Raw genomic sequence first — 56993 nt, 5'->3', positions numbered from 1 at the left:
CCGGGCGACGATCGTGACCGCTCGCAGCGCGGGCGGTGCCGACGTCGCGGTGAGCGAGAGCCGCGCGATGTCGGCGAGGGCGTCGGCGTTCAGCTGCTGGATCGTGCGCTCTTCGGCCGTGATCGGGTCGACGCCCTCGCCGCCGCCGCACTCGTCTGCGGCGGCGCCGAACGGACGCTTCGCGTCGCGCGCTCGCCGCAGTTCGGCCTTCACGAGGGTCTCGATCGCGAGCTTGATCGGGGCGCCGGTGGCGGGGTCGAACGCACCCTTGAGGTTGATCATGCCCGCGGCGTCCTCCCAGACGGAGAGGCCTCGACGGGCTCGCAACTCGTCTTCTCGGGGCTTCACGCCGTCGGGGTCGAGGTGCGCCTCGAGCTGCTTGACCAGCCGCGCGAGGCCGTCGACGCCGACCGCGGGGGCCCGATCGACGAGGAATCGCTCGGCGTCGTCGAGCTCGGCCCGGTCGGCGCGCGGACCGACCCCGTCGAGGAACCGGCGGATCACCTCGGCCGCGGCCACCGCGAGCACGCCGGCGTGGAGCGCGGCGGCCACGTGCGGGTGCCGAGGCGGCCGTGCCTCACCCGTGAACGACGCACGCTCACCGGTCGCCCGGCCGACCGCGACGAGGCGTGCGGCATCGGCGTATCGGCCGCCGGTCGCCTGGGCGATCAGCCGCGACCCACTCGATGAGACGGCCGGGTGCGGGGTGCTGCGCCGGGGTGGCAGGGTCGAGACCGACCTGCCAGAGTGAGGGCACGAAACGCGGCAGAGGAGGCGCAATGGGCGACGGCGACGATCGGATGCCTCGGGCGACGATGTGGTGGGGCATCGCCCTGCTGTTCGGCGGAGGAGCGCTCATCGTGCTCGCCCCCACGATCGTGAACGTGCTCGTGACGCCGAACACCGAGTCGTGGGCGGCGGTCTACGAGCTCATCGTCACGATCGTCTCGGTCCTCCAGGCGACGATCCCCCCGCTCGGCGCCTCGCTCATCGCGGCCGCACTCGTCATGCGCCACCTCGACCGACGGCTCGGCCGAGGCACGCGCGACGAGCGCCCGAAGCGCTGGTACTTCCCTCCCTCGGCGGAGTGACGATCCGCGCGGCGCCGGCCGGAGGCATCCCACCCGGCCGACGCCTCGCCGCGGCCCGTGCTCAGCTGCCCGTCGTCTTCGGTGGTGTCGGCAGCGGCTTCTTCGCCTGACCGCTCGACTTCGCCTTCGTCGGCGTCGCAGGCAGCGGCTTCGTCGTCGGCGCGACCGTCGCCTGGGCGCCGCCGCCGGCGCCGCCGGAGGTCGCCGTCGACGTCGACGGCTGGCTGCTGTTCACCGACGGCGTGCCGCCCGCCGTCGCGTTGCCGCCTCCGCCGCCCGGCGCGTTCGCCGTCGTCGCGGTCTTGTCGCCGCCGAACTTCGCCCGCTTGCCGTACGGGGCGCCGAGCTTCACGGTGCCCTCGTCGAGGTCGATGTCGATCAGCGGGTTCGGCTCGGCGATCTCGGCCGTGTCCTGCCACTTCTTCGCGGCATCCCGGTCCATGCCCACGCCGAGCCGCACGAACGCCTTCGGCAGATGGTTCGCCTTGCCGGCGTCCATCGCCTGACCGACCGCCCCGAGCGCTGCGAAGCCCGACATCTTGCCCGCGGCGTCGCTCTTGTCCCACGCCGCCCTGACGACGTCGTTGGCCTTCGCGATCGTGAAGAGCGCGCCGCTCGGGTCGTTGTACCTGATGGCGTTCGAGCCCGCGTACGCGTACGAGGCCTGCAGCTCAGGAGAGCCGATGAGGCTGAACGGGTCGCTGAGCGCCGGATCGACGGTCAGGAACAGCTCGCGCCGCGCGTCGTACCAGCGCTCGCCGAAGTCCATCAGGCTGCGCCGCTCGTCGGTGTACGCGCCCGCGTACTGGTACGGCGTGCGGTACACCGTCGAGTGCTCGTCGATCCACACCTCGCCGGTCGGGAAGTACTCCTGGTGCTGGAACGTCTGGCCCGTCGCGTCGGTGACGACGTTGGTGCTGCCCTGCAGGTCCTTGTGCAGGAAGTAGCGCTGACCCTCGGCGGCGTACGGATCGTCGCCCGGGTCGCGCTGCTGCGCGATCAGCTCGTCGTCGACCCAGACCTGCTTCGTGAGCTCGTTGCCGTTGCGCACCGTGACCCACGGGTTGATAAACGCCGTCTCGCCGTTCGGACCGCGCTCGATGACCCTGCGGCCCTCGTCGTCGTAGGCGTACTCGGTCGTCTCGCCGTACTCGTCGACGAGCACCATGTGGCCGGCCCAGTCCCAGCTGATCTCCCGTGCGATCTTCGCCTTCTTGCCGGTGCCGTTGACGATCTGCGTGAGCTCGCCGTCGGCGTCGTAGTGGAACGTGTCCTGCCCCTGCGTGCTCACCTGGTGCGGGCCGTCGGCCGCGAACGTGCGGTTGAACGAGTACGAGGTGCCGGACTGCACCTTGCTTCCGAGCTTGTCGACCTGCGCCTTCTTCACGACGTTGCCGGCGTCGTCGAAGTCGAGGTCGAACGTGTAGCTGCGGGTGTTCTTCCACACCTTCGCCGAACCCGAGGCGTCGACGAGCCGGTCGTACGGGTCGTAGCCGTACGTCATCGACACGGGGCTGCCGAACAGGTTCGTCACGGTCGACGGCACGTCGTTCGAGTACTTCGTCGGGTTGCCCACCTTGTCGTACTGGTACGTCTGGTCCTGCACCTCGGCGTAGTGCGCCGGGTTGCCCTTGAGCGGCCGGTCCGCCGAGACGGTGCGCACGTTGTCCATCCACCTCGTCAGCTCGTCGTAGCTCCAGGTCGTCGTCGCGCCGTTGCCGTAGTCGATCGCGGCGGGCACGAGGAACTCGTCGTAGCGGCGGTCGTTCACGTAGTCGTAGTGCCACGTGGTCGGCTCGTCGGTGTACGTCGGGTTGCCGTCGGCGTCGAGCACGGGGTTGCCGTCGGCGTCGAGCACGGGCACCTTCACGAGCCCGGGTTCGTCGCCCACGACCGACCTGGTGAGCCCGCCCGCGTCGTAGTCGTAGGTCAGCACCTCCCCGTCGGGATAGGTCATCGTCTCGACGCGGCTGAGCCCGTCGTACTCCCACTCGGTGGTCCACTGGAACCGCGGGTCGCCGGGCACCCAGTTGTGCAGCTTGATCTCGCTGAGCTGGCTCGTCGTGTTGCCGAGCGGGTCGTAGCCCAGCGTGACCACGCGAGCGGCGTCGTCGATCTGCACGATCCGGCCGGCGCCGTTGTCGGGCGCGCCCGCCTCGCCGTACGTGTACGTCACGTCGGGGGTGTCCTCGGGATAGTCGATCTTCACGAGGTTCTGCAGCTCGTAGTGGTAGGTCGTCTCGACGTCCTCCTCGCGGAGCGTTCCCGAGACCTCCTTGATGACCTTGCCCTCGGCGTCGTACCACGTCTCCACGAGGCCGCCGTCGGGGGTGTCGGTGCTGGTCTTGTTGCCGACCCCGTCGTAGGTGTGGGTGGTCTCGTTGCCGGCGACGTCGACGACCCGCAGCAGCTGGCCGAGGGGGTCGTACCCGTAGCGCGCGGTCTTCGGGGCCAGCAGGTCGGTCGGGTCGGGGGTCGCCGGGTTCAGCGGCTGGTCGTCCATCTGCAGCTCGTTGCCGCGGATGTCGGTGAACGTCGTCGTCACCCGGCCGCGCGGGTCGGTGCTGACGGCTCGCATCACGGATGCCTCGTGACCGGCGACCTCGGCGTCGCCGAAGCCGTACGTCGTCGTCGTGGTCCGCGCCCCCGGCTCGGTCTGCAGCGTCTCCTGATCGAGCAGATTGACCTCGCGGACCGTCTTCGTCGCGACATCCGAGGTCGCCGTCTCGTAGGTCGTCTGCGCGACCGTGTCGAACGTCGGCCGGTAGGTCTCGACCTCGTGGCCGAAGACGTCGTAGACGACGGCGCCGCTGACGACGCGCCCGTCGGCCGGGACGCCCTGTGCGTCGACGACCCGCGCATCGCGCTTCTGCTGCGTGATGCGGCCGGTGCCGTCGGCGAACTGGACCGTCTCGATCGGGTCGTCGTTGAACCGGTCGGCGTGCCGCGCGATCGCGTAGCCGTATGCGGGTGCGTTCGGGTGGTACTCGAACGTCACGGCGTCGGCCTGCAGCGGGTTGCTGATCGAGGCGGGCCGACCGAGGCCGTCGTAGGTGTACGACGTCGTGTTGCCGTTCGCGTCGGTGCGACTCGCGACCGCCCCCGACGCCCAGTCGAAGGTCGCGGTCGAGGTCATGCCGGTGCGCAGCGGCACCGGATCGGTGTCGGCCTCGTAGTCGAGGAAGACGTCGACCTCGTCCTGGCTGTCGAAGTCGTACTCCGTCACCTCCGCGATGTTCGCGTGGCCCACGTTCGTGTCGTAGACGTACTCGACCGCGTAGCGCACGCCGCCCTCGCCCTCGGGATAGACGATGCGGTTGTAGCTGCCCCACGAGTCGTACTGCAGCTCGGTGACGGCGGTCTCGGTGTCGCTGATGCGCTCCTCGAGGTGGGTCACCGACTGGTTGTCGCAGACCGCGTCGCGACCGTCGCGCTGCCGCATCACGTTGCCGTCCGAGTCGAAGACGGTGATGACCGCCGGCACGCTCACCCACGTGGGGCACACGTCGGGCGAGAAGATCGGCGAGGCCTGCTCGTCGCTCGGCATCGGGTAGTACGGGGTGTCGCCGAAGCAGCCGAGGCCGGCCGAGTAGTCGCCCCCGTCGTCGAGCTCGACCTCGGAGGACGAGATGCGGCAGTCGGCGTAGTCGGTGACGGTCAGCACGTCGTCGGCATCGGTCTCGAGCTCGCCCTCGTCGAACTGCTCGAGCACGTTGCCGAGGCCGTCGTAGGTGAAGCTCACGCTCGTCTCGTTGCCGACCGTCGTGCCGTCGGCGGCGAAGTAGCGCTCCTCGCTGTCGACGACGAGCGGCGCGTACGACCACGTGAGCGACTCGGTTCCGGTCAGGGTCGGGATGGCCGTGTCGATGTCGACGAGGTCGGCCTCGGCGAGCGGGTCGAAGCCGTCGGCGACGCCCTGCACGTCGCGGATGCCCCAGTCGAGCGTCGCGGCGCGCAGCTTCTTGCCGCTCTGCGCGTCGCTCACGACCATCGAGGTCTGCAGCCCGGCGACGAACACGTCGTCGTTGAGGTACTCCGTCTCGGTGGTGCGCTTGGCGACGCCCTGCTCGTCGAGCTCCTGCTCGGTGACCTTGCCGAATCCGAGCGGCTGGCGGAACAGCCGGTCGAAGCGCAGGTCGTCGTACGCGAACGTCGACACCGAGACATCCGCACCGTCGCCGGGCCGGCCGTCGTCGACCGCGACGCGGCTGAGCGCCCACGTCGAGCCGGGGTGCGCGACCGTGTTGCCGTACCGCTCGTAGTCGAGGCTGACCGTGCCGCCGAGCGGGTTCGTGTACGACGAGAGCAGGTTGGTGCGCCCGGTCGTGTTGCGCTGCACGGCCACCTGGTGGTCGTCGGTCGACGCGAGCGAGTCGACGAAGCCGTCGCCGTCGATGTCCTCGAGCGTGACCTCGGAGAAGCTCACCGAGTTCTGGTACGAGGCGCCGGGGTTGATGACGAGGTAGCACGCGACTAGGCACAGCGGGCCGGCGTACACGGTGAAGTCGACGCCGCCGCCCATGCCCTGCGAACGGTCGTACGACACCTGCGGCGACGCGCCGAGGTCGGCGACGCCGACACCGGCGGCGCGGGCGAAGTCGCCGAAGTCGACCGCGGGCGCGAGGCCCGACCCCGTGCCGAACTCGACCGTCGGCTGCTCACCGGCGGACGGCTTGTGCAGGCGGTCGGGGATGCCGTCGCCGTTCACGTCGAGCCACGCGAAGCGGGCCATGTCGTAGTTCCAGTTGAACGAGACGCCGCCCGAGAACTCGCCCCACGGCGTCGCGAAACCGGCGGACGCATGGGCGCCGATCGACTCCTGGGTGTTGAAGCCCCCGGTCGCGAGCGGCAGCACCGCGTCGGCGAACGAGTAGCCGAGGTTGTAGCGCACGAACACGCCGCTCGGGTTCGTGTAGACGACGTCGGGCAGGCCGTCGCCGTTGACGTCGGCGAGCTCCTGCGACATCTGCGCCGTGTCGCCGCCGCCGGTCGGGATGTCGGAGAGCGCATCGGGCGGGCCGTAGTCGGCCGAGAGCGGGCCGCCGGAGGGGCCCGACTCGTTCGGGTTCGTGAACGACACGTCGAACCCGCCGCCGACGCTCACGCCGAAGCCTGCGCCGAGGCCCGGATCGCTGTCGGAGGCCTTGCTGCCCTTCGACGCCGCATTGCCCTGCGTCGTGTTCGTCTTGCCCTTGTTGTTGGCCGAGATGTCGACGAGGCCCGCGTCGAGGCCGCCCGATGCGTTCACCGTGAAGTCCTGGTTGACGAGCCCCTTCCTCGGGGTGGGATCCGCGACGGTCTTCTGGAAGATGCCGCGCTGGCTCGTGTACTGCACGTTGCCGGGCGTGATGACGTCGGGGTAGCCGTCGCCGTTGAGGTCCTCGTAGTCGACGAGGCTCCAGCTCGGGCCGATGCCGACCGACCCGCCGAGCGGGCCGAAGCCGAAGCCGAGCGAGAGGCTCGGACCGGTGACCGAGATGCGCGTCACACCGCTCTTCGAGGCCCCGTCGTCGACGCCCAGCGAGACCGTGTCGCTCGACAGGCGCGAGGAGCGCATGCGCTCGGCCGACGCGGCGAGGTTGTCGCGGGTGCCGCGCCACTGCGGGGCGTCGAGCGGCGATGCCCCCTCACCGAGCGAGTCGGGATCGAGCAGCGGCAGGTACGCGTAGGCGGGGTCGATGTCGGGCTCCGCCTCGCACTCGGTCACCGGGCCCGTGCACAGGTCTTCGAAGCCGTCGGCGGGCTCCGCGGACTGCGCGGCGGCCTCGTCGATCACGAACGCGTCCTCGTCGACGGGTTGGGTGGCCTTGCCGGCGCTCGCCGTGTAGCCGGCGACGCCCCACCCGCGGTAGGCGAGGGGGAAGATGCCCTGCCGGCCGGTCCACGTCATCACGACGGGCGGCGTCACCTCCTCGGGGACGGCCTCGTCGGTGCGCAGCGTCACCGCGAACCCGTCGGCCGACAGCGCGTCGGCGAGCGCGGGCTCGCGCACGCTGAGCTCGAACCAGTACTCCTCGCCGTCGACGAGCCCGAACGACTGGTCGGGCGGCGTCGCCGTCGGGTCCGTGAGATCCACCGAGGTCTGGTCGACCGAGGCGCCGAGCGTGACCTGCTTCTTCCAGACGAGGCCGTCGCGGCTCTTGATGCTGAGCACGACGTCGCGGTTCGGCAGCTCGTCGGCGATCGGCGAGAGCACGGCGTGCTCGATCTTCAGCTCGCCGTAGTCCTCGGTGTCGTCGGCCGTCCACGGCGCGAGCACCTCGGCGGTCGACCGGTTCGGGTACTGCTCGATCTCGGGCGCGAGGTCGACGCGCTTCGTGTCGGTGAGCACGCCGTCGATCTCCTGCTGCACCTCGATCGGGTCGCCGTTCTCGTCGGTCGCCGCGGTGTAGTGGATCGACGGGTTCCACGAGATGGCGGTGAGGTCGATCGACGAGTCGACCCCGAGGTGCGCGTGCACCGTGTCGGTCTCGGGCTCGGAGGCGGCGTCGGCGGGGTCGGCGGCCACCGGACCCGACACCGGCGTGTCCGCCGTGAACGCGATCGTGCCCACGAAGTCGCCGGGGATCACGCCGTCGGTGATCGTGACGTCTGCCGAGCCGTCGTCGGGCGTGCCGACCGCGTCGGGGATGGCGACCGGCAGCACCGTCGTGGGATCGGCGTCCGTGCGGTCGACCACGAGCCGCACGTCGTCGCTCGTCGCCTTCGACTTCACGACGGTCGCCGTGAAGCGCACGGTGCCGTCGTACGGCATGACGACGCGCGTGTTCGGGCGCCCGGCGAGCGTGAAGTCGTCGGCGATCGAGTAGACGGTCTGCGACAGTCCGTTGACGTCGAGCGGCACCTCGACGGTGTCGTCGGGCACCGGGTCGACCGAGCCCTCGTCGACGACCGCGTCGCCGCCGATCGCCGTGTAGGTCACCGTCGGTGCCCACGCGACCTCGTCATGAGCGCCGTCGTCGATCGAGCCGACCCGGAAGTAGACGCGGTCGCCCGCCTGCACCTCGAGCGGGGTGGCCGCGTCGAACGCGACCGATTCGTCTCCGGGGGTGGCGGGATCGTCGGCGACGAGCGTCTCGACGACCTCGCTCGCCTCGTTCAGCTGGATCGCGACGCGAACGCCGTCGTCGCTCGCGGCCGCCTCGGGGGAGTCGAGGTCCGCTGCGCCGGTGATCGAGACGGTGCCGTCGAAGGGGGCGACCCAGCGCCGGACCGTGTCGATCGGCGGCGATGCGGACTGCAGTCGCTGCTGCAGCGCGTCGAGCTCGGTGCTGTCGACCTGCGGCGTCTGCCCGCCGGTCGCGAGCGGCACCGGCGTGCCCGTGCTGCCGGCCTCGAACGACGGGACCCCGTTCTTCAGCCGGTTGAAGTAGACCGATCCCTCGTGCACCAGGTCGGGCAGCCCGTCGGCGTTGACGTCGGTGAAGTACACGTCGCCCCAGGCGACCGCGCCACCGACGCCGAACGAGGCGGTGACGACGATGTGCGCCTCGACCGCGACCTGCAGCTGGAACTCGTGGTCGCGCGAGAGCCCCTTGCCGGTGAGCGTCGTGAGCGGCACCGGCGCGCTGAACTCGGGTTCGCCGTCGGGTCCGCCGAGGTTCAGCCGGTACCAGACCTCGTGCTTGTCGCCGTTCGCGTCCGTCTTGCCGGCGTTCTTGAACACCTTGTCGGGAAGTCCGTCGCCGTTGAGGTCGATGAACTCCTCGAGGCCGTCGGTCTGGCCGCCGCCGACCTGGATCGATGCCCCGAAGGAGCCGACCTTCTGCGGGATGGCGGGGTTGAACCCGATGTAGGCGTGGCCCTCGGCCGAGTTCGACTCGGAGCCACCGAGCGCGCCGGCCGTGACGTTCTCGTCGAGGAACAGCCGGTCGCCGAGGTCGTCGTTCGCGCCCGTCTCGCCCGTGTTCCACGTCGGATCGGTCGCGAACCCGGCGTAGCCGGCCTGCGAGTACCCGACGTCGTTGAAGTACTGGAAGGTGTGCGTGACGGCGGCGGGGGTGCCCGCGCCCTGCGTCACCGTCGACAGCAGGGTCTTGCCGAACGGCCCGGTCTTGTAGCCGAGGTCGTAGCGCGTGGCGAGCTGGTCGTAGTCCCGACCGCCGTCGACCTGGAGGTCGCCGTACCAGACCTCGACGCTCGCGAGCCGCTCGGCGAGCAGGTCGAGGTAGCGGCCGGTGCCGTCGAGCGTCGAGTCGGGGCGCAGCGGGTACTTCGCGTTCGTCTCCGACGCGGGGTCGACGAGTTCGGTCTGCCGGATGAAGCGGATCTCGTACGGCGGCTGCTCGTGGTAGCCCTCGACCGGATGGTTCTCGTCGGAGGCCTCGGCGGCCTCGGTGTAGAAGATGCTGCGCAGGAACGTGTGGCGAGCGCACAACGTGTCGGCGTCGTCGTCGCACGAGGCATCCGCGACCCAGCCGCCGTCGACCGAGGCGTCGTAGCGGTACCGCAGCGTGTCGTACGCGTACCGGAACATGTTGACGCCGACGTCGCGCTGCGCCGAGAGCAGCCACTTGACGATGTTGCCGTCGTCGTCCTTCACGATGGAGTCGGGGTCGAGCGCCCCCGTGTTCGGGCCGGGCTCGACGAACCCGCGGGTCACGCCGAGCGGTCCGCCCATCGGCCCGCCGGCGTCGGGCTTGGCGCCGTACCAGCGGATGCCGCCCATCTTGTCGCGGACCTCCCACCAGTAGTTCTTCGGGCTGTCGCCGTGGCGGATGATCTGCTCGTACTCGGTCTCGACCTGGCGCGTGAAGTCCTGCCGGTCGGCGATGCGGTCCTCCCACGCGTCGCCGAGGGCGTTCGGCACGAGCATCGCACCGTCGAGCGAGTACGACTCCGACTCCTTGTCGGCGTCGAAGTACGGCACGCCGTAGCTCGTGTCGACCTCGACCGTCCCGACGCCGAGGTCCCAGCCGATGCCGGCCCAGCTCGACTCCGTGGCGGAGGCGTAGTCGAGCGAGAGCTCGGGCGTCATGCCGCGTCCCTGCGGGACGATGAGCGGGTACGACAGCTGGGCGCTGCCGTCGCTGGATGCCTCGGGCGCATCGATGAGCGCGAGGCCCTCCGCCGGATCGGCGTACTGCAGGCCGTCGAACGACCCGTCGCCGAGGTCGTCGGGCGTGAGCAGCGACTCGCGTGCGAGGGTCTCGCCGGGGTCGGCGGCACCGCCGAACCCGCCCGTCGCCGCGAATGCCCCGGTCGCCAGCAATCCGAGTACTGCGACGACCGCCGCCGTCTTCACCGCCGTGCGCTTTGCAGACATCGTCGTCCTCCGTCGGCCGATCCCGTCCCGCGCGCGGAGTGCGCGGGTCGAAGCCCAGTCGACCCCAGAACTGGTGCCGTGTCATGAAGAAAGCCTTCAAGTAGCCTTCAACCGGGGGGACGGCGTCGTCGACGCGTGCGGCGACGCCGATGGGATTCCGAGTGGATGAACAAGGGTGTCGCATGACCGGGCGATCGGGTGGTTCGGCCGCCTTCGTCGCGCCCGACGCGTACTTCTTCGACGGTCATCGCTTCGAGCCCGCCACCGGGACGCTCGTGCTCGACGGCGGCAGGGCGCGCACCGCCCGTCTCGCGGGCGGGGAGCTGCACCTCCGTCCGAAGACGGCGGCGGTGCTCACCGCCCTGCTCGAGCGCGCCGGCGGACTCGTCACGAAGGCGGAGCTCATCGACGAGGTGTGGGACGGCGCCACGGGCGACGAGTCGATCGCCGTCTGCGTCGCCGAGCTCCGGAGACTGCTCGGGGAGCGCGCCGACGACCCGCACTACGTGGCGACCGTGCACCGGCGCGGGTACCGGTTCGGGGCGCCGGTGACGACCGCGCCGCGGCGCGAGGGGCGCGGCGGGCCGGGGCCGGTCGGACGGGAGCCGGAACTGGGCGAGCTCGCCGCGTGGCGGTCGGCCGCGACCGCGGGCGACCGGGTCGTCGGCTTCGTGGCGGGCGAGGCGGGTGCGGGCAAGACGACGCTCGTCCGCGAGTTCGTCGCGAGGCTCCTCCCGGAGCGACAGGTGCTCGGCGAGGGGCGCTGCGCGACGCCGTCGTCGGAGGCGTCCGGGCCGGCGCTGCCGTTCCAGCCGTTCCTCGACGCCATCTCGGCGATCTGCCGCGGACCGGGCGGCGCGAGCTTCCGCGAGATCCTGTGGCGGACCGCCCCGACCTGGCTGCTGCAGCTGCCGGAGCTCATCGAGCCGGCCGCCGTCGAACGCCTGCGCCGTCGCGCCGTGGACCGGTCGATCGGCCGCATGATGCGCGAGGCGGCGGCGGCGTTCGACGCGATGTCGGCCGTCGCCCCCGTCGTCATCGTCATCGAAGACCTGCACGCCGGCGACGACGCGACCGTCGAGCTCGTCGCCCACCTCGCCGACCGGGCGTCCCGCGCGCGACTGCTCCTGATCGCCACCTATCGGGGTGAGGAGGTGCCGGGAGGCGGCGAACTGGCCGACGTCATCGGCCGCCTCGTGGCACTCAGGCGTGCCGAGCACCTCGAGCTCGGACCGCTCGACGCCTCGGCCGTGGCGAGCCTGCTGGCCCGGTCGGAGCGCCGTCGTCCGCCCGGGCCCGAGGTCGTCGCGGCGGTGCTCGACCGCTCCGAGGGGAATGCGATGTTCGTGTCGGCACTCGTCGCCCGGCTCGTCGAGACCGACGGCGTCGATGCGAGCGGAGGCTCGCCGATGACGACGGCCCAGCTCGCCACGGCCGAGGTGCCGGTCGCGGTCGAACGCCTCATCGCCGATCGCCTCGATCGCCTGCCCGCCGGGGATCGCCGCGTGCTGCTGGCGGCCGCGGTCGTGGGCGTGGAGTGCTCGGTCACCGAGGCCGCGGCCGCGCTCGCCGTGCTCGCCGACGGCGACGGCGCGGATGACGACGGGGTCGACGCGGCCGGCGTGGCCGGCGAAACCGACGTCGGGCGCGCGCTGGCACGGACCGCCGCGAACACCGGGGTCATCGTCGAGACCGAGCCGATCGTCTGGCCCGACGGATCGGTCGACGCGTGCTACCGGTTCGCCCATCGCCTCGCCCGTGAAGTACTCGACGCCCGGCTGGGCGCGGCGGCGCGCATCGCGGTGCACCGGGCGATCGCGGAGCGGCTGACGGCGCGCGCGACGCCGGGATCGCTGGCCGGCACCGCGGCCGAGCACTACGAGCTCGGCCGCCAGCCCGACCGGGCCGCCGAGCAGTACGCGCGCGCCGCCGAAGCGGCGCATCGTGCACTCGACACGCGACGCGCCCGCGAGTACGCCGGCCGAGGCATCCGACTCGCCGCGGGTGCCGGTGCCGGCGTACCGGCCGCCGTCAGGCTCCGGCTGCACCTGCAGCTCATCGCCGCGCTGCTCGGCGAGCACGGGCCGTCGGCCGAGGACCTGGGGGATTCGCTCGCCGAGGTCGAGGTGCTCTGCGGGTCGGCCGACGATCCGATGCTCGTCGCCCGCGCCCGGCACGTGTTGTGGAGCCTCGCGTTCATGCGCGGCGACCTGGTGGCGGCCGGCGCCCTGTTCGTCGACTTCGAGGTCGCCGTCGCCGACGTCGACGACGCGGTGCTCGCGACTCAGCTCGCCGATGCGCGGGCACTCACGTTGCTCGCCGAAGGGTCGCCGGCGCTCGCGCTCGCCGTCGTCTCGCGGCCCGAAGCGGCGGGCGCAGGGTTCCCCGGTGGCTCCGACCGCCCGGAGGCGGTCGTCGTCGATCGGTCCACGGCCGCGCTCGCGAGCTGGCTGGTCGGCCGAGCCGACGACGCCAGGGCGCTGGCCCTCGACGGGTTGCGCGTCGCCCGGGAGTCGGGCGCACCAGGAATCGTATGCCGGAGCCTCTGGCCCGTCATCGCGGTGCACCAGTTGCGCGGCGAGCGAGCCCGGGTGCGCCAGTACGCGGCCCAGCTCGCCGCGGTGGCCGAGCTCGACGAGCATTCGCGATGGCGCTCGGTCGCCGCGCTCTTCGACGGGTGGGCGCGCCCTCCGGGCCCGGGCGCGCGGTCGGGCGCGCGCGAGACGGCGCATCCCGCCGAACACCTGATGGCCGGCGGCATGGGATTCGGGCGGCCGTACCATCTCGCGGTCGCGGCCGAGACCGCGGCGCTCGCGGGCGACCACGAGCGCGCCGACGCCACGATCGACGAGGCGCTCAGCGCGGTCGCCTCGACCGGGGATCGCTGGTACCACGCGGAACTGCTGCGCGCCCGCGCCGAGATCCTGGTCGCGTCCGCTCGGGGCCACCCGGAGCGGGGCGTCGTGGCCGAGATCGACGAACTGCTCGAGGAGGCGGTCGCGGTCGCTCGCGCCCAGGGCGCTTCGGCGATCGAGGTGCGAGCGCTCACGGGTCTCGTGCGGCGCGGCGATCGGACGACCGACGGCGCCGTCCATGCGGGGGAACGGCTCGCACAACTGCTCGACGAGCTCGGTGAGGGCATCGCCCGCGTCGACCGCGCCGCTGCCGTCTCGGCACTGCGCGCGTCGGGTGCGGCGCGCCACGTCGGTTCCCCGGCCCTCCGCAACTGACCCGCGCGACGAGCGCCGCCACGTCAGGCGGCGAGCGCCGCCACGCAAGGTGGTCTCGGTCGTCGGTTCCCGACGGCCGCTCGAACGCTGCCGCGCACTCGCCGCGCAGGGTGGTCTCGGTCGTCGGTTCCCGACGGCCGCTCGAACGCTGCCGCGCACCCGCCACGTAAGATGGTCCTGGTCGTCGGTTCCCGACGGCCCTGGGCGCGCCCATCAGCGCGCAGTCGACCCGCCGCCGGCATTCGCGGAGCCCCGCCCGCCGCCCTCGGGACGCCATCCGCTTCAGGACTCCTCCAATGACGTCGTCAACCCCCGTCAGCCGTACCCCCGCGCCGCCGTTCCCGTGGCTCGGGCTCATCGTGCTCGCCGCGGCCGTGTTCCTCTCGGTCACGATCGAGATGCTCCCGACCGGTCTCCTGCCCGACATGAGCAGCGGCCTGCAGGTCGGCGAGCCGCTCATCGGCGTACTGGTCACGGTGTTCGCCGCGACCGTCGTCGTGCTCACCGTGCCGCTCGCCGCGCTCACGAGGCGCGTGCCCCGCCGCACGCTCATCGTGCTCACGCTCGGCGTGCTGGCGCTCAGCTGCCTGCTCACCGCGGTCGCGCCGAACTACCCGACGGTCGTCGCGACCCGCGTGCTCGGCGGTGCCGCGCACGGCCTGTTCTGGTCGGTCGTCGGCGCCTACGCCGGCCATCTCGTGCCCAAGGAGCAACTGGCCCGCGCGGTGTCGATCAGCGTCGCCGGCGGTTCGGCGGCGTTCGTGCTCGGCGTGCCGCTCGGCACCGCACTCGGCCAGGCCTTCGGCTGGCGGCTCGCGTTCGCGTGCGTCGGTGTGCTCACCCTCGTCGGCGCCCTGCTCGTGCAGCGGTTCCTGCCGCCGGTGCGGCATCATGCTGGCGAGGCGGATGCCGCGCCCGTGCGCATCCGCAAGGACCCGACGTTCGTGCCCGTCATCGTGGTGTGCCTCATCACGGCGGTCGCGATGGTCGGCATGTACACGTTCTACACGTACATCGCGCCCTACATGACCGACGTCATGGGGCTGCCGTCGAGCGCGATCAGCCCCATGCTCCTGGCGTACGGCATCGCGGGCGCGGTCGGCCTCGTGCTCGCGGGCGCGGTGCTCGGGCGTCGCCCGACGCTCGGTCTCGTGGTCGCCATGGTCGCGACGGGGCTCGGTGCGGCGGGGCTCGCGGCGTTCCCCGACGTGCCCGGGGTCGGCATCGCGAGCTTCCTGCTGTGGGGCACGGCGTTCGGCGCCCTGCCGACGATGCTGAACACGCGACTGCTGCACTCGGCGTCGGCCAAGATCCGCGACGCCGCGGCCTCGTTCTACACGACGGCGTTCAACACCGGCATCGGCGGCGGTGCGCTGCTCGGCGCCGCCCTGTTCGGCGTGATCGGCCTCGCGGCGCTGCCGTGGGTCTTCGTCGCCCTGCTCTCGTGCTCGACGATCGCGCTCATCTGGACGGCGCTCGTCAATCGCGTCCACCGCTGAGCAGCTTCCGGTCGTCGAGGAGCGGTGGCGGGGTGCCGGCCCCGAGGTCGGCGACTACTCCGCGCGCGAGAACGCCGCGGCGCGGGCGATCTGCTCGCGGGTGATCGGCACGCCCGTGTAGCGCTCGAACTGGCGCGCCGCCTGCAGTGCGTGCACCTCGGCGCCCGAGATGACGGTCCTGCCAGCCGCGCGGGCGGCGACGATGAGCGGCGTCTCGGCCGGGAACGCCACGACGTCGAACACGACGGATGCCGCGGCGATATGGGCCTCCGAGAACGCGAGCGTCGAGGCATCCGCCCCCTGCATGCCCAGTGGCGTGACGTTCACGATGACGTCGAACGCGCCCGGCCCCGGGTCGGTCGCGACCCACTCGTAGCCGTACTGCGCGGCGAGCACCGGGCCGAGCTCCGCGTTGCGGGCGAGTACCGTGAGCTGCTCGAACCCGGCCTCGCGGAACGCCGCGACGACCGCCTTGGCCATGCCGCCCGATCCGCGCACGAGCACGCGCAGCGAAGGGTCGAGCCCGTGGTCGGCGATCAGCTGGGCGATCGCCTCGAAGTCGGTGTTCGACCCAGTGAGCACCCCGCCGTCGTTGACGATCGTGTTCACCGACTCGATCGCCGCCGCCGACGGCTCGACGACGTCGATGAGCGGGATGACGGCCTCCTTGAACGGCATCGAGATGCTCGCGCCGCGGAGTCCGAGCGCCCGGATGCCCCGCACCGCGCCCTCGATGTCGTCGGTCGTGAACGCCTTGTAGATGAAGTTCAGGCCGAGCTCGTCGTAGAGGAAGTTGTGGAAGCGCGTGCCGAGGTTCGACGGGCGGCCGGCGAGCGAGATGCAGACCTGCATGTCCTTGTTGAGGATGGGCATGCGTCCATCATCCTCCGGTCGACACGACGCGAGTCGCCGAAAAGTGCTCCTCGTCGCTCGACGAAGCGCACTTCCTGGCGACTCGCGAGCCGACCGACCAGAGCGGTACGGAGTCAGCCGACCTTGGGCGGACCGATCATGAGCAGCGCGGCGAAGAGCGCGGCGATGCCGACGACCGCGACGACCGTGAGCAGCAGCGGCCGGGCGAGGAACCAGCGCAGCAGCCGGTTCACCCAGTTGCCGTCGGCGGGGTGATCGGTCGCCTCGAACCGCCAGTCGCCCTCGAGGTAGCCCTTGCGCACGAGCCACAGGTCGAACGGCACGGTCGCGTAGGGCACGATCGCCGTCAGCACGGCGAAGGCGATGCGACCGACGTTCCACCGCTGGTTGACGCCGACGAGCACCGACTGGAACGCGTAGGCGAGGAACACGAAGCCGTGGATCGACCCGCCGACGAGCACCGCCCACTCGAGGCCCGCCGCGTACTTCAGGATCATCGCGACGATCAGGATCGTCCAGGTGACGACCTCGGCGAAGGCGAGCAGGCGGTACAGGCGCTTCGGCGTGAGCCGGCTCGTCGGTGCGGTGACGGCGGCGGTCGCGCTCGTGGCGGGGGAGGTGGTCATGCGGTCGTGGCTCCAGAGGTCGGGATGCTTCCATGTTCGCAAGCGCGCGGGCCCCGCGGCATCCGTCGAAGGTTTGACGTCGGGCGGGCGCGCAGCCCGGCCGGAGTAGGCTGCCACGGTGAACGAGCCCGAAACCCGTGCCCTCGTCGAGTCGCGTCTCGCCGTGATCCCCGACTTCCCCGAGCCGGGCGTGCTGTTCCGCGACCTCACCCCCGTCTTCGCCGACGGCGAGGCGTTCCATGCGCTCGCCGAGGCGCTGACGGCGCCGTTCGCCGGCACGTTCGACGTGCTCGCCGGGGTCGAGGCGCGCGGGTTCCTGCTCGCGGCGGCCGCGTCGGTGGCCGCGGGCGTCGGCGTGCTGCCGGTGCGCAAGGCCGGCAAGCTGCCGCGCGCGGTGCTCACCGAGGAGTACGCGCTCGAGTACGGCACCGCCGCGCTCGAGGTGCACGTCGGCGAGCTGCCGCCCGGCACCCGGGTGCTCGTCGTCGACGACGTGCTCGCGACGGGCGGCACGGTGGGCGCGGCGGCGCGCCTCGTCGAACGGGCGGGATGGCGCGTGGCCGGCGTCTCCGTCGCGATCGAGCTCGCCGACCTGGGCGGCCGTGCGGCGCTTCCGGCCGGCCTCGAGGTGTTCAGCCTGCTGCAGTACTGAGCGCCGTCACCCTGCTGCCGCGGCCGCCTCGCGGGCCCGCAGGTCCTTGCGGAGGATCTTGCCCGACGCCGACTTCGGGACCTGCTCGATGAACTCGACGACGCGCACCTTCTCGTGCGGGGCGACGTGCGCGGCGACGTGCTCCATCACTCCCGAGGCGTCGAGCGAGGCGCCCTGCTGCAGCACGACGAACGCCTTCGGCACCTCCTGCCCGTCGTCGTCGAGCACGCCGATGACGGCGGCGTCGGCGATGGCCGGGTGCTCGAGCAGCACGGCCTCGAGCACGGCCGGGGCGACCTGGTAGCCCTTGTACTTGATGAGCTCCTTGAGCCGGTCGACGATGCGGTAGACGCCGTCGACGGTGACGGTCGCGATGTCGCCGGTGTGCAGCCAGCCGTCGGCGTCGAGCATCTCGGCGGTCGCGTCGGGCTTTCCGAGGTAGCCCGCCATCACCTGCGGACCCCTGATCCAGATCTCGCCCGGCTCGCTCGCCTCGTCGGGGGACGCCGGCACCGCGACATCCTCGCCGGTCTCGACGTCGACGATGCGGGCCTCGGTGTTCGCGAGCAGCACGCCGATCGTCGAGCGGTCGAGGTCGGGGCGATCGACGGGGATGACGTGGGTCACGGGGCTCGTCTCGGTCATGCCGTAGCCCTGGCACACGATGCAGTCGAGGCGCTGGGCGACGAGCTCGGCGAGGGCGCCGTCGAGCGGCGCGGCTCCGGAGAACACGACCTTCACGCTCGAGAGGTCGTACTGGTCGACGAGGGGATGCTTCGCGAGGGCCACCGCGATCGGCGGGGCGATGAAGACCCAGGTGGTGCGGTGCTCGCTCACCACGCGCAGGAACTCGGCGAGGTCGAACTTCGGCATCGTGACGAGGCTCGCCCGCTGCCGGAGCGCGAAGTTGAGCAGCACGGTCATGCCGTAGATGTGGAAGAACGGCAGCACCGCGAGCACCCGGTCGCCGTCGGTGAGTGCGATCGTGGCGCTGCACTGCGCGACGTTCGCGACGAGGTTGCGATGCGTCAGCATGACGCCCTTCGGGCGACCGGTCGTGCCCGACGAGTACGGCAGCACGGCGAGGTGCGTGGCGGGGTCGAAGCTCACGTCGGGCGCGGGGCGCCCCTCGCCCAGGAGCTCGGCGAGTGAGGGATGCCCCGGCGCGCCCTCGAGCACGATGACCTGCTCGTCGGGGATGACGAGCCGCTCCGCGGCGGCGAGCACCCCCGGCAGCAGCGGGCCGACGGTCACGATCCAGCGGGCGCCGGCGTCGCGCAGCTGGTTCTCGATCTCGGCGGGCGTGTAGAGGGAGTTGATCGTGGTCGCCGTGGCGCCCGCCCGCAGGATGCCGTGGAACACGGTCGCGAACGCGGGCACGTTCGGGCAGAGCACGCCGACGGTGTCGCCGACCCCGATGCCGCGCTCCGCGAGGGCGCCGGCGAACAGCTCGATCTGGCGCACGAGCTGCCGGTAGCTCGTTGTCTGCCCGCTCGTGCCGTCGATGAGGGCCACCGCGTCGAGCCGCGCCTCGTCGAGATCGCCGAACAGGAAGTCGAACACGGAGACATCGGGGATGTCGACGTCGGGGTGGGCGCTCCGGGTCATGCGATCTCCTTCGATCCTGCGCGCCGGTCGCCGTCGACCGCGCGTGGCATTCATCCTGCTTCACTGCGCGTCCCGAGGGAAGTGCCGCGAGTTGTCTTGATTCATTCAAGACAACTGCTAGCCTGATGGCATGGACACGGCGGCGGCACCCGAGCGACTCCGCGCCGCTGGCCTCAAGGTGACGGCGCCGCGCACCGCGGTGCTCGAGACGCTCTCGAGCCCCGGGCACCTCGACGCCGAGTCCGTCTACGAGCGGGTGCGGCAGACGCTGCCGACGACCTCGCTGCAGGCCGTCTACGGCGTGCTCGCCGCGCTCGCCGGCGCCGGGCTCGTGCGCCGCATCGAGCCAGCCGGCTCGCCCGCGCTCTACGAGGGGCGCACGGGCGACAACCACCACCACCTCGTGTGCACGAAGTGCCACACCATCGCCGACGTCGACTGCGTCGTCGGCGAACCGCCCTGCCTCGAGCCGGGCGACGCGCGCGGCTTCGCGATCCACACCGCCGAGGTCACCTTCTGGGGCCTCTGCGCCGACTGCCGATCGGAGCCGGCGGCCTAGCCCGCGGCATCCGACCCCTGCTTCCGCCGGCCCTGCCCGGCGGAGGACGAGCGCGCCCCCGCGGGGCGCTCGTCGCCGTGCCCCGGCGCGGCTCGTCACCGAACGAAACCGAACGAAGTGAAGGACGAACGCATGACGAACCACACCACCACCCAGACCGGCACCCCGGTCGCGAGCGACGCGCACTCGCTCACCGTCGGCGCCGACGGCGCGACGGTGCTGCACGACCGCTACCTCGTCGAGAAGCTCGCGCAGTTCAACCGCGAGCGCATCCCCGAGCGCATCGTGCACGCGAAGGGCGGCGGCGCGTTCGGCCGGTTCGAGGTGACGGCGGATGTCTCGCGGTACACCCGTGCGGCGCTGTTCCAGCCCGGGGCGAGCGTCGAGACGCTGCTGCGCTTCTCGTCGGTCGCGGGGGAGCAGGGCTCGCCCGACACCTGGCGCGACGTGCGCGGCTTCTCGGTGAAGTTCTACACGCCCGAGGGCAACTACGACATCGTGGGCAACAACACGCCCGTGTTCTTCATCCGCGACGCGATCAAGTTCCCCGACTTCATCCACTCGCAGAAGCGGCTGCCCGGCTCGGGGCTGCGCAACTCCGACATGCAGTGGGACTTCTGGACCCTCTCGCCCGAGTCGGCCCACCAGGTCACCTACCTCATGGGCGACCGCGGGCTGCCGAAGTCGTGGCGCGAGATGCACGGCTTCGGATCGCACACGTACCAGTGGATCAACGCCGAGGGCGAGCGGTTCTGGGTGAAGTACCACTTCCGTTCGCGGCAGGGCGACCTGCACCTCGATGCCGCACAGGCCGAGGCCATCGCCGGTGCCGACGCCGACTACTACCGCCGCGACCTGCACGAGGCGATCGAGGCCGGCAACCACCCGAAGTGGGACCTGCACGTGCAGGTCATGCCCTACGAGGACGCGAAGACGTACCGGTTCAACCCGTTCGACCTCACGAAGGTCTGGCCGCACGCCGACTACCCGCTCATCGAGGTCGGCACGCTCACGCTCGATCGCAACCCGCAGAACTTCTTCGCCGAGATCGAGCAGGCGGCGTTCTCGCCGGCCAACACGGTGCCGGGCATCGGCATCAGCCCCGACAAGATGCTGATGGGGCGCGTGTTCAGCTACCCCGACGCGCAGCGCTACCGGGTCGGCACGAACTACAACCAGCTGCCGGTGAACGCGCCGCATGCCGCGCCCGTCGCGAACTACTCGCAGGACGGCGCGCAGCGTCACCACTACAACGCGCCGAACGTGCCGGTGTACGCGCCGAACTCGTTCGGCGGGCCGACCGCCGACGCGTCGGCCGCGGGCGAGGGCTCGTGGGAGGGCGACGGCGAGCTCGTGCGCACCGCGTACACGCTGCGCGCCGACGACGGCGACTTCGGCCAGGCCGGCACCCTCTACCGCGACGTGTACTCGGCCGAGGCGAAGGAGCGCCTGCACGTGACCCTGCTCGGCCAGGCGCAGGCGATCACGGTCGACGAGATCCGCGAGCGCTTCTTCCAGTACTGGACGAACGTCGACGCGGGCCTCGGCCAGGTGCTGCGCGCGGCCTACGCGGTCGCGGCCGAGGAAGGCGCGGCGGCGTAGCGAGGTCGACGGGCCGGATGCCTCCCGCGGAGGGGTCCGGCCCGTCGCCGCGCCCGCTCGCTTCCGGCCCCGGGGCGTCCGTGGCGTGCCGCGGCCCGGACCGGTGTCGCGCCCCCATTCGCGGCTGCGCTCGACGACCGAGGGGTTGACCGCTCGACGACCGAGGGTTGACCGCTCATCGGCCGAGGGGTTGACCGCTCGTCGGCGCGGTGGATAGGCTCCGACTGTCAGCAATCGATTGAAACGTTTCATCAATGAGGAGAAACGCGTGCGATCCAAACTCCGCAATGCAGCGACGGGCGTACTCGTCGCCGGCACCGTGTTCGCGTCAGTCATCTCGGCCGCACCGACGGCCGCCTTCGCGGCGGCGTCGCAGGCGCCGTCCGTGACCGTCGGCGGGCTCGAGACCAACTCGGCGAAATCCCCACTGGGCATCCCGCTCGCGGCCCCGAAGCTGAGCTGGCAGCTCGCCTCGGCCGGCCGCGGCGTCACCCAGTCGGCGTACCAGGTGCGCGTCGCCACCAGCAAGGCCGCGCTCGACTCCCCCGACGTGTGGGACAGCGGCCGCGTCGAATCGGGCGCCTCGGTCGAGGTGCCCTACGGCGGCCCCGACCTCGAGGGCGCCACCCGCTACGCCTGGCAGGTCCGGGTGTGGGACGGCGCGGGACGCGCCACCGACTGGAGCGAGCCCGCCCGCTTCGAGACCGCGCTCGCCTCGCTCGACGAGTGGCAGGGCGCCGACTGGATCGGGGCCGACACCTCGATCCCCGCCGGGTGGACCGACTCGACGATGACGTTCACCGCCTCGAAGGTCTCGGGCGCGCTCGGCGTCTACTTCCGCGGTCGCGACGGCTCGAACGCGTACATGTGGCAGCTCAGCGAGAGCTCGAAGTCGCTCCGCCCGCACGTGAAGTCGAACGGCGGCTACACGGTGCTGTCGGCGACGCCGTTCCCCGCGGGCTTCGACTTCGCGGCGAAGCACGACTACGCGATCACCGTCGACGGCACGACGATCACGACGAAGGTCGACGGCGCGGTGCTCGACACCCGCACCGTCCCGACCCACACCGCCGCCGGGCTCGTCGGCTTCCGCACGAGCGGCGCCGAGACCGGCACCGTCTCGGCCGTGAAGGTCACCTCGAAGACGGGCGACGTGCTGCTCGAGACCGACTTCCCGGCGAACGACCGCACCTTCACGGGCGGCACGCAGAAGGGCGGCGACCTCGTCGTCTCGGGCGACACCGACGCCTGGTACGCGTACGGGGCCGACGTTCCGCTGCTGCGCACCGAGTTCGACGTCGACAAGGAGGTCGCCTCGGCCCGCGTCTACGCCGCCGCCCGCGGCCTCTACGAGCTCCAGCTCAACGGCGAGCCCGTGGGCGACCAGGAGCTCGCGCCCGGCTGGACCGACTACAACACGCGCATCCAGTACCAGAGCTACGACGTCACCGATCTCGTGGCCGAGGGCGACAACGCCTTCGGGGCCGAGGTCGCGAACGGCTGGTACGCCGGCCGGGTCGCGATGTTCGGCGACTCGATCTACGGCAGCGACACGTCGCTCATCGCCCAGCTCCGCGTCCGCTACACCGACGGCTCGGAGGAGGTGATCGCGACCGGCGACGACTGGCGCACCACGAACGGCCCGACGACCTCGGCCGACCTCCTCGACGGCGAGGCCTACGACGCGCGTCGCGCGGCCGAGGTCGGCGACTGGGCCGAGGCGGGCTACGACGACGGCGACTGGTCCGACGCGGTCGTGCGCCCGTCGGCCACGGCGAAGCTCGAGCCCCAGACGGCGCCGCCGGTGCGGGTCGTCGACGAGCTCGACGCGGAGGCCCTGCCGAGCCCCGCCGACGGCGTGCACGTCTACGACCTCGAGCAGAACATGGTCGGCCACGTGCGGGTGAAGCTCACGGGCGAGGCCGGACAGACGGTGCGCATCCGCGTCGCCGAGGTGCTGAACCCCGACGGCTCGCTCTACACCGCGAACTTCCGCAGCGCGAAGGCGACCGACTACTACACCTTCGCCGACGACGGCACGGCGACGTGGGAGCCGAAGTTCACCTTCCACGGCTTCCGCTACGTCGAGATCACCGGCGTCGACGAGGCGCCGCCCGCCGACGGCATCACGGGCGTGGTCGTCGGCAGCGACAACGCTCCGACCGCCTCGCTCGAGACGTCGTCGCCGCTCGTGAACCAGCTGCAGAGCAACATCCTGTGGGGCCAGCGCGGCAACTTCCTCTCGATCCCGACCGACACGCCCGCACGCGACGAGCGCATGGGCTGGACCGGTGACATCAACGTGTTCGCGAACACCGCGAACTACAACATGGACTCGCAGCTGTTCCTGACGAAGTGGCTGCAGGACCTGCGCGACACCCAGAACGCCGAGGGCTCCTTCCCCGGCGTCGCCCCGATCATCCCCGGCCGCTTCGACGGCGGGTACGGCCGGGCCGGCTGGGCCGACGCGGGCGTGCACGTGCCGTACTCGATCTGGAAGGCCTACGGCGACACCCAGGTGCTCGCCGACAGCTACGACTCGATGAAGCGCTACGTCGACTACCTCGACGCGAGCGCGGTCGGTCACATCCGCAACGTGGGCGGGTACAACGACTGGCTGAACCTCGACGACGACACCCCGGCCACGGTGATCGACACCGCCTTCCTCGCCAAGGGCACTCGCGAGTTCGCCGAGATGGCGCAGGCGCTCGGGCACGACGACGTCGCGCAGGCGTACTTCGACCGCTACGAGGCGATCAAGGCGGCCTACGGCACGGCGTTCGTGTCGGCCGACGGCACGGTGCGCGGCGACTCGCAGACCGCGTACATCCTGACGATCATGAACGACCTGATCCCCGACGGGCTCGACGACGCCGTCGCGACCCAGTTCGAGGAGACGCTCGCGCGTCGCGGCAACCACCTCTCGACGGGCTTCCTCGGCGTCGACGGGCTGCTGCCGGCACTCACGAAGATCGGCCGCACCGACATCGCCTACACCCTGCTGCAGAACACCGACTACCCGTCGTGGGGCTACGAGATCGGCAAGGGCGCGACCACCATCTGGGAGCGCTGGAACTCGATCATGCCCGACGGCTCGTTCGGCCCGGTGGAGATGAACTCGTTCAACCACTACGCCTACGGCGCGGTCGGCGAGTGGATGTACCGCACCATGGCCGGTGTCTCGGCACTCGAGCCCGGGTATCGCAAGGTGCTCGTCGCGCCGCAGCCGGGCGAGGGCATCGACCGGGTCGACTACTCGCTCGAGACGCCGTACGGCACGGTCGTCTCCGACTGGCGAACGGATGCCTCGGGCACGATGCGCCTCGACGTCACGGTGCCGGCGAACACGACGGCCGAGATCCGCATCCCGACGACGAGCCGCTGGGCGGTCACGGAGGGCGGCGTCCCCGCGGCGTCGGCGCGGGGCGTCGAGTTCTCGCGGTACGCCGACGGGGTGGCCGTGTTCACCGTCGGATCGGGCGAGTACGAGTTCGCGCAGGACGCGACGCTCGGCCGCCTCGGCGACACGCGCGACGCGGCGACGGCGTTCGGCGACCAGGTCTCTGCCCTCGACGAGGCCGGCTCGCTCTCGGCCGAGCAGGCCGAGGCGCTCGGCGAGTTCGCGGCGACCTTCGCCGAGCGCGCCGGCAAGGCGTGGGACTCGTACGTCGGCGACGAGCGGGGCCGCGACCGCGACCTCCGCACCGCGGCCGCGGCGCACAAGACGCTGAGCACGATCCAGACGATCTCGGCGTACCTCGACCGCGAGGTCGACCACGGGGCGCTGCCGGCGGAGACCGCCGACGCGCTTCGGGCCGTCCTCGATCCCGCCGCGGCGAAGCTGACGCAGGCGTGCGCCGCGCTCGCCGGCGCCGAGGTCTCGCTGACGGTGCCCGCCGACGGCGTGTTCCCCGGCGACGAGGCGACGGCGAGCATCGCCGTCGAGGTCGCGGGCGGCAAGAAGCTCGGCCGGGTCGCGGCAGAACTCGTCTCCGACGACGGCTTCACCGTCACCGCCGACGGCGGACGGACCCTCCCGCAGCTCTCGCCCGGTGCCGACGCCACGTTCGACTTCGTCGTGGCGGTGCCCGCCGACACCGCTCCCGGCCGCTACGGCCTCACGGGATCGCTGAACTACCGGTACGAGGGCACCGACGTCGAGATCCCCGTCGACGCCGAGCTCGTGGTCGCTGCGCCGGTCCTCGTGCAGGACGTCACGATCGAGCCCGCAACGGCGCACCCCGGTGACGTCGTCGCGGTGACGGTCGACCTCGCCAACCTGAGCGACGACGACCGCACGGGCACGGTCCGGATCGAAGGCCCCGACGGGTGGAGCGACGCGACCGCGGCGTTCGACCTGCCCGCCGAGGCATCCGCCGCGTCGAACGTCGAGGTGACCGTGCCGTACACGGTCACCGCGGGCGACGTCGCGCTCACCGCATCGGTCGGGCAGACCGCGGAGGAGCGTCGCGCGGCGACGCTCGCCGTCGGGCTCTCGAACGCCCCCGCGGTCGTCGTCGATCACGTCGACCTCGGCCTCGCCCAGTCGGAGCGCTCGCACGGCCTCACCGCCTCGGAGCACTCGGGCACCTCGAGCGAGGCGGGCCTCACCCGTCGCTACACGCACACCTCGTACCCGGGCGGATGGTTCGAGTTCGACGTCGCCGTGCCGGCCGGCGAGCCGTTCGTCGTGCGGGCGGTCGAGACGTTCGACGGCGCGCGCCAGAAGACGTACGACGTGTCCGCCGACGGGGCGACCGTCTTCGAGCAGCGCTACGCCCGCACCGCGGGCGGGGCCGGCACGATGACCTACCAGTTCCTGGTCGAGCCCTCCGACGCGACCGCCGACGGCACGGTGCGGCTCCGCTTCCAGGACGTCGACGGCGGCTACGACCCGTCGATCGCCGACGTCTGGGTGCTGCCCGCGACGCCCGGCCTCGACGCCGCCGAGAACGTGCTCGCGGGCGCCGCCGCGACGGCGCGCACGAGCCTGCAGTCGGCACCCGCGTGGAGCACGGCGAACCTCGTCGACGGCAAGCGCGAGAGCCTCGCGGGCGGCGCGAAGGGCTACACCTCGAACGGCCCCGACCGGTCGCCGACGGGCGTCGACCAGTGGGTCGCGTTCGACCTCGGCGAGGCGACGGCCCTGAACACCGTGGTCGTCTACCCGCGCACCGCCACGGCCGACGACCCCGCGGCCGACGGCACCGACGGGGCGCACTTCCCGAAGGCGTTCGCGCTGCAGGTGAGCGACGACGGCCAGGCCTGGACCACGGTGAAGGAGGTCACCGGCCAGGCCGACCCCGGCCCGCGGCCCCAGACCTACCGGTTCGACACCGTGCAGGCGCGCCACGTGCGGATCGCCGTGACCGAGCTCGGCCGGCCGACGACCGACGAGGGACGCCTCGGGTACTACCGGCTGCAGCTCGCGGAGGTGCAGGCGTTCGACCTCGGTTGACGCGAGGGGCGCCGAACAGGGCGACGGGCCGGATGCCTCGTGGTGAGGCATCCGGCCCGTCGGCGTCTCAGGCGAGCCGTGCAGCGGCCTCGGCGACGAGCTCCGCGACCGCGTCGTGCGCGCGGTCGCGGTCGGCGGCGACGAGGCCGATGCGGGTGCGGCGGTCGAGCACATCGTCGACGTCGAGAGCGCCCTCGGCGCGCACGGCGAACTCGATCTCCGCGCGGGTGACATCGAGGCCCGGTGCGATGCGGTCGGCGGGTCGGTCGCAACGGGCCATGGCGAGCACGGTGAAGGCCTCGGCGCCGAAGCGGGCCGTGAGCGATGCCGGGAGTTCGTGACCGCTCGCCGATGAGCCCCCGCCGTCGGCCGGGCTCGCGAACGGCGCCGCCGATCCGCGCGCACCGACGAGCGCGAGCCCCGCGGTGCGGCAACCGGGGTCGACGAGGCCGGCGTGCCGGCAGGCGAGGTCGACCGCGTCGCGCGCCATCGCCCGGTAGGTCGTGAGCTTGCCGCCGAGCACGTTCACGAGTCCCGTGCCCGACACGGCCACGTGGTGACGGCGCGAGATGTCGGCGGTGCCGCCGTCGGCTCCGGTGTCGATGAGCGGGCGCAGCCCCGCGAAGGCGCCGAGCACGTCGTCCCGGCCGAGCGGGCGCTCGAGCGCGGACGAGAGCGTGCGCAGAAGGAAGTCGATCTCGTCGTCATGCGGCTGCGGCACGTCGGGGATCGGTCCCGGCGCCTCCTCATCGGTGAGGCCGACGACGACCCGACCCAGCTGCTGCGGCAGCGCGAACACGAATCGGCTGACCGACCCGGGGTGCGGCACGGTGAGCGCCGCCGTGGGGTCGCCGAGCGCGGCCGCATCGAGCACGAGGTGCGTGCCGCGGCTCGGCCGCATGCGGATGCCGGGGTCGAGCTCTCCCGCCCAGACGCCCGCGGCGTTGACGACGGCCCGGGCACGCACCCGCACCGACTCGCCCGTCACCGCGTCGACGAGCGTCGCCCCGTCGGCCACGGCATCCGAGACCCGCACCCGCGTCAGCACCGTCGCGCCGTACGCGGCCGAGGTGCGCGCGAGTGCGACGACGAGCCGGGCGTCGTCGACGAGCTGTCCGTCGTGCGAGAGCATGCCGCCCCGCAGACCCTCGCGTCGCAACGCCGGCGCGAGTCGCAGCGCCTCGTCGCGATCGATGCGACGCGGGTGCGCCAGCACGCTCGCGGGCGTGTGCGCGAGCATGCGCAGGCCGTCGCCGAGGCCGAGCCCGACGCGTCCCGTCATCCGCTGCCTCGACGAGACCGACGGGGTGAACGGCAGCAGCTGGGGGAGGCTCCGCACGAGGTGCGGGGCGACGCGCGTCATGAGCAGGTGGCGTTCGACGGCGCTCTCACGAGCGACGGCGACGTCGCCCGTCGCGAGGTAGCGCAGTCCGCCGTGGACGAGCTTCGAGCTCCACCGGCTCGTGCCGAACGCGAGGTCGTGCGCCTCTGCGAGCACGACGGAGAGGCCGCGGCTGGCGGCGTCGAGTGCGACGCCCGCACCGGTGACCCCGCCGCCGATGACGAGCACGTCGACCGGTGCGGCGCGGTCGGCGAGCGCCGAGAGGTCGCGGGCGCGTCGTGCGGCATCGAGTGCTGAGGAGTGCGTCGGCGCCGCGTCGGGGGAGGAGGTCAGGGACGCAGATGTCCGTCGAGTGCGTGCCAAAGTTCGTTGCTCCAATGCGGCTCGTCGATGAGGGCGGAGACGGTGTCGTGCGAGAGGATCGCCGACTGGGCGATGAGCAGCAGCATGACCGCGATGTCGCCGGGGGCCCCCGGGCGCACGGTGCCTGCCTGCTGGGCGAGGGCGATCGACTCGGCGATCCACCGCAGGATCACGCGCTGGCTCTGGCCGAGGCGCTGCAGCGTGTACCGGGTGAACACCTCGGGCTCGCGCTCGAGGAGGCGGCCGTACAGCGGGTCGGCGCGGAACAGCTCGGCGAAGCGGAGCACGTTGCGCACGATCTCGTCACGGGACGTCGCGGGCTCGGGGAACCGCTCGATGAGCATCACGGTCGCGCGGAGCAGGGTCGCGCGGACGATCTCGTCGGCGCTCGCCCAGCGCCGGTAGACCGTCGGCCGGCTGACGCCGGCGTTGCGCGCGACCTCGGCGACGGTGACCCCGCCGACGCCGCGTGCGGAGATCAGTTCGGCGGCGGCGTCGAGCATGCGCGACTCGGCCTCGTCCCACACGGGACGGTCGAGCTCGAGTGCTTGACGATCTTCCATGATGTGTCACACTGTAACGCATGGTCGATGACGACGACAGCACCCTCGCCGCAGCCCCCGACGCGGCATCCGCCCCGATGCGGTGGAACGGCCAAGGGGCCGACGCTGTGGGATCCGACGCGGCATCCGCCCCGATGCGGTGGAACGGCCAAGGGGCCGACGCTGTGGGATCCGACGCGGCATCCGCCCCGATGCGGTGGAACGGGTGGGGCGATCCTGCCAAGGCGAAGGAGCTGCCGCTCGCGGTGCGGGCCCTCCTGCCGATGGTGCTCGGGCGGGTGCGGAAGCCCGAACCGGCGACGGCGCTGGCCGACGTCGAGATCGCCCCGACGCGGCTCGGCGACGACGACCGGGCCGCGCTCGCGGCCGTGGTCGGCGACCGGCACGTCTCGATCGACGACGAGTCGCGCATCCGGCACTCGGGCGGACGCTCGACGCCCGACCTGCTGCGCCGCCGCGCACGACACCAGGACACGCCCGACGCGGTCGTCGCCCCCGCCGATCACGCGCAGGTCGCCGCCGTGCTGAACGTCGCGGGCGAGCGCGGCATCGCCGTCGTGCCCTTCGGCGGCGGCACGAGCGTCGTCGGGGGCCTCGACCCAGAACGCGGCGCGCACCGTGCGGTCGTCGCCCTCGACCTGCGGCGCCTGACCGGGCTCGTCTCCCTCGACGAGACGAGCGGCGAAGCGGTGCTCCTCGCCGGCACGACCGGTCCCGAGGCCGAGGCGTTGCTGGGCGCGAGGGGCTTCGAGCTGGGCCACTTCCCGCAGAGCTTCAGGTACGCGACGCTCGGCGGCTTCGCCGCCGCCCGATCGTCGGGCCAGAACTCCGCCGGCAACGGCCGCTTCGACACGATGGTGACGGGGCTCCGCGTCGCGACCCCGACCGGCGAGCTCGAGCTCGGCCGCGCGCCCGGATCGGCCGCCGGACCCGACCTGCTGCGACTCTTCCTGGGCTCCGAGGGCGCGTTCGGCGTCATCACCGAGGTGCGGCTGCGCGTGCACCCGGTGCCCGCGGTGCGACTCGCCGAGGCGTGGACCTTCCCCGACTTCGCGACCGGCGTCGACGCCCTGCGCCGGGTCGCGCAGCTCGGCACCGGCCCCACCGTCATCCGGCTCTCCGACGAGGCCGAGACGGGGATCGCGCTCGCCCAGGTGGGACGCATCGGCAAGGCGCTCGCGAAGGGCGCGAGCGCGGTCACCGTCTTCGAGGGCGATGCCGAGCTCGCCGCCGACCGACGGGCGCGCACGGCGACGGTGCTGCGCGAGGCCGGCGGTACGTCGACCGGCCCGGATGCGGCGGAGGAATGGGTGCACGGGCGCTTCAACGCCCCGTACCTGCGCGACGCGCTGCTCGACCACGGCGTCTTCTGCGAGACACTCGAGACGGCGACGACCTGGTCGAACCTCGCGCGGCTGAAGCGCGAGGTCACCGCCGCCATCACCGACGGCTTCACCGCCGCCGGCGCGAAGTCGCTCGTGCTCTGCCACGTCTCGCACGTCTACCCGACGGGCGCCGCGCTCTACTTCACGATCATCGCGGGCCTGAAGGGCGACCAGCTCGCGGCCTGGCAGCCCGTGAAGGCCGCGGTCAACGATGCGATCATGGCCGGCGGCGGCACGATCAGCCATCATCACGGCGTGGGTCGCGATCACGCGCCGTGGCTCGAACGCGAGGTCGGCGCAGTCGGAATGCGCATCCTGCGGGCGGTGAAGGCGGAGCTCGACCCCGCCGGCATCATGAACCCCGGGGCGCTCGTCGAGCGTGCGTCGACGGATGCCGCATCCGCCGCCCGCCCGTCGACCGGGATCGCCTGACGTGGCCGACCACATCTCGGTGCTCGTGAACCCGACCTCCGGCCGGGGCCGAGGGGCCGATGCCGCCGCTCGGGCCGTCGAGCGCCTCGAACAGCTCGCCACGGAGGTCCGAGTGCACCGAGGCCGCTCGGTCGACGACACCCGCCGGCTCGCGCACGAGGCGGTGGCGAGCCGCCCCCGGGCGCTCGTCATCGTCGGCGGCGACGGCACGCTCTCGTCGGTGCTCGACGCGGTCGTGGGCTCGGGCGTGCCGATCGCGCTCGTGCCGGCCGGCACCGGCAACGATCTCGCCCGCGCGCTCGGGCTGCCCTTCGAGGCATCCGACGCGGCGGCCGACGCCGCCGAACTCGCCGTGCACGGCCGTCCGCGCACGATCGACGTCGGCGAGATCGAGTCGACGGCGGGCATCCGCCAGTTCCTCACGGTCGCGGCGATCGGCTTCGACGCGCACGTCGCCGAACGCACCAATCGGTTGCGCTGGCCGCGCGGTCGCGCGAGGTACTACCTCGCCCTGCTCATCGAGCTCGCCCGCCTGCGGCCGACCGCCTTCGAGCTCGGCCTCGACGGCGCCGCGCCACGACCGGCGCCCGGCACGCTCATCGCCGTCGGCAGCACGCGCAGCTACGGCGGGGGCATGCCCGTGTGCCCCGACGCCGACCCGGCCGACGGCCTGCTCGACGTCACCCACGTCGGACCGCTCGGCCGGGCGAAGCTCGTGCGCCTGTTCCCGCTGCTGCTGCGCGGCGTGCACGTCGACCGGCCCGAGGTGACGACCTCGCGCGTCGCGACCGTCGACGTCGACGCCCCCGGGCTCGTCGTCTACGCCGACGGCGAGCGGGTCGGAACCGGCCGCGCGCGCATCCGGGTGGTGCCCGGCGCGCTCACGGTGCTCGTACCGTCGGACGACGCGCCCGAGGCCTCCGCATGACCGCCTTCGACCACGACGTCGTCGTCATCGGATCGGGCTTCGGCGGCTCGGTCGCGGCGCTGCGCCTCTCGGCGAAGGGCTATCGCGTGCACGTCTACGAAGCAGGACGCCGCTTCGCCGACACCGACTTCGCGAAGACCTCGTGGAACGTTCGCCGCTACCTCTGGGCGCCCGCGATCGGATGCTTCGGGGTGCAGCGCATCCACCGGCTGCCCCACGTCATGATCCTCGCCGGTGCGGGCGTCGGCGGCGGATCGCTCAACTACGCGAACACGCTCTACGAGCCCGGCCCGGCGTTCTTCGCCGATCCGCAGTGGGCGGCCCTCGGCGACTGGCACGACGAGCTCGCCCCCCACTACGCCACCGCGAAGCGCATGCTCGGCGTCGTCGAGCAGTACCCGCACTCGGGCCCCGTCGAGCGGATCATGGAGGGTGCGGCGAACGACCTCGGCGTCGGCGACACCTTCCGCCGGGCACCCGTCGGGGTGTTCTTCGGCGCGCCCGGCGAGACGGTGCCCGATCCGTTCTTCGGCGGCGACGGCCCCGACCGCACGGGCTGCACGCTGTGCGGCAACTGCATGGTCGGCTGCCGGGTCGGCGCGAAGAACACCCTCGCGAAGAACTACCTCGCGCTCGCCGAGCGGCTCGGGGCGACGATCGAGCCGCTCCGCACGGTCGTCGAGGTGCGGCCGCGCGCGGGCGGCGGCTACGAGGTGACGACCGTGCGCAGCGGCGCGTGGCTCGCCCGCGACCGTCGCACGGTCAGCGCCGGGCAGGTCGTGTTCGCGGCCGGCACCTGGGGCACGCAGCAGCTGCTGCACCGGATGAAGGACTCGGGCGCCCTGCCCGCACTCCCCGATGCGCTGGGCCGGCTCACGCGCACGAACTCCGAGGCGCTCGACGGCGCCGTCGCGGTCGCGGTGCCGGAGGAGCTCGAGCTCGCCCGCGGCGTCGCCATCACGACGTCGTTCCACGTCGACGAGCGCACCCATGTCGAGAACGTGCGCTACGGACCCGGCTCGAATCTCATGGGCATGCTCGCGACCGGGCTCGTTCCGGGTGACCGATCGCTCCTCGCCCGACTCGGCTCGCTCGTCGGCGGGATGCTGCGGCATCCCGTCACCGCGCTGCGGCTCGGCTCGCTGCGCCGGTGGAGCGAACGCGGCATCATCGCCCTCGTCATGCAGACCGCCGACAACTCGCTCACCCTGTCGCTGCGGCGACGCTTCGGGCGACGGGTGCTCACGAGCGCCCAGGGCGAGGGCGAGCCCAACCCGAGCCACCTGCCCGGCGCGCATCTCGCCGCACAGGCCATCGCGGCGCGGGTCGCGTCGGCGAGCGGTGTGCACGCCGAGGCGCGCGGCTCCTGGCCCGAGGTGTTCGGCATCCCGCTGACGGCGCACTTCCTGGGCGGAGCCGTCGTGTCGGGCTCGCCAGACCAGGGGGTCGTCGACCGGTACCACCGGGTCTGGGGCTACCCGGGGCTGCACGTCGTCGACGGCGCCGCGGTGCCCGCGAACCCCGGCGTGAACCCCTCCCTCACGATCACCGCCATGGCCGAGCGGGCCGTCTCGCTCTGGCCGCGGCGCAGCGGCGCCGACGAGCGGCCGACGCAGGAGGAGCTGCTCGCGCGGCACTGAACCGTTCGGGCGGCGCCGTCGAGGCGGGCGGCGTCGCCACGAGGCATCCGCCCCCTGTCGGCGCCCGCCGCGCCCGAGTACCATCTCGCGCATGGCCGAGCTGCCGGATTTCAGCGACCTGCGAGCCCTCTTCGTGAACTGCACGCTCAAGCGAAGTCCCGAGGTGAGCAACACCCAGGGGCTCATGGACGCGAGCATCGCGCTCATGCGCGAGCACGGCGTGCGCGTCGACGCCCTGCGATTCGTCGACCTGGATGTCGCGACCGGGGTCTACCCCGACATGCGCGAGCACGGCTGGGCGACCGACGCGTGGCCCGACGAGGTCTGGCCGCTCGTCGACGCCGCCGACATCCTCGTGGTGGGCGGGCCGATCTGGCTCGGCGACAACTCGTCGATCACGAAGAAGTTCATCGAGCGCATCTACTCGATGAGCGGGCTCTTCAACGATCGCGGCCAGTACGTGTACTACGGCAAGGTCGGCGGGGCGGTCATCACCGGCAACGAAGACGGCATCAAGCACTGCGCGATGGACATCCTCTACAGCCTGCAGCACGTGGGCTACGCGATCCCGCCGGGCGCCGACGCGGGCTGGATCGGCGAGGCCGGGCCCGGCCCGAGCTACCTCGACCCCGGGTCGGGCGGCCCCGAGAACGACTTCACGAACCGCAACACCACGTTCATGACCTACAACCTGCTGCACCTCGCGCGGCTGCTGAAGGACGCCGGCGGGTTCCCGGTCGGCGGCAACCTGCGCTCGGAGTGGGACGGGGGCGACCACTACGGGTTCGAGGTCGACCCGTACGACGAGAACCCCGAGTACCGCTGAGCGCGGGGGACGAACGGGCCGGAATCGTTGAACAATCTGGACGCCCGGCTCTTGAGCCGTGCCACGTCCCCTCCGTAGGCTGCCCATACGTCTGGGGGGACGGTCGTGACGGATCCATCCTCGGATTCGTGTCGCATTCGCGCCATGCCATCTCGACGAGGAGAAGCACATGACCAACGACCCGAAGACTCAGCACCGTCGCCCGAGGGGGGTCGCGCTCGCCGCAGCAGCCGCCCTCGCACTCGCCGCCCCGCTCACGGCCGGCGCACCCGCCCTCGCCGACGCGAACTTCCCGTCGCCCGAGGGCAACACCAACATCTCGAGCATCGTCGACTACGCCGACCTCGTCGCCGAGCTCGAGAAGCTCGAGGCCACCTCGCGCTTCGGGCTCGACGCCTTCACCCTGGCCGAGGCCGGCACCGCGGTGAACACCTCCGAGACGGGGCGCGCCCTCTACGTCGCGACCGTCGGCGACGGCCCCGAGAACGTGTGGCTGCAGGGCCGCATCCACGGCAACGAGCCCTACGGCACCGAGTCGCTGCTCGCGGTGCTCAAGGAGCTCGGCACCAACGGCTCGCCCCAGTGGGAACTGCTGCGCGACGCGTACACGTTCCACGTCATCCCGATGTACAACCCCGACGGATCGGAGCTGAACATCCGCCACACGGTGCTGCAGGACGGCACGAACAAGCGGATCGACCTCAACCGCGACTGGGGCGTCGGCAAGTTCGAGGCCGCCGAGTCGGAGGCCTATTACGAGTACTGGACGATGGTCGACCCGGCCTTCGCCGTCGACGTCCACCACCAGGGACTCAAGACCGAGCGCGGCGACGGCGACGAGGTCACCCTGTCGCTCGGCGTCTCGCTCGCACCCGGCGGGCCCACGCTGCCCGGCATCCAGGGCGGCGCCTACGACGTGCTCACCCGTCAGATGCAGGTGCACGTCTTCGACGAGCTCTCGAAGTACGGGTACATCAACATCGACCGCTACGACGTCGGACGCGGTGTCGAGATCGACATCAAGGGCGGCGTGGTCTCGGCGATGATGCTCGGGCTGAACCACGACGGGCTGAACCCCGAGGGGCACAGCAACCCGGCGATCTTCTTCGAGACGAGCGGCAACACCTCCGACGGCAGCCTCGGCCAGAAGGCGCGCGGCAAGTCGATCCAGCAGAACGTGCTCGCGCTGCGGGAGCTGCTGACGGGCATGGCGACCGGCGAGGTGCAGCAGGAGGACCCGGCCCGATGGGACGAGATCCCGCACGCGCCGGTGACCGCGTACCAGACCGACACCGGAGTCATCCCCGCGTCGTTCTGAGGTACTGCGTGCTCGACGTGCGATCCGGCGGCGGCCGGTCCCGAACCCGGGGCCGGCCGCCGCCGCCGTCGTCAGCCGTCCCCGGCGTCGGGCGGCCCGTCGGCCCGCTCAGTGCTGCTCGTCGCGCTCGGCGAGGTAGGCCGCGTTGCCGCGGAGGGAGGCCTCGTAGCGCAGGAGCTCATCGGTGCGCACGCGGTCGGCGACGAGCTCGAGCATGATCGCGAAGGCGGCGTCGTGCCGGCCGGCCGCGTGCAGGCTCGTCGCGTGCCACACCTTCAGCGAGTCGGACTCGGGGAACGCCTCGCGTGCCCGCTCGAGCACTGCGAGTGACTCGTCGAGCCGGCCGAGGTTTCGCAGCGTGCTGCCGTACTGCAGCAGGCAGCGGCGCAGCGCGTCGCCGTCGAGCCCGGCGGCCATCGCCTGCTCGTAGTAGCCGGCCGCGGTCTGCTCTTCGCCGGCCGTGTCGTAGGCGCCGCCCACCTCGTAGAGCACCTCGGGTTCATCGGGATGCTCGACGAGGACGGCGAGGAACGCGTCGATCGTGGGCTGCATGTGGGCCCGGTCGCGCGCCGCGAAGATCTCGGCGAGGCGGGCGTGGAGTTCGGGCGGCGTCGGCTGCGGCATCCGCCCAGTGTGCCGCACCCTTCGCTCGCGCGCGCTCAGGCGACTCGAGCGCGGGTGGGTGCGCCCGGCCCGCTTGGTGAGGCGAGTCGCCGGAAGATGCTGCTTGCAGCGCGTTCGGGCGCACTTCCTGGCGACTCGCGTGTCTGGGCGTGGCGTCGGATCGGTCGAGTTCAGCGCGAGCGTGCGGCGAGTGCACGCGCGACCCGCGCGACCGTATCGGCCGGGTCGCGGAACAGCCCGTGCGATCGGACGCGCACCACGAGCCATCCCGCCTCGTGCAGTCGGTCGAACCGAGCGATGTCGTGCTCGTACTGCTGGGTGCTGGTGCGATGCTGGTCGCCGTCGTACTCGATGGCGATACGCAGGTCGGGGTACGCGAGGTCCACACGGGCGATGAAGCGGCCGTCGACGGCCGTGACGACATGGTTCACGACCGGTTCGGGCAGTCCGGAACGTGCGAGCAGGAGTCGCACCAGTGTCTCGGGCCGCGACTCGGCGCCGACTCTCACGAGCGGTGCGGCTTCGGTCGCGAGGCGGCTCCCGCGCCCGCGGAACTCTCGCGCGGCTTCGACCAGTTCGTCGAGCGACAGGAACGGGCGCAGATCGAGTGGATCGAGGACGGCCGGGTCGAGCACGAGGTGATCGCCGGCGGCGACGAGGTCGTCGAGTGCGAGGACCCCGGCGAGCTGCAGCCAGGTCGAGGCCGCGTCGGTCGCGGGAAGGTCACCGCGGACGACGATCGTCGCGCGGTCGGGCCCGAGCTCGTGGCCGATCACGCCGCGCGTGCGCGGGGGTCGCCGCGGAGCGAACGTGGAGACGTGCAGCGGCGCGGTCGGGTCGAACCGCGTCGGCAGCGGGACGCCCCAGAGCCGGGCGGCCGTGTCGTGGCTGAAGAACTGCCCTGGCCTCAGCCGGGGCAGGTAGGTGCGGCAGCGAGCCACCGTATCGGATGCCTCGGCGACCGTCCGGACTCCGTGGAAGGGCCGCAGAAGGTCGGGCCCGCGAAGGCGTCCGGTGCCGAGCCCCGAGCGAACGCCTTCCGCCGTCGTGAACGCGCGACGACCCAGCTCGTCGGGGAGCGGCACGCGAGGCATTCCGACACTCTGACGCACCTGGACCACGGACGTCGCCCGTCATCCACAGGGCGAGTCACCGCCTCCGGTCTCAGGGGTCGAGTCGCCGAGAAGTGCCCTTCGCGACTCGCTCAGCCGCATCTTCCGGCGACTCGTCGCACCGGGCGAGCGGGAACCCGGAGCGGCGCGCGCTCGTGCGCCCTGAGGCCGGACGACTCGCCGAAAAGTGCGGTTCGATGCACGCTGAGCAGAATTTTTTGGCGACTCGGCGAGGAGGGAGACGAGGCACGCCGCGCGGAGGCGAGGCGAGGCGAGGCGAGGCGGCGCGGGGCCTACGCCTCGACGAGCGCCCGCTTGACGACGCTCGTGAAGAAGCCGAGCCCGTCGACGCCCGAGCGCATCGCCGCAGCGGTGTCGGGGCCGAAGCCCGGCTCGACGGCGTGCTCGGGGTGCGGCATGAGGCCGACGACGTTGCCGCGCGCGTTCGTGATGCCCGCGATGTCGCGCAGCGACCCGTTCGGGTTCACGTCGACGTAGCGGAAGACCACGCGGCCCTCGCCCTCGAGCCGGTCGAGCGTCTCGTCGGACGCGATGAAGCCGCCTTCGCCGTTCTTCAGCGGGATGGTGATCTGCTGGCCGGCGTCGAACTCGGCGGTCCACGCGGTCGACGCGTTCTCGACGGTGAGCACCTGGTCGCGGCAGATGAACGAGCCGTGGTCGTTGCGGATGAGCCCGCCCTCGAGCAGGCCCGCCTCGGTCAGCATCTGGAAGCCGTTGCAGATGCCGAGCACGGGCATGCCCGCGTTCGCCGCGGCGACGACCTCGGTCATGATCGGCGAGAGCGAGGCGATCGCGCCGCAGCGCAGGTAGTCGCCGTAGCTGAATCCGCCGGGCAGGATGAGCGCGTCGACGCCCTCGAGGTCGTGCGAGCCGTGCCAGAGCGCGACGGGCTCGCCGCCCGCGAGTCGCACCGCGCGCTGCGCGTCGCGGTCGTCGAGCGAGCCGGGGAAGGTGATGACGCCGATACGCATGCGAACCCCGCCGCTCAGTGGGTCTCGCCTGCGGGGGCGCCGAAGCCGTCGCCCGCGACCGCACCGGCCTCGGCCGCCTCTTCGGCGAGCTCGGCGTTGGTGACCTCGTAGTGGATGCCCACGACGTCCTCGATGACCTGGTTGGAGAGGATCTCCTCCGCGATCTGCTGCACGTTCGCGCGCAGCGCGTCGTCGACCGGACCGTCGACGGTGAGTTCGAAGCGCTTGCCGATGCGCACGCCGCTGAACCCGGTGTGACCGGTGCGGGCGAGGGCGCCGGCGACGGCCTTCCCCTGAGGATCGAGCAGTTCGGCCTTGGGCATCACGTCGACGACGATGGTGGGCACCGCGGTTCTCCGTCCGGTGTCGAGGGTGTGGATGCCTCGATTCTAACCTGCGGTCGACCGCCTCCCGTGGTCGGGCTGTCCGCACCCCGCAGGGCGGGGCAGGCCCCGATGCGGCGGCTGCGGCGGGCGACGAGAATCCATCGCATGAATCCCGTCGCGCAGGTGCTCGCCGCCCTCGAGGCGCTGACGCTCGTCACCGTCGGCGTGCTCGAGTCGTTCTTCTTTCGCAGCCCAGAGCTGTACCCGATCTTCCTCATCGGCCCCGACGAGTACGACGCCGTGGCGCTGTGGACCCGCAACGTGGGCGTCTACAACATGCTCATGGGCGCGGCGATCGTCGCGGCGCTCGTGCTCGTGCACCGGGCGAACGAGGTGGCGGGCCGCGCGATCATCCTGACGATCTGCGCGATGCACGTCGTGCTCGGCGTCTCGCTCGTGATCACGGCCCCCGAGCTGTGGCTCTCGGCCGTGTTCGAGTTCGGGCTCGCGCTCGCGGTCGTCCTCGCGATCGTGATCGGCGACCGACGCCGAGCGCCCGCGCCCGCCGCCGCGATGTGACGGCGGGGCGCGCCTCGCGCTCCCCGACCGAGTCGATCGGGGATGCCTCGGCCGGAGGCAGCCGGACGAGGCATCCGTCGTTCGGTGCTCAGCGCCGCGTGAGCGCCTTGACGACCAGGCAGACGCCGACGACCACGGCCGCTCCGACCGCGATGACCGCTGCGGGGTGCTCGCGGTACCGTGCCTTGACGTACGCGACGCCGTCGTCGAGCACCTCCCGCGCCTCCCCGGCGACGACGCTCGCCTGGGTGCCGATCGTCTCGACGGCTTCGGTCGCGCTGCGGCGCACGTCGCTCATCACGTCGCCGACGGCGTCGGCGACGTTCTCGACGCGGTCGCCCAGGTCGTCGAGCCGGTCGCCCGCTTCGTCGACCAGGTCTTCGGTCACGTCGCCTGCGCGGTCGGCGGCGCGTTCGGCCGCGTGACGGGCGGCGGCGACGGTCTCGTCGAGGTCTCTCTCGGTGCCGGACATGGGGGGCTCCCTTCACGAGATGATCGGCAATCGTACGCTCGCGAACCCCGAGCGGCCCGATTCGGGCGAGGGGGTTGCCGTGGTGGCCGCACCTTGGTAACGCGGAGGCGGGAGGGCCGCCGGACGGTTGCGCATCGATCGTTCCGGACGTATTATTCCGTGCGGAATAGTTGTGAGCGGATGCCTCGGAGGGGACCGGAATGACCACGCTCTCGCCGCTCGGCGTCACGGTGCTGGCGCTGCTCGCCGAACGCGACATGCACGCCTACGAGATGTACCAGCTCATGCTCGAACGATCCGAGGACAAGGTCGTCAAGGTCTCGCCCGGATCGCTCTACCGGGCCGTCGAGCGCTTCGCCGCCGACGGCCTGATCGCCGAGGTTGCGGTCGAGCGCCAGGGCAACCGCCCCGAGCGCACGGTCTACGCGATCACCGACGAGGGGCGCGAGCGGCTGCGTGCCACGATCGCCGAGATGCTCGGCCGCCACGTCAACGAGTACCCCGAGTTCCCCGTCGCGATCGGCGAGGCGCACCACCTGCCCGCGGCCGAGGTCGCCGAGCTGCTCGGCGTCAGGCTCGCGTCGATCCGCGAGCTGCTCGGCTTCATCGACGCCTCGCTCGCGAGGATCGAAGCCCGCGGGCTGCCGACCGCGTACATCCTCAACGTGCACTACACCCGAACGCTCCTCGTCGCCGAGGCGACGTGGCTCGAACAGACCATCGGCGATCTCGAGTCGGGCGAGCTCGCCTGGCCCGAGGCCGCCGGATCGAGTGGCGCGAAGCGCGTCTCGAGATCATCCGTCCATTGACCGGGGGCGACCGCCCCACCGACCGGAAGGTTCCACGCATGGAACGCACCCTCAAGCCCTGGCCAGCGCTGTGGGCGCTCGTCATCGGGTTCTTCATGATCCTCGTCGACTCGACGATCGTGTCGATCGCGAACCCGGCGATCCTCGAGGACCTCGACACCGACCTCACTGCCGTCATCTGGGTGACGAGCGCCTACCTGCTCGCGTACGCGGTGCCGCTGCTCATCACCGGTCGCCTCGGCGACCGCTTCGGGCCGAAGCGCGTCTACATGATCGGCCTCGTCGTGTTCACGTTCGCCTCGCTGTGGTGCGGACTGTCGGGCGACATCACGACGCTCATCGTCGCCCGCGCGGTGCAGGGCCTCGGCGCGGCACTCATGACCCCGCAGACGATGGCCGTGATCACCCGCATCTTCCCGCCCGACCAGCGCGGCAAGGCCATGGGCCTCTGGGGTGCCGTCGCGGGCGTCGCGACGCTCGTCGGGCCGATCCTCGGCGGCGTGCTCGTCGACTCCCTCGGCTGGGAGTGGATCTTCTTCGTCAACGTGCCCGTCGGCATCGTCGCGTTCATCGCGGCCTGGCGGCTCGTGCCGAACCTCGAGACGCATTCGCACCGCTTCGACTGGCTCGGCGTCGTGCTGAGCGCCGTCGGCATGTTCCTCGTCGTCTTCGGCATCCAGGAGGGCGAGACGTACGACTGGGGCACGATCACCGGGCCGATCACGGTGTGGGGCGTCATCATCACGGGCGTCGTGGTGCTCGCCGGGTTCGTGGTCTGGCAGGCGTTCAACCGGGCCGAGCCGCTGCTGCCGCTCGGGCTCTTCCGCGACCGCAACTTCTCGCTCTCGAACGTCGCGATCACCTTCGTGGGCCTCGCGATCGTGTCGATGCCGCTGCCCCTCGCGTTCTACTACCAGGTGGCGCGCGGGCTGACCCCGACGCAGGCGGCGCTCATGCTCATCCCGATGGCGGTCGTCACGGGTGCGATGGCGCCGGTCGTCGGCAGGCTCGTCGACCGTGTCGACCCCAAGTGGATCGCCGTCGCCGGCTTCGCGATCACCGCGGCCGCGCTCGCGTGGACGGCGACGCTGCTCGAGCCCGACACCGAGCTCTGGGTGCTGCTCATCCCCTCGGGGCTGCTCGGCCTCGGGCTCTCGGGCGTCTGGGCACCGCTCGCCTCGTCGGCGACGCGCAACCTGCCGCAGTCGCAGGCCGGCGCCGGATCGGGCGTCTACAACATGACCCGTCAGGTCGGCTCGGTGCTCGGCTCGGCCGCGATCGCGGCCCTCATGAACGCGCGACTGACGGCCGAGCTGCCCGGGTTCGACACGAACGCGGCCGAGCAGGCCGGCGGTGGGGCGGGCGGCATGCCGCCGCAGGTCCTCGACGGCTTCACCGCGGCGATGTCGCAGTCGATGCTCCTGCCGATCCTCGGCTTCGCAGCCGGCGCGATCGTCGTGCTCTTCTTCGCGAAGCCGAAGGTCACGGTCGCGTGGGGGGCGAGCGGCAGCGCCCCGGCCGGGGCGACCGCCGGGCCCGTCGACGCGGATGCCTCGCCGGAGGCCGCTCGCACCGAGTGAGCCCAGCGCGGCCGTGAAGGGCGGGCGAACGCGACTCCGACGCTGCGTCGCCATGCGACTCAGTGTCGGAGCACACGCGGGAGAACGGTCACCGGCTGTCGGCGCTCGACATCGGCGAGCCGGCCGCTACGCCAGCCCCGCTCGCTCGGTGAGCACCTCGCGGAGCACCTCGCGCGTGAGGTCGAGCCCGCGGTGCACCTCCTCGAAGCTCGTCGACAGCGGCGAGAGGCCGATGCGCAGGCCGCCCGGGTCGCGGTAGTCGGGAATGACGTCGCGCTGCCACAGCCGCGCCGTGACCTCGCGCATCGCATCGTGGTGCAGCGTGACGTGGCCGCCGCGCTCCTCGGCGTCGGCGGGGGAGGCGAGCGTCACGCCGAGCGGCGCGAGCCACTCGTCGGCGAGGGCGATCGCGAACTCGGTGAGCGCGATCGACTTCGCGCGCAGCGCAGGCATCCCCGCCTCTTCGATCATCGCGAGGGTCTCCTCCATGGCGAGCATTCCCACGATCGGGGCGGTGCCGCTCGTGAAGCGTCGGATGTCGGGCACGGGCTCGTACGACGGCCCCATCATGAACATGTCGGTGTTGCCCCACCAACCCTGGATCGGCTGCTCGAGCACGCCCTGCAGGTCGTCGCGCACGTAGGCGAACGCGGGCGAGCCGGGCCCCCCGTTGAGGTACTTGTACGTGCACCCGACGGCGAGGTCGAAGCCCCACGCATCGGCCTTCACGGGCACCGATCCGGCCGAGTGGCAGAGGTCCCAGAGGATGAGCGCACCCGCGTCGTGCGCGATGCGGGTGAGTTCGGGGGCGTCGGCGAGATAGGCCGAGCGGTACGCGACGTGCGACACGACGACGAGCGCCGTCTCAGGCCCGACGGCCTCGGCGAGCTGCTCGGGGGTGACGCCCGACGACGTGTCGACGTCGATCCAGCGCAGTCGCATGCCACGCTCGCGGGCGATGCCGTCGACGATGTAGCGGTCGGTCGGGAAGTTGTCGGTGTCGATCACGATCTCGCGCCGGTGGGGGTCGCGAGCGAGCTGCGCGTCGACGGCGGCGCGCGCGAGCTTGTAGAGCAGCACCGTCGTCGAGTCGCCGATGACGGTCTGGCCGGCCTTCGCTTCGATGACGGCGCGGCCGATGCGGTCACCGATCTCGGTCGGCAGCTGCAGCCACGCCTCGTCCCATCCGCGGATGAGGCGTCCGCCCCAGTCCTCGCGGAGGAACCGCTCGACCCGCTCGACCGCCGACACGGGCGGACGGCCGAGCGAGTTGCCGTCGAAGTAGACGAGGTCCGTGTCGGCTCCGACGAACCGCTTGCGGTAGTGGGCGAGCCCGTCGGCGCGGTCCATGCGGCGGGCGAAGGCGAGGTTCGGGTCGAGGGTCACAACAACTCCAGGTCGTCGGCGGGCACGACGCGCGCGGTCGCGAGCCGGTCGGGCAGGGGGGTGGGGGAGGTGCCGGGCACGGCCGGATCGGCGCCCGCGACGAACGTCGCGATGCCGCCGAGGCCCCAGTCGCCGCGTTCGGCGCGCGGCCAGGGGTCGGCGAGCGCCTGCACGAGATCGGATGCCTCGAGCCCGGCCCGCTCGAGCAGTGCGAGCTCGACGGCGTTCACCCCCACGGGCAGCTCGCCGTTGCCGAGATCGGTGCCGTAGAGCACTCGGCCTCCGGCCGCATGGAAGCGGGCCAGGTTGTCGATCGCGCAGGCGAGTTCGGGGGAGTCGCCGAAGTCGCGCGCGTGGATGGCGAGCGTCGAGATCCACGCCTGCCGGGCGGCGGCGCGCGCGATGAGCTCGTCGTCGAGCCGCTCGGTCCACGGCGTGTGCACGAGGGCGTCGACGCCCGCCTCGATCGCGAGGCTCGCAGTTCCGGCGCCCTCGGCGTGCACGGCGACCGGCAGGCTCCGCGCGTGCGCGGCGGTCACGACCGCTTCGAGCGTGGCTCGGTCGAACACCGGGCCCGCATCGGCGTTGAGCACGACCTTGACCACGGATGCCCCGAACGCGTGCTGCTCGTCGACGGCGGCCTCGATCGAGTCGGGCAGTGCCGTGTGGTCGCGGCGGTCGCCGTCGCCGCCCGCGACCGCGGCGAGCTCTCGCACGCTGCCCTCGGGCCGCCACGGCCGATCGGAGGGGTACCCGCCGACGGCGGTCAGGAAGGCGCCGGCGAACGCCACGGCCGGCAGCCCGTCGCGCGCGGCGCGCGCTGCGACGACCGAGGGACTCGCGCCGAGGTCCACGACAGCCGCGATGCCGAGGGCGACGATCGGGTCGGGGTCGACGAGCTCGACGTGCACGTGGTGGTCGATGAACGGCGGCAGCATGACGCCGACCTCTCCCGCGTGCGCCCCGTTGAGCGAGCGCCGGGCGGCCCGCCCGAGCGGTTCGTGCACGTCGCCCATGATCAACCCGGGATCTCGGTTCGCACCGCGTAGAGCTCGGGGAAGAACGTGAGCTCGAGCGCGCGCTTGAGGAACGGGGCGCCGCTCGAACCGCCCGTGCCGGTCTTCGAGCCGATGATGCGCTCGACGGTCTTGAGGTGACGGAACCGCCAGAGCTGGAAGTTGTCCTCAAGGTCGACGAGCTCCTCGCAGGTCTCGTAGGCCGACCAGTGCTCGTCGGTGTCGCCGTAGATCTGCGCGAACACGGGGACGAGCTCGGGGGTGAAGGTCCAGGCGAGGGTCACGTCGCGCTCGAGCACCTCGGTCGGGATCGGGTAGCCGGCCCGGGCGAGCAGGCGGAGGAACTCGTCGTACAGGCTCGGCGACTCGAGCGCATGGCGCAGCAGGGCGGTGGCCGAGGCATCCGACTCGAAGATCTGCAGCATCTTCGCGTTCTTGTTGCCGAGCACGAACTCGACCGCGCGGTACTGGTACGACTGGAACCCGCTCGCGTTGCCGAGCACGCCGCGGAACTGCGCGTACTCGGTCGGGGTGAGCGTCGCGAGCACCGACCACTGCTCGGTGAGGGTCTTCTGGATGTGCTTGACGCGGGCGATGCACTTGAGCGCCCGGCCGAGCTCGTCGGCGCGCAGCAGGTCGCGCGCGGTCTCGAGCTCGTGCAGCACGAGCTTCAGCCACAGCTCGGTGGTCTGGTGCTGGATGATGAACAGCAGCTCGTCGTGGTGCTCGGGACGCGAGATCGGGCGCTGCGCGCTGAGCAGCGTCGGCAGGTCGAGGTAGCCGCCGTAGCTCATGCGGTCGCTGAAGTCGGTGACGACCGTCGCCTCGATGGTTCGGGTGTTCGCCGCGACGCCGTCGCTCACGCCTTCGCCCGCGCTGGCTGACTCAGTACTCACCCGTCAAGCCTAAGCGCGACGGTCGGTCGAGTAGCGCTGAGCCGCCACCAGGTCGGTCGAGTAGCGACGAAGGAGCGTATCGAGACCACCGCTCCGACCCCGAACCGACGCGACGGGCGCTCGCCGTAATCTCCCGGCTCGCCCGCCGCGCGGTCGTCCTCCACTCCCCCGTGAAGGTCGGTCGTCTCGTTCTTCGGGTAAACGGAGACGGCTCTCCGAATCATACGTGAAGAACCGCGTACAGTGAAGCGATGACCTCCTCGGCTTCGTCGCGCCGGGACGCACGGCGCAATCACGAACGTCTGCTCGCCGAAGCACGGCGGCTCTTCGCCGAGCGGGGCATCGACGCGCCGCTCGACGAGCTCGCGACGCGCGCGGGAGTCGGGGCGGGCACCGTCTACCGACACTTCCCCAATCGCGACGCACTCGTCCGCGAGCTCTACGACAACGCCGTCGCGGAGCTGCACGACCTCGCCCCCGAGATCCTCGGTGCCGAGACCGGCTGGCGATCGGTCGAGCTCTATGTCGAGCGCCTCGGCGCCTGGGTCGCGGACTCGCCGTTCCTGCCCGCCGTCATGCGACGGGTCGCCGAGCTCGACCCGTCGCATCGCCCGGGCATCGAGTTCGAGCCGCTCGTCAACGGCATGATCGAGCGCGCCCAGGCCGAGGGCGCCCTGCGCGCCGACGTCACGGCCGTCGACCTCAGCATCCTCGTCGACATGCTCGGCTCGCTCGGCCAGTACGGCGGCGAGTACCTGCCGTTCTGGCGGCGTCAGCTCACGATCATCCTCGACGGGCTGCGGGCGCGACCGGGCACGACCCCGATGCCCGTGCCGGGCCAGGCGTTCGACGCCTTCCACGACATGTCCCACGCGAAGGGCCCGAAGCCGCGTCCGTCGGTCGAGTAGCGCCCGGCCGGCCCACCGTCGGTCGAGGAGCGCCCGAAGGAGGGCGCGTATCGGGACCACGCCCCGAGCGGCCTGAACCCGACCCCGAGCGACCTCGGCCTCGTCGGCCTCAGCCCGCGAGCCCGACCCCGTCACCCACGCGGATCACCGCGGGCGCCACCACGTCGGCGTACACCGCGAGCGACATCTCGCGCTCCTTCGTGAGCGGCTTCAGCAGTCGCCCCTCCGCCGTCGTGCCGTCCTGCGCGACATCCACGGTTCGGCACCGCTCGATGCGTTCGACGACCCGCAGCCGGGCGTCGCCGACGGTGATCTCCCGCCCGAGCCAGCCCTCCTCGACGAACGGCTCGTCGGTCTCCACGACGAGGTTGACGCGCAGCCGTCGCGGGTCGGAGTCGATGCCGAAGCGCTCGGCGCACCACGCGAGCGAGGCGGTGCCGACGATCGAGATCTGCCCGCCGTCCTGCATGGGGATGTCGCGCTCGGGCAGCGCTCGGACGCTCGCGCCCATGCGCTCGGACAGGTCGGCGTCGAGCTCCTCCTCGCCGACGAGCCACAGGCCGTGGTCGCCCCGCTGCACCTGCACCGAGCCGTCCGCCGTCGTCGAAGCCGCGTACTCGAAGACCGCGTCGCGCCGGCGGAAGCGTCGCGTGTTCTTGCCCGACGCGAACTTGCCGTCGACGTCGACGACGGCGAAACCGCGATCGCCGACGAGTCCGCGCGCGTCGAGCGCCACCTGGGTGAGGGCCTCGCCGCCCATCGCCTTGACGGGGTATCGGCGGATCGATCGGAGCGGGTAGGTCATCGGGTCAGCCTATCCGCGGGACCCGATCATCCCGCCGCGCGCACCTCGACGAGGTTGGCCCACGGGTCGTCGAACGCGAGCGTCCGGCCGTCGTCGCGCGTGCCGACCCGGTAGTGGGCCATGCGCTCGCCGAGTTCGCCGAGGTCGTCGGAGGTGGGCACGACGATCTCGACCTTGCCGAGGCCGAGGGCGAGCCCGCGGCGGCCGGCGCCGCGACTGTTCCACGTGTTCATCGCCATGTGGTGGTGGTACCCGCCGGCCGACACGAAGAGCGCCTGGTCGCCCATCTCGGCGGTCGTCTCGAAGCCCAGCCGGTCGACGTAGAACTCGCGTGCGCTCGCGACGTCGCCGACCGAGAGGTGCACGTGGCCGACGACGGCGTCGCCCAGCCGGTCGCCCGAGGCGACGGCGGCCGTGCCGGTCTCGCCGAGGTGGTCGCGCAGGTAGCCGTTCGGGTCGAGGTAGATGGTCGCCATCTCGACGGTGCCGTGCACCCAGCTCCAGGTCGAGCGGTCGCGGTCGAAGTACAGCTCGACGCCGTTGCCCTCGGGGTCGGTGAAGTAGAAGGCCTCGCTCACGAGGTGGTCGGCGCTGCCGGTGAAGGTGCCGGGGTAGCGGGTCGCGACCGAGGCGATCGCCGTCGCGAGCGCTTCACGCGCGTCGAAGAGGATCGCGGTGTGGAAGAGCCCGGCGTCGCGCGGCGACGCGTGCTTCAGCTCGGGCGCGTGCTGCAGGATCACGATCGGCGTCGCGCCGCGGCCGAGCACGGCGACGGGGCCGTCGTGGCTGAGCAGCTCGAGGGTGACGCCGTCGCGGTAGTAGCGGATCATGCCGTCGAGGTCGGCGACGCGCAGCGTCACCGCACCCATGCCGGTGTCGGCCGCGAGGAGTCCGGCGCCTTCGGGCGCCCCATTGGTTGTAAGCACAACTAATACTAACGGATGTCGCGGCGAATCCATTCCGGATCGGCAGAATCGCGGCATCCCCCGACTGGTATCATCGTGGTATCACCGGAGGTGATCTCATGGCCCTCACGCTGCGCCTCTCCGAAGAGGACGACCGACTGCTCACCGAGCTCGCCGCACGCGAGCACCGCTCGAAGAACGACGTCGTGCTCGCCGCGATCCGCGATCGCGCCGAGCGCGCGGCGAAGGCCGAGCGCACCCGCGCCGCATTCGCCCGCATCGAGGCACGCGACGCCGACGCGCTCGACCTGCTGTCGCAGTGACCGAGTACGTCGAGCCGGCCGACGTCGAGGAGTGGCTCGCATCGCGCGGCTTCCACGTGCGCGATCGCGGGCTGCTGCTGTCGGCGCTCGCCGCACCGATGCCGGTCTTCGGCGAAGAGGTGCATCCCGGCCTGCATGAGAAGGCCGCGGTGCTGCTCATCGGGCTGAGTCGCAACCATCCGCTGTTCGACGGCAACAAGCGTCTCTCGTGGCTCGTGACTGCCGTCTTCTACGAACTCAACGGGTTCGACCTCGTCGAGCCGGAGCCCCGGGCGATCGACCGTTTCGTGCGCGCGGTGGCGGCCGGCGCGGTCGGGCGCGACGAGGCGATCGCCTGGCTCGAGGCGCGCGCGGCGCCGTTCGACTGAACTGCACCGGCGTTCGGGTCGTCGGTCGCGGGGGCGCCACGCTGCCATCAGTGCACTATCATGCACTCATGGATGCCGAGACGGAGACGCTCGCGCTCGCGATCGGGCGCAGGGTGCGCGACGAGCGACAGGCGCGCGATTGGACCCTCGACCGACTCGCAGCCGAGGCCGGCGTCAGCCGGCGCATGATCGTCAACGTCGAGCAGGGTGCCGTGAACCCGAGCGTCGGCACGCTGCTGCGACTCAGCGACGCCCTGGGCATCGGACTGCCCGCCCTCGTCGAGCCGCGGGCCGCGGCCTCCGACCTCGTCAAGGTGACCCGCCACGGCGCGGGCGCCGCGCTCTGGAGCGGTGAACGCGGCGGCCGCGGCGTGCTCGTCGCGGGCACCGAGACCCCCGACGTCGTCGAGCTCTGGGACTGGACGCTCGAACCCGGCGAACGGCACGCGAGCGAAGCGCACTCGACCGGCACGCGCGAACTCCTGCAGGTGCTCGACGGCGAACTCGTCATCGAGGTGCGCGACGCGACCCACGCGCTCGCCGTCGGCGACGCGCTGACCTTCCCCGGCGACGTCGACCACGCCTACGCCAACCCCGCCGACCGGCCCGCGCGATTCTCGCTCGCGGTGTTCGAACCCGGCGTCGGCACGACCCATCGCGAGGCGGGATCGTGAGCCGCGCGAGCGAGCGGGTGCCGCCGTGGACGATGGCGGTCGCCGCGATGCTCATGATCCAGGCGACGAACGCGCTCTCGGTGCCGCTCATCGCGCAGCTCGGCGCAGCCGGCACCGCGTGGCTGCGGCTCGCGTTCGGCGCGCTCTTCTTCATCGTCATCGCGCGGCCGCCGCTGCGCCGCGTCCGCCGCGTCGACGTGCTGCCCCTCGTCGGCCTCGGCGTCGCGACCGGCGTCATGATGGTCGCGTTCCTGTCGGCGGTCGACCGCATTCCGCTCGGCACGGCCGTGGCCATCGAGTTCCTCGGGCCGCTCACCGTCGCGGCGATCCGCAGCCACAGCCGCCGCATGCTCGTCTGGCCCGTGCTCGCGCTCGCCGGCGTCATCCTGCTCACCGAGCCCTGGCACGGGCAGGTCGACCTCGTCGGGGTCGGCTTCGCCGCCCTCGCAGGCACCGGCTGGGGCGTCTACATCCTGCTCACGCAGAAGGTCGGCGACCGCTTCTCGGGTGTGAGCGGCCTCTCGATCACGATCCCGATCGCCGCGGTGGTGACGGCCTTCGTCGGCGTACCGCAGGTGGCCGGCCACTTCGAGTGGTGGGTGCTGCTCGTCGCCGCCGGCCTCGCGCTGCTCTCGCCCGTCATCCCGTTCGGGCTCGAGATGCTGGCCCTGCGCCGCATGACGCACACCGCGTTCGGCACGCTCATGGCGCTCGAGCCCGCCTTCGGCGTCGTGCTCGGACTCGTCGTGCTGCACCAGATCCCGTCGTTGGCGCAGGTCGCGGGCATCGTGCTCGTCGTGCTCGCCGGGGCGGGAGCGCAGCGCGGAGGCATCCGCAACCGACCGACCGACGACCCCGATCCCGCACCCCTGGAGGAACGAGTATGAGCACGACACCCGCCTGCAGTTCGACGTTCATCTTCGAGATCGGCGAACTGGATGACGCGTTCCATCGCCTCAACGACGAGATCGCCGAGCGGGCCCGGCGCATTCCGGGCTTCCTCGGCGAGGAGGAGTGGCACAACGAGGCGACCGGGCTGCACGCCGAGGTGTACTACTGGTCGAGCATGGAGGCGCTGCGCGAGCTCGTCGGCATGGACGCCCACCGCATCGCCAAGGGGCGCAACGGCGAATGGCTCGGCGAGTACCGCGTCGTGATCTCCGAGGTGCAGACGGTCTACGGCAACCCGGCGCTCGGCCTCGCGCACGTGCCGGCGGAGGGGTAGTCGCATGTCCGGCGCAGGCATCTTCACCGGACTCAGCGCGTTTCCGCTCACGCCGTTCTCCGACGACGCCGTCGACGAGCGCGCGTTCGCCGGGCTCGTCGGGCGGCTCGCTTCCGCGGGTGTCGACACGATCACCGCGCTCGGCTCGACCGGGTCGTACGCCTACCTGTCGACCGACGAACGGGCCCGCGTCGCGCGGCTCGCGGTCGAGCACGCAGGCGAGACGCCGGTCGTCGTCGGCGTGGGCGCGTTGCGCACCCGCGACGTGCTCGCGAACGTGCGCAATGCCGAGGCGGCGGGGGCCAGGGGAGTGCTGCTCGCCCCGATGACGTACCAGCCGCTCACGCACGACGACGTCGTCGAGCTGTTCCGTGAGGTCGTGTCGAGCACCGAGCTGCCGGTCATCGTCTACGACAACCCCGCCACGACGCACTTCGCCTTCACGAGCGAGCTCTACGCGCGGCTCGCCGAGCTGCCGGGCGTCGCGTCGATCAAGATCCCGGGCATGCCGCTCGATGAGGCGGCGATGCGCGAGCGGGTCGCCGCGATCCGCGCGGTCGTACCGCCGCATGTCAGCATCGGCATCTCGGGCGATGCGTTCGCGGCGACCGGGCTGAACGCCGGTTGCGACGTCTGGTACTCGGTCATCGGCGGCACGCTGCCCGAGCCGGCGCTGCGCATCACGCGCGCGGCGCAGGCCGGGCGGGTCTCCGACGCGTACGCGGAATCGGCCCGGCTCGATCCGCTGTGGAAGCTGTTCGCCGAGCTCGGCGGAAGCCTGCGCGTCGTCGCCGCGATCGCCGAACAGCTCGGGCTCGCGCCCGCCCGGTGCCTGCCGCGGCCGATCCTCGGCCTCGACGAGGGGCAGCGGGCGCGGGTCGCCGAGGTCGTCGCGGAGCTGGGGCTCGCCGCCCCGGTCGCCGGCGACCGCGCAGAACTGTAGGAACTTCTGAGACCACGTCCGCGTGTTGAGTCGCGACACGCCGTCGGCGGGTCAGAAGTTCCCACCGTCGAGTCAGCGGCCCGCGCTGGGGGCTCGAGTCGGCCGCTGCGCGGCGGCGCTCGTCATCCAGCGCTCGGCTGGCTGAAGCGCAGCATGTTGCCCGCAGGGTCGCGGAAGGCGCAGTCGCGCACGCCGTAGAACTGGTCCATCGGCTCCTGCAGCACCTCGGCGCCCGCGGCGCGGATCGACTCGAACGTCGCGTCGACGTCGGGCGTCGTGAAGTTCACGCCGCGCAGCAGGCCCTTGGCGAGCAGTTGCGCCGCGGCATCCTTGTCGGACTGGGTCGCGTTCGGGTCGGCGATCGGCGGTTCGAGCACGATGTTGACGTCGGGCTGCGACGGCGAGCCGACCGTGACCCATCGCATGCCCTCGTAGGCGATGTCGTTGCGCACCTCGAGGCCGAGCACGTCGCGGTAGAAGGGGATCGCGGTGTCGTGGTCGTCGACCGCGATGAAGCACTGGGAGAGTGAGATGTCCATGACCTCGACGCTACCGAGGCGAGGTCTTGCCCGCTTCTCCATTCCTGACGGGGCGGGTCTGGATCTTCACGATGCACGCCGGAATCGGCGCCGCGACGTCGTGCGACCGGGCCCGGTAGGCGCTCGGGCTCTCGCCGACGAGCTCGGTGAACCGCGAGCTGAACGAACCGAGCGAGGTACAGCCGACCGCGAAACACACCTCGGTCACGCTGAGGTCGCCGCGGCGCAGCAGCGCCTTGGCCCGCTCGATGCGCCGCGTCATGAGGTAGCTGTACGGAGTCTCGCCGTACGCCTCGCGGAAGCTGCGCGAGAAGTGCCCCGCCGACATGAGGGCGACCCTCGCGAGCGCCTCCACGTCGAGCGGCTGCTCGTAGTCGCGGTCCATCGTGTCGCGGGCGCGGCGCAGGCGGCGCAGGTCGTCGAGGTTCATCGGGCGGGGGTCACCTCCTCGTGTCCATCGCGCGGGTCTCGATTCGCTTCGCTCCTCGACCACCGGGTTCCGAGCGCCCGCTCGTCAACCCTCGATCGGCAGCCGCAGCCGGTCGAGCAGCTCGCGATATCGCGCGGCGGTCTGTGCGACGACCTCGTCGGGCAGCACCGGCGGGCGGCCCTGCTGGTCCCAGTTCGCGGCGAGCCAGTCGCGCACGATCTGCTTGTCGAAGCTCGCCATGCGCTCGGCCGGGGTCGTGCCGGCGGCGTAGGCCGCGGCATCCCAGTACCGGCTCGAATCGCTCGTGAGCACCTCGTCGGCGAGCGTCACGATGCCCGTCGCGCGGTCGGCGCCGAACTCGAACTTCGTGTCGGCGAGGATGAGCCCGCGCTCTTCGGCGATGGTCGAGGCGCGTGCGAACACCTCGAGCGAGAGCTCGCGCAGCTGCGCGGCGACGACCTCGCCGACGAGCTCGATCGTGCGCTCGTACGAGATGTTCTCGTCGTGCGCGCCGAGCGGCGCCTTCCATGCGGGCGTGTAGATCGGCTCGGGCAGGCGGTCGCCGTCGGCGAGGCCCTCGGGCAGCTCGATGCCGCCGATCGCACCGGTCGCGACGTACTCCTTGTAGCCGCTGCCCGTGAGGTACCCGCGCACGACGCACTCGATCGGGAACATGTCGAGCGTGCGGCACAGCGTCGCCCGGTCGGCGACCTCGGCCGGCACCTCGGGGAGCTCGAGCACCTCGAGCCGGTCGTCGAGCGGGTGCGCGAGGTGGTTCGGCACCTGTGGAAGCTCGTCGAACCACCAGTGCGTGAGCGCCGTGAGCATGGCGCCCTTGCCCGGGATCGCCGGCTCGAGCAGGTGGTCGAACGCGCTCACGCGGTCGCTCGCGACGACGAGCACGACGGGCGAGGTCGCGAGCGGGTCGCCCGTCCAGCTGTCGTCGTCGGTCATCAGCTTCGTCGGCACGTACAGGTCGCGCACCTTGCCCGAGTAGACGTGGGTCCAGCCGGGCAGTTCACCGGTGTCGGTCATGCTGATCTCCTCGCTTCGGGCCGCTTCGCCGCTCACTCCGCGACGCGCGCCGCGATGTCGGTGCGGTACTGGCCGCCGTCGAGCCGCACCTGGCCGAGGGCCTCGTAGGCGCGTCGGCGGGCGTCGGCGAAGCCGTCGCCGAGGGCGACCACGTTGAGCACGCGGCCGCCGGTCGCGATGAGCGGCGCGTCGTCGCCCGGCTGCGCGTCGTCGGGCAGGGCGCCCACCGCGGTCGCGGCGTGGGCGAGGTGCACGCCGGGCACGGATGCCGCGGCGTCGAGCCCCTCGATGACCCGGCCCGTCTCGGGTGACTCGGGGTAGCCCTCGCTCGCGAGCACGACCGTGACGGCGGCCCGGTCGCTGAACACCGGCCGGTCGAGCCCGCCCAGCCCACCCGTGGCGGCCGCGAGCAGCAGGCCCGACAGCGGGGTCTCGAGGCGGGGCAGCACGACCTGGGTCTCGGGGTCGCCGAAGCGGGCGTTGAACTCGATCACGCGGATCCCGCGGGAGGTGAGGATGAGTCCCGCGTAGAGCAGGCCGATGAACGGCGTCTCCTCCGACGCGAGCCGGCGCACCGTCGGCAGCGCGATGGTCTCGATGACCTCGTCGACGAATGCCTGCTCGCTGCCGAACCGACCGCCTCGACCGTCGACCGCGTCGGCGAGCCAGGGCAGCGGGGAGTAGGCGCCCATGCCGCCAGTGTTCGGGCCCTGGTCGCCGTCGCGCAGGCGCTTGTAGTCCTGGGCGGGTGAGAGCGGCAGCACGTGCTCGCCGTCGGAGAGGAGGAAGAGCGAGACCTCCTGGCCGTCGAGGAACTCCTCGACGAGCACGGGGCCCTGCTGCAGGTAGTGGGCGGCGTGCGCGAGCGCGGCGTCGCGGTCTTCGGTGACGAGCACGCCCTTGCCGGCGGCGAGGCCGTCGGCCTTCACGACGTGCGGCGCACCGAACTCGTCGAGCGTCGCGGCGACCTCGTCGATGGTGGTGGCGAGCGTCGCGCGGCCGGTCGGGACGCCAGCGGCCTCCATGATGCGCTTCGCGAAGGTCTTCGAGCCCTCGAGTGCTGCCGCCTGCCTGCCCGGCCCGAACACCGGGATGCCGCGGGCGCGGAGCGCGTCGGCGACGCCGGCGACGAGGGGCGCCTCGGGGCCGACGACGACGAGGTCGATGCCGTTGTCGGCGGCGTACCCGGTGACGAGATCGGCGTCGGTCGCGTCGATGCCGACGGTCGTCACGCTGCCGCGGGCCGACGAGGTCGGCGATGCCGCGATGCCGGCGTTGCCGGGAGCGGCGATGATCTCGTGGCCGGCCTCCTCATCGAGGAGCGCGAGGATGATGGCGTGCTCGCGCGCGCCCGAGCCGAGGACGAGGATTCTCACCGGATCAGGCTACCGCTTCGGGCCGTCGCCCTCCGCTTCGACGGCGGCGGCCGCGAACGCGCGCCGGTGCGAGAATGTCCGGATGAGCTCAGACCCGGCCGCTCCCGGCGACGCACCGACCGACGCCGGCCCCGCGGCCGCGCGCGAGCCCGCAGCATCCGGCCGGCGCCTGTTCTGGTGGGTGATCGCCATCGCCGTCGTCGTCGTGGTGGTCGATCAGGCCAGCAAGTGGTGGGCCGTCGCCGAACTCGGCGACGGCACCGCCGTTCCCGTGATCGGCGATCTCATCCGCTTCGTGCTCGTGTACAACCCGGGCGCCGCGTTCTCGATCGGCACCGAGCACACGTGGATCTTCGCGATCCTCGCGGGCGTCGGCGCCGTCGCCGTCGCGTGGTACGCGTGGCGGGTGCGCTCGGTCGGCTGGACGATCGCGCTCGGGCTGCTGCTCGGCGGCGCCGTGACGCACCTCGGCGATCGACTGTTCCGGGAGCCCGGATTCGGCCGGGGCCACGTCGTCGACTTCATCGGGTACGGCGACTGGTTCATCGGCAACGTCGCCGACATCGCGATCTTCGCCGGCGCGGTGATGATCCTCGTCCTCACGCTCATGGGCGTCTCGCCCAAGGGCGGGCGCACGCGCGACGCCTGACGCGCGCAGGCACGTCGCCCGTCGGTGGCAGAATCGCCCACATGGCACGAGCGAGGATCGGCGACGAGATCGGGCGGGCGGCGGTCGCGACGATCGTCGCGATCGCGGCACGGCACGAGGGGGATGTCGCGGCCGCGACGTCCTCGGTCGACCGTGCGACGCTCGCCCTCGCGGTGCGGTACTCGCTGCAGCTGCTCGCCGAGCAGGCGCCGGGCGGCACGCTCGAGGTGCGGGTGCCGCCGTTCGCGGCCGTGCAGTGCGTCGAGGGGCCGAAGCACACCCGCGGCACGCCGCCCAACGTGATCGAGACCGACGCCGCGACCTGGCTCGCCCTCGCGACGGGCGCGCGGTCGTGGGCCGACGCCCGAACGTCGGGCACGGTGCACGCCTCCGGGCAGCGCGCCGACCTCGAGGGGCTGCTGCCGGTCGTCTGAGCGCGAGCGGCGCTCCCCGGCCGCCGGTGCGCGACAATGGAAGGGTGAGCGACACCCACGAACGGCCCGAACCGCAGTACGAGACCGAGGCGACCCGCGACGAGGTCGTGGTCCGGCGGTCTCCGCGCTACGGGGTGTGGATGCTCGCAGGCGCGGTCGTCGGTGCGATCGTCGCGTTCGTGCTCTCGTTCGCCTTCGCGCCGACGGAGGCGCAGATCGCCGAGCGCGTGCAAGAGGACTTCACGTACGACCAGGGCCAGGTGTTCGGCTTCCTGCTGCTCGGCGGCGTCGCCGTCGGCGTCGCCCTCGGCGCCCTCGTCGCCCTCGTCGTCGATCGCGCCATGTCGCGCCGCGTCACGCACGCCGTCGCCGAGCACGACGAGACGCACCGCGTCGACGGCTGAGACGCCTCCCGACACCCGTCGATCGGGTTCCCCGTCGGCTCGGGTCCCTGCGGCATGGCATCGACGTCGCCGCGCGGCATCCAGTCGTCGTTCGGCCGACCCGCCGACGCACGCGCGTGGCGACTCCGACACCGAGTCGGCTCGCGATTCAGTGTCGGAGGAGTCGGAGCGGAGGCGTCGGCTCGTCGCGCCGCTCAGCTGAGCTGCGTGCGCTCCACCCAGCCGAGGTACTCCTCGGTGACCGTGCCGGTGACGTACTCGCCCGTGAAGCACGAGAGGTCGAGCCGGTCGATCGAGGTGCCCTCGGTGATCGCCGCCTGCAGGTCGGCGACCTCCTGGTAGATCATGTGGTCGGCGCCGAGCTCGGCCGCGATCTCGGGGATCTTGCGCCCGTGGGCGATGAGCTCCTGCCGGCTCGGCATGTTGATGCCGTACACGTGCGGGTAGCGCACGGGCGGGGCGGCCGAGGCGAACGTCACCTTGTTGGCGCCGGCGTCGCGGGCCATCTGCACGATCTGCTGCGACGTGGTGCCCCGCACGATCGAGTCGTCGACGATGAGGATGTTCTTGCCGCGGAACTCGGTACCCATGGCGTTGAGCTTCTGGCGCACCGATCGCTTGCGCTCGGACTGGCCGGGCATGATGAAGGTGCGGCCGACGTAGCGGTTCTTGTAGAAGCCCTCGCGGTACTCGATGCCGAGCTTCTGGGCGACCTGCATCGCCGACGGGCGCGACGAGTCGGGGATGGGCATGACGACGTCGACGTCGCCGAGCGGCATGTGCGTCGCGACGGTGTCGGCGAGGCGGTCGCCCATGCGCAGGCGCGACTCGTAGACCGAGATGCCGTTCATGACCGAGTCGGGTCGGGCGAGGTAGACGTACTCGAACGAGCACGGCACGAGCACCGGGTTCTTCGCGCACTG

47 protein-coding genes (2 of these 47 running past the window's edge) are annotated in these 56993 nt (G+C 72.0%); 25 read left to right on the top strand and 22 right to left on the bottom strand.

The features are described 5' to 3' along the window. On the bottom strand, positions 1–780 hold the 5' portion of the coding sequence (locus ACFWGP_RS08595) for a DUF222 domain-containing protein (RefSeq protein WP_376930666.1). 525 nt of this gene lie to the left of the window's left edge; only the first 780 of its 1305 coding nucleotides appear in the window; its start codon is at positions 778–780; its stop codon lies off the left edge, out of view. Between ACFWGP_RS08595 and ACFWGP_RS08590 the strand changes: the two genes are divergently transcribed. Continuing rightward, the gene (locus ACFWGP_RS08590; protein WP_275505201.1) at positions 780–1091 is read left to right on the top strand and encodes a hypothetical protein; all 312 of its coding nucleotides are present in this window, start codon (positions 780–782) and stop codon (positions 1089–1091) included. The two genes, ACFWGP_RS08595 and ACFWGP_RS08590, sit on opposite strands and share 1 nt — an antisense overlap. A gap of 61 nt (positions 1092–1152) precedes the next feature. On the opposite strand, the gene ACFWGP_RS08585 is transcribed toward ACFWGP_RS08590, so the two are convergent. Beyond that, entirely contained in the window at positions 1153–10356 is a 9204-nt protein-coding gene (locus ACFWGP_RS08585) for a SpvB/TcaC N-terminal domain-containing protein (protein WP_376930665.1), read from the bottom strand. 182 nt (positions 10357–10538) lie between these two features. Between ACFWGP_RS08585 and ACFWGP_RS08580 the strand changes: the two genes are divergently transcribed. Both ACFWGP_RS08580 and ACFWGP_RS08575 read left to right on the top strand, forming a co-directional pair. After that, positions 10539–13586: an AAA family ATPase gene (locus ACFWGP_RS08580; RefSeq protein ID WP_275505203.1), complete on the top strand. Its 3048-nt coding sequence runs from the start codon at positions 10539–10541 to the stop codon at positions 13584–13586. Positions 13587–13882: 296 nt separating this feature from the next. Further along, positions 13883–15085: an MFS transporter gene (locus ACFWGP_RS08575; RefSeq protein WP_231429669.1), complete on the top strand. Its 1203-nt coding sequence runs from the start codon at positions 13883–13885 to the stop codon at positions 15083–15085. A gap of 54 nt (positions 15086–15139) precedes the next feature. Here ACFWGP_RS08575 and ACFWGP_RS08570 read toward each other — a convergent pair whose 3' ends face one another. Continuing rightward, on the bottom strand, positions 15140–15958 hold the full coding sequence (locus tag ACFWGP_RS08570) for a shikimate 5-dehydrogenase (protein ID WP_231429670.1): 819 nt from the start codon (positions 15956–15958) through the stop codon (positions 15140–15142). A gap of 113 nt (positions 15959–16071) precedes the next feature. Continuing rightward, positions 16072–16584: a DUF3817 domain-containing protein gene (locus tag ACFWGP_RS08565; RefSeq protein ID WP_275505204.1), complete on the bottom strand. Its 513-nt coding sequence runs from the start codon at positions 16582–16584 to the stop codon at positions 16072–16074. Between the two features lie 118 nt (positions 16585–16702). Here ACFWGP_RS08565 and ACFWGP_RS08560 point away from each other — a divergent pair, with 118 nt between their 5' ends. Further along, positions 16703–17236 (top strand): adenine phosphoribosyltransferase, encoded by a 534-nt coding sequence (locus ACFWGP_RS08560; RefSeq protein ID WP_376930664.1) that lies wholly within the window; start codon positions 16703–16705, stop codon positions 17234–17236. Between the two features lie 6 nt (positions 17237–17242). Here the strand turns inward: ACFWGP_RS08560 and ACFWGP_RS08555 are convergent, their stop codons facing one another. Further along, positions 17243–18844 carry an AMP-binding protein gene (locus ACFWGP_RS08555; RefSeq protein WP_231429673.1) on the bottom strand — a complete coding sequence of 534 codons (1602 nt, stop codon included), beginning with the start codon at positions 18842–18844 and terminating at the stop codon, positions 17243–17245. A 130-nt stretch (positions 18845–18974) separates the two neighbouring features. Between ACFWGP_RS08555 and ACFWGP_RS08550 the strand changes: the two genes are divergently transcribed. The 3 genes from ACFWGP_RS08550 (at position 18975) to ACFWGP_RS08540 (ending at position 26463) form a co-directional block, all read left to right on the top strand. After that, entirely contained in the window at positions 18975–19403 is a 429-nt protein-coding gene (locus tag ACFWGP_RS08550) for a Fur family transcriptional regulator (protein ID WP_376930663.1), read from the top strand. Between the two features lie 132 nt (positions 19404–19535). Next, positions 19536–21005 carry a catalase gene (locus tag ACFWGP_RS08545; protein ID WP_376930662.1) on the top strand — a complete coding sequence of 490 codons (1470 nt, stop codon included), beginning with the start codon at positions 19536–19538 and terminating at the stop codon, positions 21003–21005. Between the two features lie 268 nt (positions 21006–21273). Then, the gene (locus ACFWGP_RS08540) at positions 21274–26463 is read left to right on the top strand and encodes a family 78 glycoside hydrolase catalytic domain (RefSeq protein WP_376930661.1); all 5190 of its coding nucleotides are present in this window, start codon (positions 21274–21276) and stop codon (positions 26461–26463) included. A gap of 67 nt (positions 26464–26530) precedes the next feature. Here the strand turns inward: ACFWGP_RS08540 and ACFWGP_RS08535 are convergent, their stop codons facing one another. Together ACFWGP_RS08535 and ACFWGP_RS08530 are read right to left on the bottom strand one after the other, a co-directional pair. Next, positions 26531–28168, bottom strand: a complete 1638-nt coding sequence (locus ACFWGP_RS08535) for a glycerol-3-phosphate dehydrogenase/oxidase (protein WP_376930660.1) — start codon at positions 28166–28168, stop codon at positions 26531–26533. Continuing rightward, positions 28135–28731, bottom strand: coding sequence for a TetR/AcrR family transcriptional regulator (locus tag ACFWGP_RS08530; protein ID WP_376930659.1), 597 nt, complete (start codon positions 28729–28731; stop codon positions 28135–28137). The genes ACFWGP_RS08535 and ACFWGP_RS08530 overlap by 34 nt, the downstream gene beginning before the upstream one ends. Positions 28732–28751: 20 nt before the next feature. Here ACFWGP_RS08530 and ACFWGP_RS08525 point away from each other — a divergent pair, with 20 nt between their 5' ends. The 5 genes from ACFWGP_RS08525 to ACFWGP_RS08505 all read left to right on the top strand — a co-directional run bounded on the left by ACFWGP_RS08525 (position 28752) and on the right by ACFWGP_RS08505 (position 35260). Beyond that, on the top strand, positions 28752–30548 hold the full coding sequence (locus ACFWGP_RS08525; protein ID WP_376930658.1) for an FAD-binding oxidoreductase: 1797 nt from the start codon (positions 28752–28754) through the stop codon (positions 30546–30548). A 1-nt stretch (position 30549) separates the two neighbouring features. Continuing rightward, on the top strand, positions 30550–31476 hold the full coding sequence (locus tag ACFWGP_RS08520) for a diacylglycerol kinase (RefSeq protein WP_376930657.1): 927 nt from the start codon (positions 30550–30552) through the stop codon (positions 31474–31476). After that, positions 31473–33116 (top strand): GMC oxidoreductase, encoded by a 1644-nt coding sequence (locus ACFWGP_RS08515; protein ID WP_376930656.1) that lies wholly within the window; start codon positions 31473–31475, stop codon positions 33114–33116. Before ACFWGP_RS08520 ends, ACFWGP_RS08515 begins: the two co-directional genes overlap by 4 nt. A 91-nt stretch (positions 33117–33207) precedes the next feature. Continuing rightward, complete coding sequence (locus ACFWGP_RS08510; protein ID WP_231429682.1) at positions 33208–33942, top strand: flavodoxin family protein; 735 nt, start codon at positions 33208–33210, stop codon at positions 33940–33942. 169 nt (positions 33943–34111) lie between these two features. Next, complete coding sequence (locus ACFWGP_RS08505) at positions 34112–35260, top strand: M14 family zinc carboxypeptidase (RefSeq protein ID WP_275505210.1); 1149 nt, start codon at positions 34112–34114, stop codon at positions 35258–35260. A 108-nt stretch (positions 35261–35368) separates the two neighbouring features. Here ACFWGP_RS08505 and ACFWGP_RS08500 read toward each other — a convergent pair whose 3' ends face one another. The 4 genes from ACFWGP_RS08500 to purS form a co-directional block, all read right to left on the bottom strand. Then, positions 35369–35884, bottom strand: a complete 516-nt coding sequence (locus ACFWGP_RS08500; protein ID WP_376930655.1) for a tetratricopeptide repeat protein — start codon at positions 35882–35884, stop codon at positions 35369–35371. A gap of 170 nt (positions 35885–36054) precedes the next feature. Beyond that, the gene (locus ACFWGP_RS08495) at positions 36055–36978 is read right to left on the bottom strand and encodes an endonuclease domain-containing protein (RefSeq protein WP_376930654.1); all 924 of its coding nucleotides are present in this window, start codon (positions 36976–36978) and stop codon (positions 36055–36057) included. A 311-nt stretch (positions 36979–37289) separates the two neighbouring features. Then, positions 37290–37988: a phosphoribosylformylglycinamidine synthase subunit PurQ gene (gene purQ, locus ACFWGP_RS08490; RefSeq protein WP_231429686.1), complete on the bottom strand. Its 699-nt coding sequence runs from the start codon at positions 37986–37988 to the stop codon at positions 37290–37292. A 14-nt stretch (positions 37989–38002) separates the two neighbouring features. Further along, positions 38003–38335, bottom strand: a complete 333-nt coding sequence (gene purS / locus ACFWGP_RS08485; RefSeq protein ID WP_231429687.1) for a phosphoribosylformylglycinamidine synthase subunit PurS — start codon at positions 38333–38335, stop codon at positions 38003–38005. Between the two features lie 144 nt (positions 38336–38479). Between purS and ACFWGP_RS08480 the strand changes: the two genes are divergently transcribed. After that, entirely contained in the window at positions 38480–38893 is a 414-nt protein-coding gene (locus ACFWGP_RS08480; protein WP_376930653.1) for a DUF1304 family protein, read from the top strand. A gap of 88 nt (positions 38894–38981) precedes the next feature. Here ACFWGP_RS08480 and ACFWGP_RS08475 read toward each other — a convergent pair whose 3' ends face one another. Then, complete coding sequence (locus ACFWGP_RS08475) at positions 38982–39365, bottom strand: hypothetical protein (protein WP_231429689.1); 384 nt, start codon at positions 39363–39365, stop codon at positions 38982–38984. Between the two features lie 200 nt (positions 39366–39565). On the opposite strand from ACFWGP_RS08475, the gene ACFWGP_RS08470 reads away from it, so the two are divergent. Next, on the top strand, positions 39566–40174 hold the full coding sequence (locus tag ACFWGP_RS08470; protein WP_231429690.1) for a PadR family transcriptional regulator: 609 nt from the start codon (positions 39566–39568) through the stop codon (positions 40172–40174). A 38-nt stretch (positions 40175–40212) separates the two neighbouring features. Then, positions 40213–41754, top strand: a complete 1542-nt coding sequence (locus ACFWGP_RS08465) for a DHA2 family efflux MFS transporter permease subunit (RefSeq protein WP_275505214.1) — start codon at positions 40213–40215, stop codon at positions 41752–41754. Positions 41755–41880: 126 nt separating this feature from the next. Here the strand turns inward: ACFWGP_RS08465 and ACFWGP_RS08460 are convergent, their stop codons facing one another. Genes ACFWGP_RS08460 through kynA form a run of 3 tightly spaced genes read right to left on the bottom strand, consistent with a single transcriptional unit; the run spans position 41881 to position 45052 of the window. Beyond that, the gene (locus tag ACFWGP_RS08460) at positions 41881–43104 is read right to left on the bottom strand and encodes a kynureninase (protein WP_275505565.1); all 1224 of its coding nucleotides are present in this window, start codon (positions 43102–43104) and stop codon (positions 41881–41883) included. Between the two features lie 32 nt (positions 43105–43136). Continuing rightward, positions 43137–44147: an amidohydrolase family protein gene (locus tag ACFWGP_RS08455; protein ID WP_376930652.1), complete on the bottom strand. Its 1011-nt coding sequence runs from the start codon at positions 44145–44147 to the stop codon at positions 43137–43139. 11 nt (positions 44148–44158) lie between these two features. After that, the gene (gene kynA / locus ACFWGP_RS08450) at positions 44159–45052 is read right to left on the bottom strand and encodes a tryptophan 2,3-dioxygenase (RefSeq protein ID WP_374201082.1); all 894 of its coding nucleotides are present in this window, start codon (positions 45050–45052) and stop codon (positions 44159–44161) included. A gap of 251 nt (positions 45053–45303) precedes the next feature. On the opposite strand from kynA, the gene ACFWGP_RS08445 reads away from it, so the two are divergent. After that, complete coding sequence (locus tag ACFWGP_RS08445) at positions 45304–45960, top strand: TetR/AcrR family transcriptional regulator (protein WP_231429694.1); 657 nt, start codon at positions 45304–45306, stop codon at positions 45958–45960. Positions 45961–46069: 109 nt separating this feature from the next. Here ACFWGP_RS08445 and ACFWGP_RS08440 read toward each other — a convergent pair whose 3' ends face one another. Together ACFWGP_RS08440 and ACFWGP_RS08435 are read right to left on the bottom strand one after the other, a co-directional pair. Continuing rightward, entirely contained in the window at positions 46070–46765 is a 696-nt protein-coding gene (locus ACFWGP_RS08440; protein ID WP_231429695.1) for an MOSC domain-containing protein, read from the bottom strand. Positions 46766–46791: 26 nt separating this feature from the next. After that, the gene (locus ACFWGP_RS08435; RefSeq protein ID WP_376930756.1) at positions 46792–47634 is read right to left on the bottom strand and encodes a VOC family protein; all 843 of its coding nucleotides are present in this window, start codon (positions 47632–47634) and stop codon (positions 46792–46794) included. 155 nt (positions 47635–47789) lie between these two features. Between ACFWGP_RS08435 and ACFWGP_RS08430 the strand changes: the two genes are divergently transcribed. The 6 genes from ACFWGP_RS08430 (at position 47790) to ACFWGP_RS08405 (ending at position 51203) form a co-directional block, all read left to right on the top strand. Continuing rightward, the gene (locus ACFWGP_RS08430; protein WP_231429696.1) at positions 47790–47993 is read left to right on the top strand and encodes a ribbon-helix-helix protein, CopG family; all 204 of its coding nucleotides are present in this window, start codon (positions 47790–47792) and stop codon (positions 47991–47993) included. Then, positions 47990–48361, top strand: a complete 372-nt coding sequence (locus ACFWGP_RS08425) for a type II toxin-antitoxin system death-on-curing family toxin (protein WP_231429697.1) — start codon at positions 47990–47992, stop codon at positions 48359–48361. Before ACFWGP_RS08430 ends, ACFWGP_RS08425 begins: the two co-directional genes overlap by 4 nt. Before the next feature lie 68 nt (positions 48362–48429). Continuing rightward, positions 48430–49035, top strand: a complete 606-nt coding sequence (locus ACFWGP_RS08420) for a helix-turn-helix domain-containing protein (RefSeq protein WP_376930651.1) — start codon at positions 48430–48432, stop codon at positions 49033–49035. A gap of 32 nt (positions 49036–49067) precedes the next feature. Continuing rightward, entirely contained in the window at positions 49068–49922 is an 855-nt protein-coding gene (locus ACFWGP_RS08415) for a DMT family transporter (RefSeq protein ID WP_376930755.1), read from the top strand. Then, positions 49919–50260, top strand: a complete 342-nt coding sequence (locus ACFWGP_RS08410; RefSeq protein WP_275505217.1) for an antibiotic biosynthesis monooxygenase — start codon at positions 49919–49921, stop codon at positions 50258–50260. The genes ACFWGP_RS08415 and ACFWGP_RS08410 overlap by 4 nt, the downstream gene beginning before the upstream one ends. 4 nt (positions 50261–50264) lie before the next feature. Continuing rightward, positions 50265–51203: a dihydrodipicolinate synthase family protein gene (locus ACFWGP_RS08405; RefSeq protein ID WP_376930650.1), complete on the top strand. Its 939-nt coding sequence runs from the start codon at positions 50265–50267 to the stop codon at positions 51201–51203. Positions 51204–51325: 122 nt separating this feature from the next. Here ACFWGP_RS08405 and ACFWGP_RS08400 read toward each other — a convergent pair whose 3' ends face one another. The 4 genes from ACFWGP_RS08400 to purD all read right to left on the bottom strand — a co-directional run bounded on the left by ACFWGP_RS08400 (position 51326) and on the right by purD (position 54583). Beyond that, positions 51326–51742, bottom strand: coding sequence for a VOC family protein (locus tag ACFWGP_RS08400; RefSeq protein WP_231429701.1), 417 nt, complete (start codon positions 51740–51742; stop codon positions 51326–51328). Positions 51743–51752: 10 nt separating this feature from the next. Continuing rightward, on the bottom strand, positions 51753–52172 hold the full coding sequence (locus ACFWGP_RS08395; protein WP_231429702.1) for a helix-turn-helix transcriptional regulator: 420 nt from the start codon (positions 52170–52172) through the stop codon (positions 51753–51755). An 84-nt stretch (positions 52173–52256) separates the two neighbouring features. Then, a complete protein-coding gene (locus ACFWGP_RS08390) occupies positions 52257–53207 on the bottom strand; it encodes a phosphoribosylaminoimidazolesuccinocarboxamide synthase (RefSeq protein WP_231429703.1) in 951 nt (316 codons plus the stop codon). Positions 53208–53239: 32 nt separating this feature from the next. Next, a complete protein-coding gene (gene purD, locus ACFWGP_RS08385) occupies positions 53240–54583 on the bottom strand; it encodes a phosphoribosylamine--glycine ligase (RefSeq protein WP_275505219.1) in 1344 nt (447 codons plus the stop codon). An 82-nt stretch (positions 54584–54665) separates the two neighbouring features. On the opposite strand from purD, the gene lspA reads away from it, so the two are divergent. Genes lspA through ACFWGP_RS08370 form a run of 3 tightly spaced genes read left to right on the top strand, consistent with a single transcriptional unit; the run spans position 54666 to position 56070 of the window. After that, the gene (gene lspA, locus ACFWGP_RS08380) at positions 54666–55232 is read left to right on the top strand and encodes a signal peptidase II (protein WP_231429705.1); all 567 of its coding nucleotides are present in this window, start codon (positions 54666–54668) and stop codon (positions 55230–55232) included. 41 nt (positions 55233–55273) lie between these two features. After that, entirely contained in the window at positions 55274–55666 is a 393-nt protein-coding gene (locus tag ACFWGP_RS08375) for a sterol carrier family protein (protein WP_231429706.1), read from the top strand. 44 nt (positions 55667–55710) lie between these two features. Next, positions 55711–56070, top strand: coding sequence for a potassium transporter Trk (locus ACFWGP_RS08370; protein ID WP_231429707.1), 360 nt, complete (start codon positions 55711–55713; stop codon positions 56068–56070). A 194-nt stretch (positions 56071–56264) separates the two neighbouring features. Here ACFWGP_RS08370 and purF read toward each other — a convergent pair whose 3' ends face one another. Continuing rightward, positions 56265–56993, bottom strand: partial view of an amidophosphoribosyltransferase gene (gene purF / locus ACFWGP_RS08365; protein ID WP_231429708.1) — the 3' portion only. It continues 729 nt past the right edge of the window; only the last 729 of its 1458 coding nucleotides appear in the window; its start codon lies off the right edge, out of view — the gene reads right to left on this strand; it ends in the stop codon at positions 56265–56267.

Source organism: Agromyces sp. NPDC127015 (genome assembly GCF_042725165.1).
GTDB classification, from domain to species: domain Bacteria; phylum Actinomycetota; class Actinomycetes; order Actinomycetales; family Microbacteriaceae; genus Agromyces; species Agromyces chromiiresistens.
Note: the sequence above shows the minus strand (reverse complement) of the source record. Positions and strands in the feature narration are given on the sequence as shown.

Excerpts from the sequence above, each read along its gene's own strand:
- ACFWGP_RS08590 (WP_275505201.1), top strand. The coding sequence starts at position 780 with ATGGGCGACGGCGACGATCGGATGCCTCGGGCGACGATGTGGTGGGGC.
- ACFWGP_RS08585 (WP_376930665.1), bottom strand. The coding sequence starts at position 10,356 with ATGTCTGCAAAGCGCACGGCGGTGAAGACGGCGGCGGTCGTCGCAGTA.
- ACFWGP_RS08580 (WP_275505203.1), top strand. The coding sequence starts at position 10,539 with ATGACCGGGCGATCGGGTGGTTCGGCCGCCTTCGTCGCGCCCGACGCG.
- ACFWGP_RS08575 (WP_231429669.1), top strand. The coding sequence starts at position 13,883 with ATGACGTCGTCAACCCCCGTCAGCCGTACCCCCGCGCCGCCGTTCCCG.
- ACFWGP_RS08570 (WP_231429670.1), bottom strand. The coding sequence starts at position 15,958 with ATGCCCATCCTCAACAAGGACATGCAGGTCTGCATCTCGCTCGCCGGC.
- ACFWGP_RS08565 (WP_275505204.1), bottom strand. The coding sequence starts at position 16,584 with ATGACCACCTCCCCCGCCACGAGCGCGACCGCCGCCGTCACCGCACCG.
- ACFWGP_RS08555 (WP_231429673.1), bottom strand. The coding sequence starts at position 18,844 with ATGACCCGGAGCGCCCACCCCGACGTCGACATCCCCGATGTCTCCGTG.
- ACFWGP_RS08550 (WP_376930663.1), top strand. The coding sequence starts at position 18,975 with ATGGACACGGCGGCGGCACCCGAGCGACTCCGCGCCGCTGGCCTCAAG.
- ACFWGP_RS08545 (WP_376930662.1), top strand. The coding sequence starts at position 19,536 with ATGACGAACCACACCACCACCCAGACCGGCACCCCGGTCGCGAGCGAC.
- ACFWGP_RS08530 (WP_376930659.1), bottom strand. The coding sequence starts at position 28,731 with ATGGAAGATCGTCAAGCACTCGAGCTCGACCGTCCCGTGTGGGACGAG.
- ACFWGP_RS08525 (WP_376930658.1), top strand. The coding sequence starts at position 28,752 with ATGGTCGATGACGACGACAGCACCCTCGCCGCAGCCCCCGACGCGGCA.
- ACFWGP_RS08515 (WP_376930656.1), top strand. The coding sequence starts at position 31,473 with ATGACCGCCTTCGACCACGACGTCGTCGTCATCGGATCGGGCTTCGGC.
- ACFWGP_RS08510 (WP_231429682.1), top strand. The coding sequence starts at position 33,208 with ATGGCCGAGCTGCCGGATTTCAGCGACCTGCGAGCCCTCTTCGTGAAC.
- ACFWGP_RS08505 (WP_275505210.1), top strand. The coding sequence starts at position 34,112 with ATGACCAACGACCCGAAGACTCAGCACCGTCGCCCGAGGGGGGTCGCG.
- ACFWGP_RS08500 (WP_376930655.1), bottom strand. The coding sequence starts at position 35,884 with ATGCCGCAGCCGACGCCGCCCGAACTCCACGCCCGCCTCGCCGAGATC.
- ACFWGP_RS08495 (WP_376930654.1), bottom strand. The coding sequence starts at position 36,978 with ATGCCTCGCGTGCCGCTCCCCGACGAGCTGGGTCGTCGCGCGTTCACG.
- purQ (WP_231429686.1), bottom strand. The coding sequence starts at position 37,988 with ATGCGTATCGGCGTCATCACCTTCCCCGGCTCGCTCGACGACCGCGAC.
- ACFWGP_RS08480 (WP_376930653.1), top strand. The coding sequence starts at position 38,480 with ATGAATCCCGTCGCGCAGGTGCTCGCCGCCCTCGAGGCGCTGACGCTC.
- ACFWGP_RS08475 (WP_231429689.1), bottom strand. The coding sequence starts at position 39,365 with ATGTCCGGCACCGAGAGAGACCTCGACGAGACCGTCGCCGCCGCCCGT.
- ACFWGP_RS08470 (WP_231429690.1), top strand. The coding sequence starts at position 39,566 with ATGACCACGCTCTCGCCGCTCGGCGTCACGGTGCTGGCGCTGCTCGCC.
- ACFWGP_RS08465 (WP_275505214.1), top strand. The coding sequence starts at position 40,213 with ATGGAACGCACCCTCAAGCCCTGGCCAGCGCTGTGGGCGCTCGTCATC.
- ACFWGP_RS08460 (WP_275505565.1), bottom strand. The coding sequence starts at position 43,104 with ATGGACCGCGCCGACGGGCTCGCCCACTACCGCAAGCGGTTCGTCGGA.
- ACFWGP_RS08445 (WP_231429694.1), top strand. The coding sequence starts at position 45,304 with ATGACCTCCTCGGCTTCGTCGCGCCGGGACGCACGGCGCAATCACGAA.
- ACFWGP_RS08440 (WP_231429695.1), bottom strand. The coding sequence starts at position 46,765 with ATGACCTACCCGCTCCGATCGATCCGCCGATACCCCGTCAAGGCGATG.
- ACFWGP_RS08435 (WP_376930756.1), bottom strand. The coding sequence starts at position 47,634 with ATGGGTGCGGTGACGCTGCGCGTCGCCGACCTCGACGGCATGATCCGC.
- ACFWGP_RS08430 (WP_231429696.1), top strand. The coding sequence starts at position 47,790 with ATGGCCCTCACGCTGCGCCTCTCCGAAGAGGACGACCGACTGCTCACC.
- ACFWGP_RS08420 (WP_376930651.1), top strand. The coding sequence starts at position 48,430 with ATGGATGCCGAGACGGAGACGCTCGCGCTCGCGATCGGGCGCAGGGTG.
- ACFWGP_RS08415 (WP_376930755.1), top strand. The coding sequence starts at position 49,068 with ATGGCGGTCGCCGCGATGCTCATGATCCAGGCGACGAACGCGCTCTCG.
- ACFWGP_RS08410 (WP_275505217.1), top strand. The coding sequence starts at position 49,919 with ATGAGCACGACACCCGCCTGCAGTTCGACGTTCATCTTCGAGATCGGC.
- ACFWGP_RS08405 (WP_376930650.1), top strand. The coding sequence starts at position 50,265 with ATGTCCGGCGCAGGCATCTTCACCGGACTCAGCGCGTTTCCGCTCACG.
- ACFWGP_RS08400 (WP_231429701.1), bottom strand. The coding sequence starts at position 51,742 with ATGGACATCTCACTCTCCCAGTGCTTCATCGCGGTCGACGACCACGAC.
- ACFWGP_RS08395 (WP_231429702.1), bottom strand. The coding sequence starts at position 52,172 with ATGAACCTCGACGACCTGCGCCGCCTGCGCCGCGCCCGCGACACGATG.
- ACFWGP_RS08390 (WP_231429703.1), bottom strand. The coding sequence starts at position 53,207 with ATGACCGACACCGGTGAACTGCCCGGCTGGACCCACGTCTACTCGGGC.
- lspA (WP_231429705.1), top strand. The coding sequence starts at position 54,666 with ATGAGCTCAGACCCGGCCGCTCCCGGCGACGCACCGACCGACGCCGGC.
- ACFWGP_RS08375 (WP_231429706.1), top strand. The coding sequence starts at position 55,274 with ATGGCACGAGCGAGGATCGGCGACGAGATCGGGCGGGCGGCGGTCGCG.